Source organism: Streptomyces sp. NPDC054849, assembly GCF_053610945.1.
Genome location: NZ_JBSGZI010000001.1, coordinates 228,368 through 280,649 on the forward strand (window position 1 = coordinate 228,368; position 52,282 = coordinate 280,649).

Here is a 52,282-nt window from a genome sequence, read left to right on the forward strand (position 1 = left end):
GTAGGCGAGTGGGTACTCGGCCTGGCGCAGCCGGTCCCAGCGCTGCCAGAGTGCGATCAGGGCGTCCGCGGCCAGATCGTCGGCGCCATCCGCCCCGCCCGTCAGGAGATGGGCGAACCGGGCGAGTTCGGCGTAGTGGCGTTCGAAGAAGTCGTGGAACTCCGCGGACGCGTCATCGAAAACCATGTCCGTCGGTCGCCCCCTCCGCAAATGTGTGCGTTAACATCCGGGCGGCAGCGTATCAGCGCCCGGTGCGACCCAAGGCGCTCCGATGCGGTACCCCGGATCGCCACCCGGCCACACTGCGGTGTCAGTGCGGTTTCAGTGCGGGGCGAACTGGACGCGGGTCGGTTGTACGACGTTCGGCAGCAGCGCGGTCCCGTCGACCGTCAGCTGCTCTCCATGGATGTCGGTGATCCTCATCGCGCCGCCGCACCCGCTGCCGTCGGCGGAGAGGAAGTAGTTGTACTCGGTACGAGGCAGTCTCCGCCAGCCCTTGGTGGTGCGTACCTCCAACCGCGCGACCGGATTCCGGTGGTCGATCACCTGGATGCCGCACCAGTGGGGACTGGACCCGCTCTTGTACCGGATGGAGAGTGCGCCGGACGTCTGGGGACTCAGCAGGCTCCAGGTGATCGGGATACGGCCGAGCTTGGGATCGGCCAGTTTCGCGAAGGCCTGTTCGCTGAGGTCCAGTTGTCCGGGTGCGCAGGGCAGGGGGCATTCGTTGGTGATCCGGACCGTGATCGAGGCGCCGCTCGCGGCGCGGACGCGCACGTAAGCACCGCACGCCCTGGACGACTCGTAGTCGGTGGTGTTCATCGCCGCGATCATGAGGTCGTCGCTCGGGCCGAACAGGCACGCGCCGTTGCCGTCGCCGGCAGCGTAGGCGGTGGCGACGCCCCTGTAGGTGGTCTCGGGCTGGATGCGTCCTGCCGGCGGTGCCGTGGTGGACGCCGCCTGGGGGGTTGCCTTCGCCGAGGGCTGTGGCGCCGCGGTGGTCGTAGCGACGGCCGCGGTCGGGGTTCCTGCGGCAGGCGGGCTGTCGGTCGGGGGCGCGGGGCTCGTCGGGGCCGAGGGCGTGGCTCCCGCCTGGATGCCGGCGGGGGCGGCCACTTCGGCCCCTGCTTCGGCCCCTGCCCCGTCCTTGGGGCCGGGGAGCAGGGCCGTCACCAGGCAGACGAGGACGCCCGCGGCGGTCAGCGCCACCGTCGTTCCCGTCATCAGCCTGTGTCTACGCCTGCGCTGCCGCGCGGCCTGCCGTGCAGTCTGCATGTCCGTCCGTTCGAAGATTCGAGTCGAGGTGCACTGCCTGGTCGCCGCAGGACGCGAAAAGGTTGCCGTCGGTTTCCACCGGGCGATGACGAGGAAGCCGGAGGGCGGGAATGCCGACCGAGGTGAACGCGGCCCACGCGGCGCGCGGCCGTCGGTTCTGGCGTGGCCCGTGCAGAGGGATCCTTCGTCCGTCGGTTGCTGCCGCCTCCGCACCCCTCCTCGTACGGGCGGCGCCGCCCAGCCGAGGAGGGGCGAGCTCAGGCTCCCGCCTTGCGCTTGTTGTAGACGTCGAAGCCGACGGCCGCCAGCAGTACCAGGCCCTTGATCACCTGCTGGTAGTCGGTACCCACGCCGACCAGCGACATGCCGTTGTTCAGCACGCCCAGCACCAGACCGCCGATGAGCGCACCGAGGACGGTTCCCACACCGCCGCTCGCGGAGGCGCCGCCGATGAAGGCGGCGGCGATCGCCTCCAACTCGAAGTTGATGCCGGCCTGCGGCGTACCGGCGTTGAGCCGCGCGGCGAAGACCAGCCCGGCCAGGGCCGCGAGGACGCCCATGTTCACGAAGGCGAGGAAGACGACCCGCTTGCTCTTCACCCCGGACAGCCGCGCCGCCGCCTCGTTGCCGCCGATGGCGTAGGTGTGCCGGCCGAGGATCGAGTTGCGCATCACGTATCCGAAGCCGACCAGCAGGACGCCGAGGATCAGCAGGACGATCGGCACCCCGTGGTAGCTGGCCAGCAGCAGCGTGAAGGCCACCACGGCCGCGGTGATCGCGCCGAGCTTCACCAGGAACAGCCCGGCCGGGAGCGGTTCCAGCCCATACGCGGCGGCCCGCCGCCGTGCGCGCACCTCCTGCAGGATCGCGACGGCCAGCACCACGAAGCCCAGCAGCAGGGTGAGGTTGTGGTAGTCGGTGTGGGGGCCGACCGCGGGGAGGAAGCCGCTGCTGATGTTCTGGAAGCCCTTGGGGAACGGCGCCACCGACTGGCCCTGCAGGAGGATCTGGGTCCCACCGCGGAACAGCAGCATGCCGGCCAGCGTGACGATGAACGAGGGGATCCCGAGATAGGCGATCCAGAACCCCTGCCAGGCACCGGCGAGAGCCCCGATCAGCAGCGCGGCCACCAGCGCCACGGGCCACGGAACCTTGTGCACGACCATCATCACGGCCGCGGCCGCCCCGACGAAGGCGGCGAGCGACCCGACCGACAGGTCGATGTGTCCGGCGATGATGACGATCATCATGCCGATGGCCAGGATGAGGATGTAACCGTTCTGCTGGATCAGATTGGTGATGTTGAGCGGCTGGAGCAGGATGCCGTCCGTCCAGAACTGGAAAAGCAGCACGATCAGCGCCAGCGCGAGCAGCATCCCGTACTGGCGCAGGTTGCCGCGCAGCGCTCGGGCCAGGACGGCACCGGCCGACGCACGTCGGCCGGTCTGCGGTGTGCGGGGCGTGGTGTCTGGGGTGGTCTTGGTCTGGGCCATGCCTCACACCTGCTTGTCGGGGTATGCCGCGCTCGTGGTCATGAGGCGCATGAGGGATTCCTGGGTGGCTTCCGCGCGGGGCACCTCACCGGTGATCCGGCCTTCGGCCATGGTGTAGATCCGGTCGCACAGGCCCACGAGTTCGGGGAGTTCGGAGGAGATGACGAGGACCGTCTTGCCCTGGGCGGCGAGGTCGGCGATGACGGTGTAGATCTCCGCCTTGGCGCCGACGTCGATGCCCCGGGTGGGTTCGTCGAGGATCAGCACCTCCGGCTCGGCGAAGATCCACTTGCTGAGCACGACCTTCTGCTGATTGCCGCCGCTGAGCTTGCCGGTCTTCGCGAACACCGAGGGGGCCTTGATGTTCAAGGTCCGGCGAAACGATTCGGCGGTCCGGGCCTCCTCGTGCCGGTCGACCCAGCCCCGCCGGGCGACCCTGCCGAGGGCGCTCAGCGAGATGTTCCGGCTGATGTCGTCGTTGAGGTTGAGGCCCAACTGCTTGCGGTCCTCGGTCACGTACGCGATGCCGTGCCCGATCGCCTCCGGCACCGTCCGGGTACGGATCTCCCGGCCGTGCAGCCGCACCTGGCCGCCGGTCCACCGTCCGTACGAGCGGCCGAAGACGCTCATGGCCAGTTCGGTGCGGCCGGCGCCCATGAGGCCGGCGATGCCGACGATCTCGCCTCGGCGGACGTTGAGCGAGACGCCGTCGACCACCTTGCGCCGGTGGTCGATCGGGTGTTGGACGCTCCAGTCCTCGATCTCGAAGGCGACCGCGCCGATCTCCGCCCCTGGTGCCGAACAGGGCCGCCGCTCGGGGTAGCGGCGTTCCAGGTCGCGGCCGACCATGCCCCGGATGATCCGCTCCTCGGAAATGCCCTCGGGACCGATCGCGAGGGTCTCGATGGTCCGCCCGTCGCGCAGGATGGTGACGGCGTCGGCGACCCGGGCGATCTCGTTCAGCTTGTGCGAGATGAGGATGCAGGAAATGCCCCGGGCTTTGAGTTCGAGGATCAGGTCGAGCAGCTTGCGGCTGTCCTCGTCGTTCAGGGCGGCCGTCGGCTCGTCCAGGATGAGCAGCTTGACCTTCTTGGCGAGCGCCTTGGCGATCTCGACCAACTGCTGTTTGCCCACGCCGAGATCGGCGATCCTGGTGTGGGGGCTCTCGTCGAGTCCGACCTGCCGCATCAGCGCGGCGGCGTGGGTCAGCGTCCGGTGCCAGCTGATGACGCCCCGGGTGGCGTGTTCGTTGCCGAGGAAGATGTTCTCGGCGATGGACAGGTAGGGCACCAGCGCGAGTTCCTGGTGGATGATCACGATGCCGCGCTGCTCGCTGGCCCGGATGTCCCGGAACCGGCAGTGATCGCCCTCGAAGTAGATCTCGCCCTGGTAGCCGCCATGGGGGTGGACCCCGCTGAGTACCTTCATCAGGGTGGACTTGCCGGCGCCGTTCTCACCGCAGACGGCGTGCACCTCACCCGCGGCGACGGTCAGGTTGACCTCGGAGAGAGCCTTGACACCGGGAAACGTCTTGCTGATCGACCGCATCTCGAGAACGGGTCGGGCCATGGTGGTGCATCCGTATCGTCGGGGCGGTGCGGTGCCGGGCGGTCTCCCGGGCGCCGCACCGCCGGTTCGGCGTCGCCGGACCCGTCGGTCCGGCCCCGTGGGCTACTTGAGCTGGTCCGCGGTGTACTGGCCGCTGTCCACCAGGACCGTCTGGTAGTTCTCCTTGTCGACGCTGACCGGCTGGAGCAGCTGCGCCGGTACGATCTTGACGCCGTTGTCGTACTGACCGGTGTCGTTGACCTCGGGCTTGCCGCCGGTCAGCAGTGCGTCGCCCATCTGGACTGCGGCCTTGGCCAGTTGGCGGGTGTCCTTGTAGACGGTCTGGGTCTGCTCGCCCGCGATGATCGACTTAACCGAGGCCAGCTCGCCGTCCTGGCCCGTGACGACGGGCAGTGGCCGGCCGGCGCCGTAGCCGACGCCCTTGAGTGAGGAGATGATGCCGATCGAGATGCCGTCGTACGGCGAGAGCACGGCGTCGACGCGGGCGGCGGTGTACGACTTGCTCAGCAGGTTGTCCATCCGGGACTGGGCGAGACCGCCGTCCCAGCGCAGTGTGGCTATCTGGTTGAGGGAGGTCTGGCCGCTCTGCACGACCAGCTTCTTGTCCTCGATGTACGGCTTGAGGACGCTCATCGCGCCGTTGTAGAAGAACGTGGCGTTGTTGTCGTCCGGTGAGCCGGCGAACAGCTCGATGTTGAAGGGGCCCTTGCCGTCCTTGACGCCGAGCTTGTCGACGATGTAACTGCCCTGGAGGACGCCGACCTTGTGGTTGTCGAAGGTCGCGTAGTAGTCGACGTTCCCGGTGCCGCGGATCAGCCGGTCGTAGGAGATGACGGGGATGTGGGCGTCGGCGGCCTTCTGCAGCACGTTGGTGAGTGAGGAACCGTCGATGGCGGCGATCACCAGCAGCTTGGCCCCCTTGGTGATCATGTTCTCCACCTGGGAGACCTGGTTCTCCACGACGTTGTCGCCGTACTGGAGATCGGTCTTGTAACCCTTGGCCTGGAACTCCTTGACCATGTTGTCGCCGTCGTTGATCCAGCGCTCCGACGACTTGGTCGGCATCGAGATGCCGATGAGGCCGCCTTCGGCATCCCCGCCGGCCCCGCCGTCGCCTGCTCCGTTGGCGCTCTGGCCGCAGGCTGCCAGCGACAGCGTCAAGCCCAGGGTGACAAGGCTGGCTGAAAGCTTCCGCACAGTTCCTCCAGTGATGTTCCGCGACCGGCACAGTGCGACCCGGCCGGGAGAACCGGAAGCGGTCGAGCGGGGCCGGCCGGGAGTCGTTTCGTCGTGCTGTGCTGAGTCCGGGTTTGCAGCGGCTCCGGCCTGGCGATACCTGAGTGTTAACGCTCACAAGAGTGTCGTCAAGGGTCTGTTCGGATCACCGCGGCGGGCCGCTCCGGTCACCACTGATTCACAGTCCCAGTGCCAGCCGGTGGTACGCCTGATTCCAGCGGAGGTCGCGCCGGAACTGCCTCGGGGTGGTGGTCTCGTCGATGAGTGCGAGTTCCAGGCGGAGCATTTCCGCCAGGTCGTCGAGGTGGTCGGACGTGAGGGCGGTGCTGAGGACGGTGTGGTGCGGTCCTCCGGCCGTCAGCCAGGATTCGGTGGACGTCCGCAGGTCGGGGTGGGGCCGCCAGACCGCGCGGGCAACGGGCAGGGCGGGCAGCGGGTGAGGGGGTGCCACCACGTCGATGTCGTTGGCGATCAGGCGGAAGCGATCGCCGAGGTCGGCGATCCCGGCCACCACGGCCGGGCCGGGGGCCGCGTCGAACACCAGGCGCACCGGGTCTTCCCGCCCGCCGATGCCCAGGGGATGGATCTCGCAGCTGGGCCTGGCGGCCGCGATGGTGGGGCAGACTTCCAGCATGTGCGCGCCGAGGATGAGCTCGTTGCCGGGTGTCAGGTCGTAGGTGTAGTCCTCCATGAAGGAGGTGCCGCCCGGGAGGCCGGCGGCGGCCACCTTGAGGGCGCGCAGCAGGACGGCGGTCTTCCAGTCGCCCTCTCCTCCGAAGCCGTACCCCCGGGCCATGAGCCGCTGGACCGCGAGGCCGGGCAGCTGCCGCAGTCCGCCCAGGTCCTCGAAGTTGGTGGTGAAGGCTTGGAAGCCGCCCGCTTCGAGGAAGGTGCGCAGGCCGGCCTCGATGCGGGCCGCGTAACGCAGCGAGTCGTGCCGTTCGCCTCCCGGTCGCAGTTCCGGCGCCAGGTGGTACTGGTCCTCGTACTCCTTGACGAGGGAAGCCACCTCGGTCTCGTCCGCGCTGTCGACGACCTCCACCAGGTCGTTGACGCTGTAGGTGTTGACGGAGACGCCGAAGCGCAGCTGGGCCTCGACCTTGTCGCCCTCGGTGACGGCCACGTCGCGCATGTTGTCGCCGAAGCGGGCGACCTTGAGGGTGGCCAGTTCGGCTCGTGCGGCGGCCGCCCGCGCCCAGGTCGCGACGCGTGCGGTCGTCACCGGATCGGTGACGTGGCCCGCCACGGTCTTGCGGGGTACGCCGAGACGGGCCTGGATGTGCCCGAACTCGCGGTCACCGTGAGCGGCTTGGTTGAGGTTCATGAAGTCCATGTCGATGGTGGCCCAGGGCAGGGCCACGTTCGACTGGGTGTGGAGGTGCAGCAACGGTTTGCGCAGCGCGTTCAGTCCGGCGATCCACATCTTGGCCGGCGAGAAGGTGTGCATCCAGGCGATGAGCCCGATGCACCGGTCGTCGGCGTTCGCGTCGAGGCATATCCGGCGGATGGAGTCGGCGTCCGTCAGTACCGGCTTCCACGCCACGCGCGCGGGAATGCCGGAGGCGTCGGCCAGTGCGGCGGCGATCTGCCGCGACTGGTCGGCGACCTGCTTCAGCGTCTCCTCCCCGTACAGGCCCTGGCTGCCGGTGAGGAACCAGATGTCCTGGGCGGGGGATGTTCGGCTGGGCACATGGACTCCTGAAGGTGACGTCCCCCAACGGTGGTGAGGGCGGCTGGCGGGTGGGAGGTGGTGACGAACAGCGGGCGGGGTCAGCCCGCGGTGTGGGTCGTGTCGCGGATGTTCCTCAGGCGGTGCAGCAGGCCACCGGCGGCGAAGTGGTCGTGCAGGAGCCGGTACTCGGCGAAGAGGGCGTCGTAGGCGTCGGCCCGGGAGGCGTCGGGCGTGTACACGGCAGGCAGTCGGCGGCCCATGGCGGCGGTGGCCGTTCGCACGTCGGTGTGCGCGCCGGCGGCCACGGCGGCGTGGATGGCCGACCCGAGGGCGGGGCCTTGGTCGGACGCGGCCAGGGAGACGGGGCGGCGCAGCACGTCGGAGTAGATCTGCATCAGCAGTTCGTTCTTGGCGAGTCCGCCGGCGACGATGAACTCGTGCACCGGTACGCCGCCCGTCTCCAGGGCCTCCACGATGACGCGGGTGCCGAACGCGGTGGCTTCGAGCAGCGCGCGGTAGACGTCCTCGGGGCGGGTCGCGAGGGTGAGACCCACGATGACTCCGGAGAGGTGGTGGTCGACGAGGACCGATCGGTTGCCGTTCAGCCAGTCGAGGGCGACCAGTCCGTGGCCGCCGACCGGCCGGCCGGCGGCCTTCCGGGTCAGCAGGGTGTGCAGATCCTCGCCGCGGTCGGCGGCCTCGGCGAGGTAGTCCGGCGGGAGTCCTTGGTCCAGTACCCAGGCGAAGATGTCGCCGACCGCGCTCTGGCCGGCCTCGTAGCCGTAGGTTCCCTCGACGATCCCGCCGTGGACGACACCGCAGATGCCGGGGACATCGGCGAGGTGGGGAGCGTTCACGACGTGGCAGGTGGAGGTGCCCATGATGGCGAGCAGTTGACCGTCCTCGACGGCCTGGGCCGCCGCCGCGGTGACATGGGCGTCGACGTTGCCCGCGGCCACGGCGATGCCGGGGCGCAGCCCCGTCCAAGCTGCTGCCTCGGAACTGAGCGAGCCCACCCGGGAGCCCAGCGCGGAGAGGGGGAATGCGAGGCGGGTGCGTGCGAAGTCGGCGAACCGGGGGTTCAGCGCGGCCAGGTACTCCTCGCTTGGGTAGGCCCCGTCCTGGTGGATGCCCTTGTATCCGGCGGTGCAGGCGTTGCGGGACTCGGTTCCGGTGAGCTGCCACACGATCCAGTCGGCCGCCTCGATCCACCGCGCGCAGGTTTCGTAGACGAGAGGATCCTCCTCCAGGACCTGCAGGGCCTTCGCGAACTGCCATTCGGCGGAGATCCGGCCGCCGTAGCGGGCCATCCACTTCTCCCCGCGGGCGTGGGCGAGTTCGTTGATGCGGTCGGCATGTGACTGGGCGGCGTGGTGCTTCCACAGCTTGGGCCACGCGTGCGGCCGTCCGGCGAGCTCCGTCTCGGCGAGGGGAGTCCCGTCGGCCAGCGTGGGCAGGACGGTGCACGCGGTGAAGTCGGTGGCGATGCCGATCACCGCGGCAGGGTCGACCCCGGCCGCCGCCACGGCCTCCGGGACGGCGCGACGCAGTACGTCCCGCCAGTCCTGGGGGTGTTGAAGGGCCCAGTCCGGAGGCAGTTGCGCACCGCCGTGCGGCAGCTGCCGGTCGATGACGCCGTGCCGGTAGGCGTGGACCGCCGCGGCCAGCTCCTGACCGTCGCGAACCCGCACCACCACGGCGCGGCCCGACAGCGTGCCGAAGTCGACGCCGACCGTGTACTGCTCCGATTCCTCGGAATACGGGGTGGGCGCGAAGGGAGGGGGTGGCGTCAACAGAGTGCCTTTCGAAGGAGCCGTCGGACGGCAGGCGGCCAGGCCGGCGCAATCGCCGCCTGTGATCCTGGCGGTCGACCGGGGTGTTCCTCAAAGTGTGAGCGCTCACAATATCGATAGGCAAGAGGTCTGGGCGGGTCGTATGTGAGCGTCGTCGGCGCAGCGTCCGCTGGTACGTCGGACGCCCGAGGGGATCTGCCGTCGATGCGGCGCGGGTTGGTGCTTCATCCGGGGGCGGGGCAGTGGTCGATGACGTCGCGAAAGAGGGGCCCACCTCGTTGCCGCACCTGACGCGGTAACGGACAGGTAACGTGCGCAAGGGGGTTGAGAACCCTGCTTGTTAGCGCTCACAATGCGACAGCGCACCGGGGTTCCTCGTGGGTCAAGCCGGGCCCCGGCCGTGCGGCGCTTCTTCCGTACACCCTGAAAGGACACTCGACATGGCTCGAAGAGCAGCCCTCGTCCTTACCGTCGCCCTCCTCGCCTCCTCGGCGTTGACCGCCTGCTCGACCGCGGGTCCCGCCTCCGACTCCTCCTCGGGAGCCAAGAAGGGCGCCGACGGCACGATCACGCTCGGCTTCGCCCAGGTCGGCGCCGAGAGCGGCTGGCGTACCGCCAACACCAAGTCCGTCCAGGAGGCGGCGAAGAAGGCCGGGATCACCCTCAAGTTCTCCGACGCGCAGCAGAAGCAGGAGAACCAGATCAAGGCGATCCGCAACTTCATCCAGCAGAAGGTCGACGTCATCGCCTTCTCGCCGGTCGTGGAGTCCGGGTGGGACACGGTGTTGAAGGAGGCCAAGGACGCAGGCATCCCGGTCATCCTCACCGACCGCGCCGTGGACACCAAGGACACCTCCCTCTACAAGACCTTCCTGGGCTCGGACTTCGTCAGGGAGGGCAAGTCCGCGGGCGAGTGGCTGACCGGCGCATACGCGAACGAGCAGGGCCCGGTCAACATCGTCGAGCTCCAGGGCACCACGGGCTCCGCACCCGCCAACGACCGCAAGTCCGGTTTCGCCGACGTCATCCGCACCGACGGCAAGTTCAAGATCGTCGCCTCGCAGTCGGGCGACTTCACCCGCGCCAAGGGCAAGGAAGTCATGCAGGCGTTCCTGAAGTCCCAGAAGGACATCGACGTCCTCTACGCGCACAACGACGACATGGCCCTCGGCGCCATCCAGGCCATCGAGGAGTCCGGCAAGAAGCCCGGGACGGACATCAAAGTGATCTCGGTGGACGGAATCAAGGACGCCTTCGTCGCGATGACCGAGGGCAAGATCAACGTCGTGGTGGAGTGCAACCCGCTGCTCGGTGACCAGCTGATGGAGCTGACCAGGAAGGTCGCTGCCGGGGAGAGCGTGCCGACCCGTGTCGAGACCCAGGAGGGTGTCTTCCCGCAGGACAAGGCCGCGGCCGCGCTGCCGTCCCGGAACTACTGACGCAGCTCGTTCCGGTGCCGGAGGAGGCGCGGCCTCGGTGCCTCCTTCACCGTCCGGAGCCCGCTCCACCACCCCACCCATGAGAGGAGGGCGGATGGCATCCCCGTCCACCCCGCGGGCCACGGACTCCGGCGGCCCGCGGCCGGTCCTGGAAGCCCAGGACATCCGCAAGCAGTTCCCGGGCGTGCTCGCCCTCGACGGAGTCGCCCTGCGGCTCTTCCCCGGTGAGGTGCACGCCCTGATGGGCGAGAACGGTGCCGGGAAGTCCACCTTGATCAAGGTACTCACCGGCGTCCACCCCGCCGACGGCGGCACCATCCTCGTCGACGGCCGGCCTCACGCGTTCGCAGACCCCCTCCAGGCGCAGCAGGCCGGAATCAGCACCGTCTACCAGGAGGTCAACCTCTGCCCGAACATCTCGGTCGCCGAGAACATCCTCATCGGGCGCGAACCGCGCCGGTTCGGTCTCATCCACTGGTCCGCCATGCGGCGGCGGGCGGCAGAGCTGCTGACGGAACTGGACCTCGACCCGGACGTCACCAGTCTGCTCGGTTCGCACTCCCTGGCGGTGCAGCAGCTGGTCGCCATCGTCCGGGCGGTGGACGTCTCGGCGAAGGTGCTCGTGCTGGACGAACCCACGTCCAGCCTGGATCGCGAGGAGGTCGCCCAGCTCTTCACCCTGGTGCGGCGCCTGCGGGACCGCGGTGTGGCCATCCTGTTCGTCACACACTTCCTCGACCAGGTGTTCGATCTCTGCGACCGCGTGACCATCCTGCGCAACGGCCACCTGGAAGGCGAGTACCCCATCGGCGAACTCACTCCGGTCACGCTGGTCCAGCGCATGATCGGCGGGGAACTGGCCACCCTCGACCAGCTGTCCGACCGTGCCCGCGAGGAAGCGGCCGAACGGGCGACCAGTGAGCCGTTCCTCCAGGCACGACAACTGACCCGCACGGGCTCGATCGAACCGTACGACCTCGCCATCCATGCCGGCGAGGTCATCGGACTGGCCGGCCTCCTGGGCTCGGGCCGCACCGAGGTCGCGCGTCTCCTGTTCGGCGCGGACAGCGCGGACGCCGGAGAAGTGAGCATCGAGGGCAAGAAGGTACTCCTGCGCACCCCCCGCCACGCCATCGCCCGCGGCATCGCGTTCTGCTCCGAGAACCGCAAGTCCGAGGGCCTGGTGGGCGAGCTCACGGTCCGCGAGAACATCATCCTCGCTCTGCAGGCCGCCCGCGGCTGGACCAGGCCGCTGGCCCGTGCGAAACAGGACGAACTGGCACGCCATTGGATCGAAGCCCTGAACATCCGCCCCGCCGACCCCGAAGCGCAGGTACGCCACCTCAGCGGAGGCAACCAGCAGAAGGTCCTCCTCGCGCGTTGGCTGCTGACCGCACCCCGGCTCCTGATCCTCGACGAACCCACCCGGGGCATCGACATCGGGGCCAAGGCGGAGATCCAGAAACTCGTGGCCCGCCTGGCGAGCGAAGGCACCGCCGTGCTGTTCATCTCGGCGGAACTCGAAGAGGTCCTGCGCCTGAGCCACCACATCGCCGTGCTCCGCGATCACCGCATGGTGGCCACCCTCACCAACGACGACAGCGTCACGCCCGCACGCATACTCACGACCATCGCCACCGGAGCGGACTCATGACCCCCCAGCCTGCCAAGTCCAAGGCGGTCGGCGGAATCGGGAGACGACTGGCCGGCCACCGCCTGCTGTGGCCGACACTAATCCTCCTCGCCCTGCTCCTCGGCAACCTCGCGTTCCACCACGACTTCTTCTCCGTGCGCGTACGCGACGGCCACCTCTACGGCAGCCTCATCGACATCCTCCAGTTCGGCGCGCCCCTCACCCTGGTGGCGCTCGGCATGACCCTGGTCATCGCCACCCGTGGCATCGATCTCTCGGTGGGTTCCACCGTCGCCATCGCCGGCGCCGTCGCCTGCGGGCACATCTCCACCGCCCCGCGTCCCGGCAGCGTCGCCACCATGCTCACGGCCGTAGCCCTCGCGCTCGGCGTCGCCCTCGTGCTGGGCCTCGCCAACGGCTTCCTGGTGTCCGGGCTGGGGGTGCAGCCCATCGTGGCCACCTTGATCCTCATGGTCGCGGGCCGCGGCGTCGCCCAGCTGATCACCGACGGCCAGATCATCACGGTGACCAGCGCCCCCTACAAGATGATCGGAGGCGGCTACTGGCTGACCTTCCCGTTCGCCGTCCTCCTGGCAACCGCCCTCGTCGCGCTCACCGCCTTCCTCACCCGTAGCAGCGCCCTCGGCATGCTGATCGAGTCCGTGGGCGGCAACCCCGCCGCCAGCCGCCTGGTCGGCATCCGCGCCGGCGGTCTGCTCGCCCTGGTCTACGTCTTCAGCGCGCTGTGCGCCGCCGTCGCCGGTCTGATGATCAGTTCCAACGTGTCCAGCGCCGACGGCAACAACGCGGGCCTGTGGATCGAACTCGACGCGATTCTCGCCGTCGTCGTCGGCGGCACCGCCCTGACCGGAGGACGCTTCTCCCTCGGCGGCACCGTCCTCGGCGCCCTGATCATCCAGACCCTGTCCACCACCGTCTACACCCTCGGCGTCCCACCCGAGACCACCCTCGTCTTCAAGGCCTTCGTCGTCATCGTCGTCTGCCTCGTGCAGTCCCCGGTCTTCCGGGCCAAGGTCCTGCGCCGCCGCAGGACAACCACTCCCCGATCCCGGACCACGGCGGGCGCCGCCCCGCAGCAGCAGGAGGTACGCGCATGAGTACCGGCATCGCGAGCGCCGCCGCGCAACTCACCCGCCCCTTCGCGACCGTGTCCCCGCGCACCCGCACCCGTATCCCCCTGATCGTCACGGCCGTCCTGCTGGTCGTCATGTTCAGCGTCGGATCGGTGCGCTACGAGGGCTTCCTCTCCGCGCAAGTCGTGCTGAACCTGCTGATCGACAACGGATTCCTTCTGGTCGTCGCGGTAGGGGCGACCTTCGTCATCCTCACCGGCGGCATCGACCTGTCCGTCGGCTCCATGGTGGCCCTGTCGACCATGCTCACGGCCTGGCTGGTCGAGTCGCACGGCTGGCCCCTGGCCACCGTCATTCCCCTGGTCCTGCTGGTCGGCGCCGCGAGCGGGACGCTCATGGGCTGGATCATCCACACCTTCGAGATCCAGCCGTTCATCGTCACGCTGGCCGGCATGTTCCTGGCCCGCGGGCTCTGCTACACGATCAGCACCGAATCCATCACGATCAGCGACCCCGCCACGGCGGCAATCGCGCAGACCCGGCTGTACGGCCCGGGGGGACTGTTCGTCTCGATCCCGGTGGTCATCGCCCTGGCCGTGCTGGTGATCGCCTTCGTCGTGCTGCACCACACGCGCTTCGGCCGCAACGTGTACGCGCTGGGCGGCAGTGAGTCCTCCGCACGCCTGATGGGTCTTCCGGTGGGCTCCACCAAGATCGCCGTATACGCCGTCAGCGGCCTGTGCTCCGCGCTCGGCGGCCTGCTGCTGACCTTCTACATGCTCTCCGGCTACGCCCTCCACGCCATGGGCATGGAACTCGACGCGATCGCCGCCACCGTGATCGGCGGCACGCTGCTGACCGGAGGCTCCGGCTTCGTCCTGGGCACCGCACTCGGCGTGCTCGTCCTGGGCATGATCCAGACGGTCGTCAACTTCCAGGGCACGCTCAGCTCCTGGTGGACCCGGATCGTCATCGGCGCCCTGCTGCTCGTGTTCATCGTGCTGCAACGTCTGATGAGCGGACGCCGCCCCGCCGCCGACTGACTCACGGCTCCGCTGCCCATCAGCCCGTGCCACCGCGTTCACGTGCCGCGATCACATCGTGCTTCCCGGCACGCCCTCCGACGGACCGACTTCCAGGGAGCGCCACCATGGAACACACATACGAATCTGTGGGCGCCGCTGAGCCCGGGCAGAGCGCCGCCTGTCCGCGGACGGGCCGGCCCCTGCGCCTTGCCGACGAGGGAACGGGGGAGAGGTGGCGGTTCGGATTCCGCGGCCGGGCCTGCGCGGAGGTGCACACGCGCGGCGCCCGCCTCCATTCCCTGACCCTGCCGGACCGCTGGGGCCACACCGCCGATGTGGTGCTCGCCGGCCGCGACCCCGCCGCCTTCGAGGGCTCCGCACGCTACTTCGGCGCGACGGTGGGCCGGTACGCCAACCGCATCTCGCGCGGGCGGCTCGTCGTCGACGGCGTCACCCACCGGCTCGCCACCCAGGAGAACGGGCACACGCTGCACGGCGGTCCCGACGGGTTCGACCAGCGCGTGTGGCGGTGTGAACCCTTCCACACCGCGCACCGCACCGGTGTGCGCCTGTTCCTGCACAGCCCGCACGGCGACCAGGGGTTCCCCGGTGCCCTGCACGTCCGCGTCACCTACACCCTGGACCGGGACGACAACCTGACCCTGTCGTACCAGGCGGTCACCGACGCGCCGACGATCGTCAACCTCACCAACCACACCTACTGGAACCTCGAGGGAGAGGGGCGCGGCGACGTCCTGGCCCACCACCTCCAGGTAGAGGCCCCCTCCTACACCCCCGTCGACGCCGCCCTGATCCCCGACGGCCCTCACCGCCCGGTCAGCGGCACGCCGTTCGACCTACGCCGGCCCCGGCGGCTCTCCGACGTCCTGACCCGCCCGGATGCGCAGTTGGGGCTCGCAGGCGGCGGCTTCGACCACAACTGGGTCCTCGACGGCGCCCGGCGAGCCAGTCCTCGGAAGGCCGCTGTGTTGTACGCCCCCGCATCCGGCCGCCGCATGGAGGTGAGTACCACGGAACCGGGCATCCAGGTCTACACCGCCCAAGGCCTGACCGGTGACATCGCGGGCAAGGGAGGCAGGCCGTACCACGCCTACGCGGGGGTCGCGCTGGAAACCCAGCACTTCCCGGACTCCCCGAACCGCCCCGACTACCCGCCGGTCGTCCTGCGTCCGGGTGAGCTGTACCGGTCCACCACGATCCACAGTTTCACCACGGCCACCGCCTGAGACACCCCCCGGGCGGCGGTGGGGGTCATGCGGTGGGGGTCATGCGTCGGGGGTCATCCGCTGGCGGGAGCGCTCCTGCGGGCCGTACTGGCGCGCACGATGAGTTCGGGCGCCACCACCAGGTGCTTCGACTCGTCGGTACGGCCTTCGATGTGGTCCAGGAGCAGCCCGATGCTGTCGCGGCCGATCGAGGCGAAGTCCTGACGGATCGTCGTCAGTGGGGGTGGGAAGAACTCCGCCTCGGGGATGTCGTCGAAGCCGGCGACCGCCACGTCCTCCGGCGTGCGCAGGCCTGCTTCCCGCAGGGCCCGCAGGACACCGAGGGCCATCTGGTCGTTGGCGACGAACACCGCGGTGAGGCCCGCTCCCCGCCCTCGTGACGCCCGGGCCCGACCCGCGAGCTGCTGGCCGGCCTGGTATCCCGACAGTGGACTCCAGTCGCCGCGCAGCAGGGGTGGCACCTCGGCGCCGGCCTCTCGCAGCGCGTCCTCCCACCCTTGCGTGCGGGCCTCGCTCTCGAGCCAGTCGGGAGGGCCTGCGACATGCCACACGGTGGCGTGGCCCGACGCGAGAAGATGTTCCGTGATCATGCGAGCGCCGAGGCTCTGGTCCAGCGACACCCCTGGCAGATCAAGGGTGTGGCCGCCTTCCACGGTGACCACCGGGCACGGTGCTTCCAATGCCGCCAGGGCCCTCACCGCGGCGCGTTGGGGAGTGACGGCCACGATCCCCTCAACGCCCCACCCGGCGAGGTGCTGCATGGCTTCGGCGAGGGCTGTCTGCGTGGCGGTCCGAAGCGTGACGGCGGACGTCAGATAGCCGCGGTCCCGAGCCGCCTCCTGCACTCCCGCGACGGTGCTGGCAGGCCCGTGCAGAGTGGTGTTCACCGCGATGACGCCCAGTGTGTGGGTCCGGCGAGTGGCCAGAGCCCGGGCTGCCGAGTTACGGCGGTACCCCAGCTGCTCGATGACCTGTGTCACCGCGGCCCGGGTCTTGGCGCTGACGTTCGGGTGGTCGCTGAGCACCCGTGAAACGGTCTGATGGGACACGCCGGCGACGCGTGCGACGTCCGTCATCGTGGGCGCTCGCGAGACGTCTGGGAGCTGGGTCAACTCTCTTCCTTTCCTCATCGAGCGGCCTTCCCTCAAGGTACCGAACCAGCCGCGGCCCGCACACATCTCGGACCGACCGGGAGATTGTCGACCAGATATCGATGTTGGCGTTCACATTATGCAACGGTGACCGCATGTTGTGGGCAAGAATCTTCTCGTACCTCTTGAGGTTGCTGGGTGTTAGCGCTCACAATTCCAACGGGGCCGCTGGGGTGGCTCAGCCGCGATGCCCGGTGCGGCCCCCGACCAGTCCAGCCCACTCATGTGCGACCGCGGGGCCTGCCGGACGCCGGTACCGGAGAAGCCGCCGCGCATGTCGAGAGACGGTGAGAGCGTAGTGAGCGAGACCCTCCTCAAGGACCTCCGTCGCGAGGTACTCGCGGCCAACCTGCGTATCCCGGAGGCCGGTCTGGCCACCCTCACCTGGGGAAACGTCAGCGGAGTGGACCGAGACGCCGGCGTCTTCGTCATCAAGCCGTCTGGGGTCTCCTACACCGACCTCACCGAGGAGGACCTGGTGGTGGTGGCACTGGAGGACGGGCGGGTGGTCGACGGACACCTCAGGCCGTCCACCGACACCGAAACCCATCGGTGCCTCTACCGGGCCTTCCCGTCCATCGGCGGCGTCACCCACACGCACTCGGCGCACGCCGTCGCCTTCGCCCAGGCGCGCCGCCCGATCCCCGTGCTCGGCACGACACACGCCGACACCTTCAACGGGTCCGTCCCCGTGACGGAGGACCTCACCGCCGAGCAGTGCGCGCGGGACTACGAGTACAACACCGGACAGGTGATCGTTGCCCGGCTCGACGGCGATCCCCGTCGGGCCGACGAGGTCCCCGGCGCGCTCGTCTCACGACACGGCCCCTTCACCTGGGGTGCCACCGCGAAGGCGGCGCTGGAGAATGCCATCGTCTGCGAGGCCGTGGCGCAGATGGCCCTGCACACGCTGGCGCTGGGGTCGCGCCTCGGGGGTGCCTCCGAACCGCCGAGGCATCTGCTGGAACGGCACTTCACCCGTAAGCACGGACCGGGCGCCTACTACGGCAACGTCCCTCACATCCCGGGTGCCTGAGGCCGTGCACCGCCTTCGTGTCATTTGGTACCAGCACGATCGTGGCGCCCCCGGCGGCGCACAACGACGCCATCCGATGCACGGACACCACCTTCCTTCTGTACGTGGAACGAGGTTGGCCCAGGGGGCGATCTCCCTGCGGCGGCCGAACGTTCAGCGTCAGCGGCCGGGCCTCCAGCTTGCGCACCTGCTCATCCGGGGTGCGCTCGAACTCCTGGTAGCGGCTCTCGCAGCGAGGCGCCGCCGCGCAACCGATCCCGTTCCTGCCGATCGACGGCTGCCCTCCGGGCGATGCCGTGGCGGTGCGAGCGGAACGCAAACGCATGCACATTCAACGCTACCGGGTGGTACGAAGGCGCGCACAAGGTGCGGGAGGCGGCCACCGTACGCGCGGTGCTTGGCCGGGACACATGTTGCGACTGCTCCGCGTGGCGGCCGTACGCCCCACCCGGTAGCGTCGAAATGCGCGTTCCGCCCCAACCGCTGCGGCCCGGCCCGGCAGGGCCGCCGCCGATGTCGGCAGAGGAACGAGATCACATGCCCAAGCACAGCATCCCCGCGGCGACTGCCGGGGCGGCTCTGGTCTGTCTGGCGGCATTCGGCCCCACGCCCGGCAGCGCCGCGTCAGCACCTGCCGAGCCCACCGCGTCAGCACCCGCCGAGCCCACCGGGCAGCCCAGCCCGGCAGGCTCGTCCCGGTTCGTGCCCGGCTCCTGTCCGAGGCCGCCCGAGCCCATCGAAGCGCTGGCCGACGCACGGTGCGGTTTCCTCGAGGTCCCCGAGAACCGATCCCGCCCCGGCGGCCGGACCATCAAGCTGGCCGTGGCCGTCATTCCGGCTGTCACCCCCGCGAAGCCCGCACAGGACCCTGTGGTGTTCATGGCCGGCGGCCCCGGTGCCGACACGTTCGACGACATCCCGTTCCTCGTCGACTCCGGCCTGAACAAGGACCGCGAGCTGATCATCATGGCCCAGCGCGGCAACCTCTACAACCAGCCGAACCTCGCCTGCCCGGAGGTTGACCGGTTCAACGCGCAGGCCGTCGGCCTGGGCTACGACGCACAGGCTGCAGAACAGCTTTTCCTGAAAGCGGTGAAGGACTGCCGTGACCGCCTGACGGCCGACGGCACAGACCTGAGTGCCTACAACACCACTGAGAACGCGGCCGATTTCGCCGACCTGCGCAAGGCGCTGGACATCCCCCAGTGGAACGTCTACGGCTACTCCTACGGGAGCAACCTGGCCCTCACATACCTGCGCCTGCACCCCGAGGGAATCCGCGCGTTCGCGATCGACTCGATCACTCCTCCCCAGGTCGTGACTCTGCCGTGGACATGGGGCAGCACCGCCGAGGGGATCGACAACATCTTCGAGGCGTGCGCGGCGCAGCCCGCCTGCAAGGACCGGTACCCGGACCTCCCCCGTACGCTGACGGAGCAGGTGCGCAAGCTGGAGGCACAGCCGCTGACGCTGAACGTCCCGCCGCCGAACGGAGGAAAGCCGGTCAAGGTCGTCCTCGACGGAGGCGCACTGCTGAACCTGATCGTCGCCTTCAACCCCCGGCCCAAGGACCTCCCGGCGGCGCTCGAGGAACTCGCCAACGGAAACCCGGAGCGCTTCGCGAAGGCCCGCGCGGCCGGCTCGGTGCAGAACGTCGGCGCGTTCGCGCACGGCCTGACGAACTCGGTGGTGTGCAGCGAATGGGCGCCGGGGTACTCGGAAGCCGACGTGCTGAAGGCGGGTCGCAAGACCTACCCCGGGTGGCCGGACACGGTCCTGGCCCAGGTGCCGCAGCTTCCCTTCCAGTACCCGGCATGCGGGATCTGGAACGTTCCGGACCGCGCGTCCGTCCAGCGGGTGGCCACGGTCAGCTCCGTACCGGCGCTCGTCATCTCCGGCATGTTCGATGTGAAGACGGGGGCGAGTTGGGCGAAGGACGTCGCCCGCAACCTGTCCGGCTCGACTGCCGTCCAGGTCCCCGGAATCGGCCACTGGGTGGTCCCGCAGTCGCCTTGCGCGCAAAGCGTGCTGGCCTCGTTCTTCGCTCGCCCGACCGCGCCCGACACCAGTTGCGTGGACGGTCTCGAGCCCGGACCGTTCACGATCATCCCGAAGTAACCGGGAGGGCAGATGACACGTCATCACGCGCCCCGCCGTCGGCGCACCGTGCGACGACGCCTGGCCCCGTCGGCCGGTATGGCGACCGGTCTCCTCGTCACCGGCCTGCTTGCGGCGCCCGCCCAGGCACAGCCCCGCACCGACCCCGGCCCCAGTCCCAGCCCCGGAGGACCGATCGGCACGGCCGCCCGGACGGTGGGCGACGCCCGCTTCGAACCGGGCCCCTGCCCGAAGACGCCTGAACCGATCGAGGCCCTGAAAGGGGCCCGCTGTGGAACGCTCACCGTGCCCGAGAACCGCGCCGAACCCAGCAGTCGAACGATCAGACTCGGTGTGGCGATCGTGCCCGCCGCGACCGACACACCGAAGCCCGACCCCATCGTGTGGCTCGCGGGCGGACCCGGAGACGACGCGGTGGGCGAGGCGAAGATGGCGATCGACGGCGGCCTGAACCGCGACCGTGACGTGATCTTCATGTCCCAGCGCGGTACGTACTCGGCCGAGCCGGAGCTCCTCTGCCCCAACATCGACGAGTTCAACGCACGCGCGGTCGGACTCGTCTACGACGCTGCGTCCACCGAACGCCTGCACGTCGAGGCCACAAAGACCTGCCGCGACAAGCTGGCGGGCCGCGGGATAGACCTCAGTGCTTACAACGACACCGAGAGCGCCGCCGACTACGACGACCTGCGCACCACCCTGGGGATCAAGCAGTGGAACCTGTACGGGATCTCCTATGGCACCCACCTGGCGCTGGTCTCCATGCGCCTGCACCCCGAGGGGCTCCGTTCGGTGGGGATCGACGGCATCCTGCCGCCCTCCACGTCCGGGGAGGCGTCGACCTGGAGCAGCGCCCGGCAGGGCTTCGACGGCCTGTTCAAGGCCTGCGCGGACCAGCCGGCGTGCAACAAGCGCTACCCGAACCTGCCGGCCACCTTCGACAAGCTCGTCCGCGACCTCGAGGCCAAGCCGGTCACCACCACCGTCACGCTCCCCGGCAGCGACAAGCCGGTGAAGGTCGTGCTGGACGGCGGGACCCTGGTGAACTGGTTGGTCTCCGCCACCCACGTGGCAGAGCAGGTGCCCGCAGCCCTCGACGAGCTGGCCAACGGCAAGCCGCAGCGGATCGCCCAGCAGTGGGCGGGCGGCAAGCTCAGCCCCCAGGCCATGGGCAGGGTTTCGCATGGTCTCGTCTACGGCGTCTTCTGCAGCGCGTGGACGCCGTACGAGAGCGAGGATGCGGCGCTCCAGGGCGGACAGGAACAGTTCCCCTCGTTCCCCCGCTCGGTGCAGGCACACGCTCCGCTGCTCGCCTCTCTGCGTCCGGACTGCGACGTCTGGAACATCCCAGCGGCCGCGCCCTCGATCCGGGAGGTCACGCGCGGCGACATCCCCACCCTTGCCCTGTCGGGTGCATTCGACGCCCAGACCGGGGCGGACAACGGCCCGTACGTCGCCCGCACGCTGAGCAAGGCCAAGGTCGTCACGATCCCCTACGAGCCGCACGTGGTGTTCGCCACGTCGAAGTGCGCCCAAGAGATCGCCGTGTCGTTCTTCGAGACCCCGGCCACGCCGAAGACCGAATGCCTCAAGGGCCTGGAGCCGCCTGAGTTCGAGATCGCTCCCTGACCACCCGCTCGTGGTCCGCCTCGCGACCACCGTCCTGTCGCCACGACCGGCGACCAGGACGCTCCCGGCGCCGGGCCGGGCGAGTCCGTACCCCTTCCCACCTCGTCGTCGGAGTCACCATGGCACCCACCTGGGACTCACGTCAGCCACGCTGCTCCGGGCCCTCGATCCTGCCGGTCCTGCTCCCATCGCGGTGCTGATCGTGGTGGCGGTGGCCGTGGGGTCGTGGCTGCAGTTCACCGAGCGGCAGGCGCTCGATACCGTCCACACGGGCGGATCCCAGGCCACCGACCGGGTGGACGTGGAGGCCAACGTCCAACGCGTCGACGCCGCGGCCAGAGAGCCGGCACTGCGGGTGCGCGTCACGGCGCGTGGGACCCTCGGCGAGGAGGAGGGGACCGCCCCGGTGGCCGAACTCAGCCTCCAGACCTCCGCGCAGACCCTCGGCGACCTGGAGTTCAAGGCGCACGAGCGGCTCACGACCAGGGACGTGCAGGTGGCCGTCATGTGGGCGCTGGCGGCGTCCGTGCTCATCGGGGCCTGGTACCTGACGACCCGCGGGGAGGGCCTGGTCTGGGCCGCCCTCGGCTGGATGGCCGCCACCCTGTTCGCGCTCTCGGCCTTCCGCAACAACGCCCCCGGCACACCCCCGATCGGCTGCGTGATGGACTGGTTCGCCTCTCTGTGGGCCGAAACCGTCATCGCGCTCTGCCTGATCGCCGTGGTCGTCACCGGAGTCCGCACCGCCCTCCGACACGACGACACCCACCCCTCCTGAAGGTGGTCGGGAAGGGTGGGTGCGAGACGGCCTAGAAGGGCTCGGCGGCCCGCAGAAGACCGTGCGGAAGGTAGGGGGATTCGACGCGGATGTCCCAGCCGCGGCGGCGGGCGTGGCAGGCCAGGGCGAGGACGTCGAGGTTGCAGGACGCATCCGGATCGTCGGCGCGGTCGGCGACCTGGTAGTGGTCACGGTGGGCTTCGAGCGCGTCGGCCAGGGCGAGGTTGAAGCTCTCCTCGTCGCCCTCCACGAGTTGCGACAACAGCACGGCCGGCGGCATGGCGAAGCCCCAGTCCTTCGCCCGCTCGGCCTGCTGCAGCGCGCGCTGTGCGGCCTGTTCGGGGTCGGTGCCCTTGAGGTAGGCGTGAAGGGCTTCGCGGTACGCGCTGAAGGCGGAGCCGTCCGGGCGGGCGAAGGCAGGGCCGGTGAGAACCAGCGGGACGAGGTCCTCGCGTGCCCCGGTGATCAGGGCGAAGTCGGTGGCCTTCTGCCAGTTGTGGGCGCCGGCTTCCTCCCTCCGCTCGGCCGGGTAGCGCAGCCTGCGGCCGTCGACGGTGACCTCGGCCTCGGTGCCCGGCTCCGCGAGGGCGATGCGGAACAGGGCCGCCCCCAGCTGGGAGGCCAGACGAAGACCGGCGAGCTGGGCCTCCGTGGCCCCGTCCGGGTTGCCCGCGCGCCACTTGAAGAGGCGCTCCTGGTCGCCCATGACGCTGCCGAGCCGCCAGACGGCCAGGGGTTGCCCGTCGACGGGGGTGAACGCCTCCCGGATGTGCTCCTCGTACCTGGCCTCGATCTGCGGGCCCACCGTCCAGTCGAAGGCCGGCCGCTCCACCACCAGCGGGCCCGCGGCGAGCGCGGCCACCGCGTCCGGCCGCCGGGCCCGGCCGAACCCCGCGACCCGCGGGCCCCGGGTTTCGAAGCCGGTGATCAGCGCGTGCGGGAGGTAGTCGGAGCTGACGGCAGGCGCCCATCCAAGGGACCTGTACGCGAGCGCGGCGAGGGCGATGGGGACGAGCGGGAGAAGGGTGCTCGGGGAGGCTGAGGGGCCGTGCAGGGTGGAGTGCCTGGTCAGGAGGTCGGCCAGCGCGGCGTCGAAGGCCTCCCGGTCCTCGGCGGCCAGGGCGCGCAGCGTGCGCAGGGCTACGCTGTGCGGCCGGTCCAGGAGGGGCTCGCCCGTCTCCCCGGCGCGGCCACGGATGCGGTCCAGGGCCGCGTCGACGGCGGCGAGCTTGGCCTGCGCGCTCGGCGGGTACTCCTCGTCGTCGCCGGTGTCGTCCAGGATCACGGCCATCAATCCTGTGGCGAGCTCGCCGACGGGCGTTCCCTGCGCCTGCTCGGCGAACTTCTGCCGGGCGAAGTGGAAGGCCTCGCCGTGCCACGTGGCCTTGTCCCTGAGGACCGACAGGCAGAGCGCGTCGATCCACTCCCCGGGCGTGACACTCTCGTCGGGTGCGTCCTCACCCGGGTCGTAGCTCATGCCGAAGTTCACGTACTCCAGGAAGACCCGGAAGCTGCAGTGCGGGTGGTACGCCGCGTAAGCGACGGCGCCGGCCGCGGCTTCGGAGGCGTCCTTGAGGGCGGCCTTGGCCTCCGGGGTGTCGAGGTCGGGTTTCTCGACGGAGAGGGCGCCCAGGTAGTCGAGGAACTCGTCGGAGATCGACTGCCATTCGTAGGTGGCCATGCGACCGCCCCGCGACATGGACCGCACCTGACCCCCGATCCGGTTCGTGAAGTCCTCGCGCGCTGCCGACACGACGGGCCCGCCCACCTGGTGACGCTCTATCCGCACTACCCTGCTCCTTGATCGAATCTCTGCGGACAGCCTAGGTGCGGGATCTGACAGGCCAGTCGCTGCCGGGCAGGCATCGGCGGCAACGGCACCATCAACGGCCGGTACGAGGCCGGGCGTCTTCGGGCAGACCTACCCGGCGAATGCGTGCGTCATGTGCGGAGCGCCTTTGCTCGATCATGGCCGCTGTGTGGCAGGGATGTTACGCGTCGGCATGCCTCTTGTGCGGGTGCGGGAGGTGGGTCAACCTTTCGTTAGCGACCGTTCGTTCGGGCCGATTCGTTTGTCATGGGCATGGCTACAAGCCGTGCCCTGGCGCGCCCTCACAGCGGTCCGCGTACACCGCAGCACACCGCCTACGAGGAGGACCCCCCACATGTCCGCGAAGCGTCACACCCGCCGGAGAATTGCCGGTATCAGCGCCATGGCCGTCGCGGCCCTCGCGCTCGGCTCGGCCGCCGCGTTACCCGCCGCGGCGGCCACCCCGGCCGCCCCGCAGGGCGTCATCGAGAACGCCGGCGCCGCCGGCACCGTCGCCGGCAGCTACATCGTGACCCTGAACGACTCCGCCGCCCGCTCCACCGCCGACAGCGGCAAGGCAGTCGCCAAGCGGTACGGCGCGCGGATCGACCGGACCTACAGCGCCGCGCTCAACGGCTACTCCGTCGAGGTCTCCGAGGCCCAGGCCAGGAAGCTCGCCGCCGACCCCGCCGTCAAGTCGGTCGTGCAGAACCGCGTCTTCACCGTCGACACGACCCAGCCCAACCCGCCCTCCTGGGGCCTGGACCGGATCGACCAGCAGGCGCTCCCGCTGAACCAGAGCTACACCTACCCGGACAAGGCCGGCGAGGGCGTCACGGCGTACATCATCGACACCGGCGTCCGCAAGACGCACCAGGACTTCGGCGGCCGGGCCTCCGACGGCTTCGACGCCATCGACAACGACAACACGGCCCAGGACGGCCACGGCCACGGCACCCACGTCGCGGGCACCGTCGCGGGCACCGCGTACGGCGTGGCCAAGAAGGCCCGGATCGTCGGCGTCCGCGTGCTCGACAACAACGGCTCCGGCACCACCGCACAGGTCGTCGCCGGCATCGACTGGGTGACCCGCAACGCCGTCAAGCCGGCCGTGGCGAACATGTCGCTGGGCGGCGGCGCGGACTCCGCGCTCGACACCGCCGTACGCAACTCCATAGCCAGCGGCATCACGTACGGCGTCGCCGCGGGCAACGAGTCCACCAACGCGAGCACCAAGTCCCCGGCCCGCGTGACCGAGGCGATCACCGTCGGCGCCACGACCAGCAGCGACGCCAAGGCGAGCTACTCCAACTACGGCACCGTCCTGGACATCTTCGCCCCCGGCTCCAGCATCACCTCCTCCTGGGGCACCGGTGACACCGCCACGAACACCATCTCGGGCACCTCGATGGCGACCCCGCACGTCGTCGGCGCCGCCGCGCTCCACCTCGCGGCCAACCCGGCGGCCACTCCGGCCCAGGTCGCCACGGCCTTGGTCAACGCGGCCACACCGAACGTCGTGACCAGCCCCGGCACCGGATCCCCGAACCGCCTGCTCAACGTCGGGAACTCCACCACCCCGCCGAACCCGGGCACCCGCTTCGAGAACACCGCCGACTACGCGATCAACGACAACGCCACCGTCGAGTCGCCGATCACCGTCAGCGGGATCTCCGGCAACGCCCCGGCCACGCTGAGCGTCCCGGTCGACATCAAGCACACCTACGTCGGTGACCTGAGGGTCGACCTGGTCGCCCCCGACGGCACCGTCTACAACCTGCGCAATCGCAGCGGCGGCAGCGCGGACAACATCATCCAGACCTTCACGGTGAACGCCTCTGCCGAGGTCGCCAACGGTGTCTGGAAGCTCCGGGTCGCGGACCTCGCGAACATCGACACCGGAAAGATCGACTCCTGGGCGCTCCAGTTCTGAGGGGCCGGGACTGAAAGCAGCGGCTGAGCCGCGATGATCAGGCGGGGGCGACCGTTTCGGCGGTCGCCCCCGCTGCGCACTCTGCGCGCATGCGTTCACGCCGGCCGCTCCTCGCCGCCCCTCGCCGCCCCTCGCCACTCCCGGCGTTCCCTGTGGGGGAGTACCCGCCCCGTGAGCGCCCCGCCGAGCCCTCCCTCGGGACGGGCCACTCGCGGCTCCCGCCGTCCCCTATCGGCCGGCATACGGGAGCAGGGCCATCTCGCGGGCGTTCTTGATGGCCAGAGCGAGCTGCCGCTGCTGCTGTGCGGTGACACGCGTGACCCGGCGGCTGCGGATCTTGCCCCGGTCGGAGACGAACTTGCGGAGCAGGTCGGTGTCCTTGTAGTCGATGTACGTGATTCCGGCCGTGTCCAGCGGGTTGGGGCGGGACTTCAGCGGCTTGCCGGGGGAAGGGCGGCGGACCATCGGTGTTCCTCAGGGGTGTGGAGTGTCGGTGTGTGGGTCGGGCGGTCAGGAGACGGAGTCGAGCAACGGAGCGAACGCGGCGGGGAGCTGCTTCCACCCCTCCCGCCCGGCCGTGTACTCGGCGTCGGTCAGCAGGCAGGAATCCAGGAGCCGTTCGATGCCGTCGCGGTCCAGCCCGGGGGAGGTGAAGACCAGGTGCTGGCAGCAGTCGCCGTGCTCGGGATCCCAGGCGAGGGCGGCCGCAGCCTGACGCATGGCCGGGACCAACTCCCAGGCGGCGTCGGGGAGCGAGGCGAGCCAGGGGCCGGCGTTCTCCACGCACAGCGCGCCACCGGCCGCGTCCCAGGCGAGCAGGGTGTCGGGGCGGTCGGCGAGCCAGAACCGGCCACGGCTGCGGGCCGCGGCGCAGGTCAGATCTTCCAGGGCTTCGTACAGCCGCTCGGGATGGAACGGCCGACGGCGCCGCCAGACGAACGTGGCCACTCCGGCCTCGTCGGCCTCCTGGGGGAGGAGCGCACAGGCAGGGTGCTGGGCCGCGGCGGCCGTCTCCACGTCGAAGCCGGCGAAGGCGAGGCGGGTGAGGTCGCTGGAGCCGGTGGGCACCTTGCGGGCCGTCGGGTGCAGCTGGGCGAGCAGGGCGCGGTCCTCGTCGTCGGCCTCTGCGCTGTCGGCGATCGCGAGGACCGGCGCGTATTCGAGCTGGCGGGCCCAGGTGTCCCCGACGGTGCGCCGGTCGGTGGCCGCCGCGGCGAGTCCGGCCTCGGTGAGGTCGTCCCCGTTGCCGAGGCAGGGCAGGACGAGGGCCGGGTCGACGGCGGTGATCACATTGGTGAGTTCCAGTACGTCACCGGCGTGGGCGGCCACGACCTCCGCCATCCCCCTGGGCTCGACCGAGTCCCAGAGTTCCACCACGGCCAGGCGGGTCAGCCCGCTCGCGGCCAGCCGCTCCAGCTCCGGGACGAGGTCCTCGCGCAGTGCGCAGCAGGCGCAGTCGTTGACCAGGGGAGATTCGCCGGCGGACACCACACCCCCTGAATCGCGCAGGGTGCGCAGGACATTGCCGTCGGCAGCCGAGGACAGATCGTGGTGCAGGGCGACACTCCCCGGCACGGCGCGCAGCAGGTGCTCGACGGTCTCCTTGCGCGCGTCGGCGTGCATACCGCCGACGATGACGACGGGGAGGGTCACTTACCGCCTCCGTAGCGGCGCTCGAAGCGTTCGACGCGGCCGGCGGTGTCGAGGACGCGCGCGGTGCCGGTGTAGAAGGGGTGGCTCTGCGAGGAGATCTCGACATCGATGACCGGATACATGTGGCCGTCCTCCCACTCGACCGTCTTCTCGCTGGTGGCGGTCGAGCGGGTGAGGAAGGCGAAGTCGGCGGCCTTGTCGCGGAAGACGACGGGGCCGTAAGCGGGGTGGATTCCAGGCTTCATGGGTGGCTCTCTCTGGGGGAGGGGAGGTCAGCGCTCTTCGCGGAAGTCGACGTGCCGACGGGCGACCGGGTCGTACTTGCGCAGCACCATGCGGTCGGGGTCGTTACGCCGGTTCTTGCGGGTGACGTAGGTGTAGCCGGTGCCGGCGGTGGAGCGGAGCTTGATGATCGGGCGTACTTCGTTGCGTGCCATGGCCACAGTATATGGCAATGGGAATCGTTTTCAATAGTGGCAGGTGGGAGTGGCCCGGGTAGGTGCTCAGGGCGTCCGCGGCAGCGGCGGTGTTGCCCGCCGCAAGGCCGCCCACCTGCACGGCGTCGGCTTCATGGGCCGGCTCGGCGAGAACGTCACCATCGATGGCAGCGAGGTCCGCACCGATCCGGCATGGGCGCCGGGCTTCCCGGTGTGGTGCTGTGCACCTCCGGCCATTGACGCGCGCGGCGGCGAATCACACGCGCGAGTGAGGCGGCACCACGCGCTGATCGGAGCGCGAAGGCTTGGGCGCCATGGGTCGACGGCGAGTGGCGCACCGGGGTGGACGGCCGATCGGCGTAGCGCGGAGTTGCGCTGCACACAAAGATCCTACGTATGTCCATATGCTTTGCCTGAGTTTCCACCTGAGCCCTTTCCCTTCCGGTCGTCGTGCGTATGGGTCGACATACCAGGAACGCGATATGAGGCTTTCTACTCCCGAGTCCTGGAGAAGCGTATGCGCGTTGCCGTCACCGGTGGCGGTGGATTTCTTGGGTCACATCTCTGCGAAGCCCTTCTGAGGCGCGGGGACTCCGTGGTCTGCCTGGACAACTTCTCGACAGGCGAGCCCAGGAATATCGCCCACCTACTCTCGAACCCGGCGTTCGAATTCATCCATGCCGATGTCAGCGGCACGACGGAGGTCGCCGGCCCCGTCGACGCCGTCGCCCATCTGGCGAGCCCCGCGTCGCCGCCTGACTATCTGCGGCAGCCGCTGGAGACGCTTGCCGTCGGCAGCAGGGGGACGGAGAACGCCCTCCGTCTCGCACTGCGCCATGGTGCCCGGTTCATCCTCGCGTCGACGAGCGAGGTCTATGGCGACCCTCTGGTCCACCCGCAGGACGAGGACTACTGGGGCAACGTCAATTCTGTCGGACCCCGCAGTGTGTACGACGAGGCGAAACGATTCGCTGAGGCGATCTCAGTCGCATATCGCCGTACCCACGGTCTGAATGTCGGTATCGCGCGGATCTTCAACACGTACGGTCCGCGCATGCGCCCGCACGACGGAAGGGTGGTTTCGAGCTTCATCACCCAGGCGCTCACCGGCGAACCCCTGACCATTTACGGAGACGGAAAGCAGACCCGCAGTTTCTGCTACGTCGACGATCTGGTCCGCGGTCTCGTGGCTCTGCTCGACTCCTCCGAGGCCGGACCCTTCAACCTGGGGAACCCGGTGGAGCGGACGGTCACGGAGCTCGCTGAGATGGTGCTGGAGCTCACGGGCTCCCTGTCGGAGATCCAGTACCACCCCCTCCCGGTCGACGACCCGGTCCGCAGGCGCCCGGTCATCTCCCGTGCCCGGGATGCGCTCGGCTGGTGGCCCGAGGTGGACATCGAGGAGGGCCTGCGCAGAACGAGTGACTGGTTCGTCTCCCGCCCGGCCGACCTCTCGGCCGGAGCCGCCGCGATCCGCGGCGGCCAGGAGGACGGAATGCCGCTCCCGAGGAGGTACGCCGGCGCTGTGTCCGACAGGCCGGCATCCGTTCCCGCGCCGGCCTGATCGCGGCCGGATTCTTCCCTCCGGCGGGGAGTGGCGTCACCGCACACCTCTCCCCGCCGGCCCTCACCTTCAAGGCGGCCGTGAGGCTCTCGCGCCGCCACACCAAGATCATCTCGGAGTGCGCTCACATGACCCCGACCGAGCCAGGGCTCGTACGCGAGGCTACCGCGACCGACGGGCGCATCCCCAGCCCGTCCGTAGAGCAGGCCACACTCAAGGACCAGATCCGCGAGCTCTCACGGGGCCGTGTCGCCGAGATTCCTCCCGACGGGCCCGTGTTCGCCCACCCGCGCCGCGCTCTGGAGACCTGCGCGACGAGCTTCGTCCGCCAGTTCGGCACAGCCGACAGGCTGAAGGTGGCGGTGCTCACGCTGGGGTGGGTCGCCGGCCTCGTCTGGTTCTGGGTCTGGTGGCTGCGCCCCGAGCACCGGATCGGCTGGGTGGGCCTGGCGGTCAACAGCGCACTGCTGCTCTACCTCGCGCTGCTGCCCCTGCACTTCCTGGTCGCGGTCCTCCGCCTGCGCCGGTTCGACTCGAGCATCGAAGTCCCGCTGGTACGAACCGCCTTCGTCGTCACCCGGGCTCCGTCGGAGCACTGGGACATCGCCCGCGCCACCCTGGAGGCGATGCTCCGCCAGGACTACCCCCACCCCTACGACGTATGGCTGTGCGACGAGGACCCTTCCGGCGACATCCTGAACTGGTGCGAGGCGAACGGAGTCCGGGTCTCCTGCCGCCGGGACCGCCCGGACTACCACCGGCTCACATGGCCGCGTCGCACGCGCTGCAAAGAGGGCAACCTCGCCTACTTCTACGACCACTGGGGCTATCGGGACTACGACGTCGTTGCGCAGCTGGACTGCGATCACGTACCGAGCCGTACCTACCTGACCGAGATGGTGCGGCCGTTCTCCGATCCCGCGATCGGCTACGTTGCAGCTCCGAGCGTGTGCGACGCCAATGCCGACGTCTCCTGGTCCGCCCGGGGCCGACTGCATCGTGAGGCCGTCTTCCACGGGGCGGTCCAGCTGGGCCACTCGGCCGGCCTCGCGCCTTTGTGCATCGGCTCCCACTACGCGGTGCGTACGGAGGCGGTGCGGGACATCGGCGGCATCGGGCCCGAACTCGCAGAGGACTTTTCGACCACATTCCTGATGAACTCTGCGGGCTGGCAGGGGTCGTTCGCCATCGATGCCCATGCGAGCGGTGACGGCCCCGTCACCTTCGCGGCCATGGCCACCCAGGAGTTCCAGTGGTCCCGCAGTCTCGCGGTCATGCTCTTCGGGATGCTGCCGCGCCACCTGGGTCGCATGCGCGGCTGGCTGCGCCTGCGCTTCGCCTTCGCCCTGTCGTACTACCCGTTGCTCGCCGCGACCACGACCATGGGGCTGGCTCTGCCTCCGGTCGCGGCCGTCACCGGTCTGCCCTGGATCAACGTGAACTACGCGTCGTTCCTCGGCCACTTCTGGGCGATGTCCGTGTGGCTGATGCTCCTGACCATGCTCGTGCGCAGACGCGGCCTGCTCCGCCCCGCGAAAGCACCGGTCCTGAGCTGGGAGAGCTGGCTCTTCGGGCTCGCCCGCTGGCCCTTCGTCGCCTGGGGGGTGGGCGCCGCCCTGGTGCAGAAGCTGCGTCCCCGTCCCGTCGTCTTCAAGGTGACCCCCAAATCGACGGACGGGCTAGAGCCCCTGCCGCTGCGGCTCGTGGCGCCCTACCTGATCATCACCACCACCCTGTCCTGCGCGGCCGTTACCGGCGAGCTCACCGGCCCCGCCGCCGGATATGTCTTCCTGTGCATCCTCGGTTCGCTCTCCTACGCCGTGGTCACCCTCACCATCGCCGGGCTGCACGTCGCTGAGATGGCCCGGGCCGCGGGAGTGCCCAAGTACAAGGCGGTGGTGACGGCCCGGCTGCCCCTGCTCGCCGGAACCCTCACGCTGCTGCCGCTCGCCCTGGCCATCGGCCTGTTCCCCGTGTACGCGGCAGGCATCTTCGGCTGGTGACACCGGCGCACCGGCTTCTCACCCCACAGACGATCACGTTGGAAAGGATCCCACCCCCATGCCCACGACGGTCCTGGTCACCGGCGGTGCCGGCTTCATCGGCAGCCATACCTGTGCCGAACTGCTCGAAAACGGCTACGAGGTGGTCGTCGTCGACGACCACTCAAACAGCTCACCGGAGGCCCTGGAGCGCGTCGCGAAGATCGCGGGACGCCCGGTCGCCGCCGTCTACCGAGCCGACATGCGGGACCGGCGTGCGCTGGATGCCGTATTCGACTCGCACCCGATCGACGCAGTGATCCACTTCGCCGCGAAGAAGGCGGTGGGCGAGTCCGTGGAGATCCCGATCGCCTACTACGACATCAACGTCGGCGGCACGACCGCCCTGCTGTCGGCCATGCACGCACACGGAGTGCACCGGCTGGTGTTCTCCTCGTCGTGCTCGATCTACGGGGACGCCACCAAGGTGCCTCTGACAGAAGGGGATCCGGCGGCCCCGACCAACCCGTACGCCTCGACGAAGTGGCTCTGCGAGCAAGTACTGGCCGACACCTGCCGCCGCCTGCCCGAGCTCAGCGTGCTGGCCCTGCGGTACTTCAACCCGGTCGGCGCGCACCCGTCCGGACTGTTGGGCGAAGATCCCCGGGGTGTGCCCAACAACATCATGCCGTACCTGGCGCAGGTCGCCGTCGGCCGTCGCGAGCGGCTCAGCGTCTTCGGTGATGACTACCCCACCCACGACGGGACCGGCATCCGCGACTACATCCACGTCATGGACGTGGCGGAGGGCCATCGACGCGCCCTGGAGCACCTCGGGGACGAGAACGGCATGCGTGTCTTCAACCTCGGCACCGGGGTGGGGTCCTCCGTCCTCGAGCTCGTCGCCGCCTTCGAGCGGGCGTCCGGCAGGCCGATTCCCTACGAGGTGACCGGGCGCCGTCCGGGAGACGTGACCGAACTCGTCGCCGATCCCGCTGCGGTGACCGAGGCCTGGAACTGGACCGCGACCCGTGACCTCGCCGCGATGTGCCGCGACGCCTGGCACTTCCAGGAACTCAACCCGTCGGGCTACACGGGCTGACGCGTCCGACTCCACCTTCGGTTCCCTGCGCCGGCCCCTTCACACCAGCTTGTCAGACAGGAGATTCGCATGCGCTTGACCGTCATCGGTACGGGATACCTCGGAGCCGTGCACGCCGCGTGCATGGCGGACATCGGACACGACGTCCTCGGCGTCGACGTCGATGCCGAAAAGATCAGGGCCCTCACCGAGGGCAGACCACCCTTCTTCGAGCCAGGCCTCGACGACGTACTGACCCGCGCCATCGGTTCCGGGCGCCTGCGCTTCACCACCTCCCTCAGCGAGGCGGCCGCCTTCGGCGAGGTGCACTTCGTCTGCGTGGGCACACCTCAGCAGGCCGGCTCGAATGCAGCCGACCTGCGATACGTCGACGCCGTCATCGACGGGCTGGCTCCCCACCTGATGCAACCCTGCCTGATCGTGGGCAAGTCCACCGTCCCGGTGGGCACCACCCCCCGCATCGCGTCCCGGCTGAGAGGCCTTGTCCCGGCCGGGGTCGACGTGGAGGTCGCCTGGAACCCGGAGTTCCTGCGAGAGGGGTTCGCGGTCGAGGACACGCTGCGGCCGGACCGGCTCGTGGTGGGCGTCACCTCACCGCGCGCGGACCGGACCCTGCGCGAGGTGTACGCCCCCATGCTCGACGCCGACATCCCGTACATCAGCACCGACCCCGCCACCGCCGAGCTGGTCAAGGTCGCGGCGAACTCCTTCCTCGCGACCAAGATCTCGTTCATCAACGCGATGGCGGAGGTCTGCGACGCGGCCGGCGCCGATGTGAGCACCCTCGCGGATGCGCTCGGACACGACACCCGCATCGGGCGTCGGTTCCTCAACGCGGGCCTCGGCTTCGGCGGCGGCTGTCTGCCCAAGGACATCCGGGCATTCACCGCGCGGGCCCGGGAACTCGGTGTCGAGGAGGCGGTGAGCTTTCTGGGCCAGGTCGACGACATCAACCTGCGCCAGCGGCGCCGGACCGTCACCATCGCACGTGACCTGGTCGGCAGTGCGTTCTCCGGCCACCGGATCACCGTCCTGGGCGCCACCTTCAAGCCGAACAGCGACGATGTCCGCGATTCGCCGGCCCTGGCCGTGGCGGCGGCTATCCACCGCGAGGGTGGAGAGGTACGGGTCCATGACCCCGAGGGGACCTACAACGCCTGCGTCGCTCACCCCGAACTGCATTACGAGACGGACGTCCTGACCGCGTGCCGGGGAGCGGATGTCGTGCTGCACCTGACCGAGTGGAGCCAGTACCGGGAGGTCGACCCGGTGAAGCTGGCACGCGTGGTGTGCGCACCGCGGCTGGTCGACGCCCGCAACAACCTCGATGCGGGTCTGTGGCGCTCCGCCGGATGGACCGTCCGGGCACTCGGCAGGCCGGCCCCCGCCACGGTGCCCGCACCCCTGCGTGGCGGTGGCCTCGCTCAGTCCTCGGCACGCGGCTGTGCGGCTCCCGCGGAGGGCGCTGTGCTCAGCCGTGCCCCGAAGTAGTCGACCGGGCCGGGGTCGACGCCTACCGACCGCAGTGTGACGGCACCTTCCAGCTCGTCGGCGCATTGCGAGACGAGAGGGGTGGCCCCGGCCAGATCGGTGACCGGGGCCACCGCGCCCAGGAGACACGGGTCCGCGCTGCTGCCCGTCGGGACGGCGCCCAACCGTTCCTGTCCGGCCCGCGTCCGCCAGGCATCCAAGTCGTCGTACTGCGCCTTGCCCCACTGCAGCTTCCAGTCGCCCGTGCTGAAGTAGTCGTTGCCCTGCAGGCGTACGAAGGCTTGTGTGTAGTTCGTGTCCGACGCTACGACGGGAGCACCGTTGGTGACGAAGATGTTGTTGCGGACACCGACTCCGCGCATGCCGTTTCGGAGGCGCAAGGCCGGGGGACGGTCGCTGCCGCTCGACCGCAGGATCACGGTGTTGTGGTAGATGTCCAGATTCCGCATGAGGTTGCCGAAGGCCACGATGCCGCCGTACCAGGACAGCTTTCTGGCGTCGTCCCAGCTGTAGTTGAACCGCACGACGTTGTCCTTGTGGGCGTTGGTCGACTCCCCCGAGTACACGAGGAAGCCCGCGCCGTCGTTGCCGTAGGACAGGTTGTACTGGAGTACCGACGACGACACGTTGTTGTCCAGGCCGAAACCACCGCCGTCGACGCGAGAGCCCGTGCGATTGCGGTACGCCTTGTTGTTCTGGATGACGACGCGGGTCGAGTCGTAGGTCCAGATTCCCTCGGGTCCCTCCTGGGCGCGGGCCGAGGACTTCGCCCCGTTGTCGTACGAGACCGACTGCTGAACGGTCGCGCCCCGGAGGCTGCCGAGAACGATGCCGCTGCCGGTGTTGCGGTCGTCCGCGGCCGGGTCGCCGGGATTGCTGTACGCCTTGACTCGCGTGACCAGGAGCTTTTCGTGTGCGTAGCCCGGTTGCCGGGCCGCGAAAGGAGGCCCGTAGGTGACCAGTCCGGCGTCCTGATTGTGGTGTACCGCTGCGTCGTCGACCTGGATGTCGCGGAAGCCGGAGGACTTCGGACCTGTTCCGAGGCGAATCCCGTGCTGGAACCGGGACACGTCGACCCGGGAGATCCGCACGTGGTCCAGGGGCTTCCTGTCCAGTCGGTCGTTGAAGAAGCTGATGCCGTCCGCACTGCGCTGAGCCTTGGCATCACCGACGAGGTTCAGATTCCGGATCTCCACGCCGGCGGTGTTGTACACGGCGATTCCCGCTGTGCCCCGCGTCGCGATGGTGGCCCGTCCGCTGCCGTATGAATCGATCACCACCGGCTTGAGTGCGCTGCCCGCATCGCCCGGGCCGATGGTGAGCCCGCCGGTGAAGCGCTCTCCGCCTTTGAGCCGGAGACGGTCTCCCGGCCGGAACGGCACTTGATCGGCCCGGCCGAGGGTGCGCCAGGCGGTCGCCTCGGACAGGCCGTCTCGGTCGTCGTCGCCGTCCGGGCTCACGTAGAAGGTGAGGGCCTCCTTGAGGGGAGGCCGCGGAGGCGTGTAGGGCTTGAGCGCGTCGCATCCGGTAAGGAGGGCGATCGTGCCCACGGTCACCCCTGCGACGAATTTCGCCCCACCGCGGCGACCCCACCCGGTGGTCCGACGGTCGCGCATCATCCCGGTGTCCCCATTCCGTTCGGCTCCGCACCTCGGGTAACAAGGTGCCAGAAGCCAAAGGCATGTTAGGTCCGTGACATGGCGGTAAATACCCAACTTTCAACTGATGCCTGAATGCGCATGACTATCCGATCTTGTGCGTGGCCTTCAGGTCGTGCTGCGGTAGCACGTCCTGCACTCGTACGGGCACTTCGATCGGCGGGACTGCCGGACTGCGGGCCGGACGGCCGGACCGCCCACCCGTGGGGCGAGGCGGCGTGGAGCACGAACGCGTCAGTCAAAGCGTGAGGCGAGGAGGGTGGCCAGCTGGTCCAGCGTCGATACCGCGTCGGCCGGCCGGCGTCCCTCCGTATACAGGCCGACGACGACGAACGGTGGGCGCTTCACGGCGACCACGCCCGTGTCGGCGTGCCTGCCGTGGAGGAGCCAGTGGTTCGCCTCCGCCGCCGTATAGGTGCGGCCCCCCACGGTGATGCCGGTCGCGATGGCGTCCGTCGGCGCCTCGAACAGCTGTACCAGCCGTCGGCCTTCCTGCACCGTGGTCAAGAATGCGCCGGTCGAGCAGCGCGCGGAACCGTCCATCCTGAGGACCTCCGCTTGCGCGACACCGCCGGAGGCGGCGGCGAGTGCCCGCCGCAGCTCTGCTGCAGCCCTGTCCATTCCGGCACCTCCTTCCCTGTCAGGCTCCTCGGGTGGATTCGAACCCACGTCCCGGATGCCACGTCCCGGATGCCACGTCCCGGATTCCGCCGCCTCATCAGGAGGGGCGGGGAAGGGAAGGAGCATCGCCGGAGCTGGGCCGGCGTCTCCCGGCGATGCCACGGGTCTCCCTTCGCCCCTGCCTGCGCCGGCCGGATCACCCGGGTCCGAGCCGGGGGCGGCGCCCACGGCTCGGACCCGAGGCAAGGCCGCCCGTGCCGGCCGAGTAAACGGGACGAGGTGTGCGTGTCCTCCTCCACCCGGTCGTCCCGGCGGTCCTGTTCCGTTCTGCCTTCGCGTCAGGAGGACAGCGCTTCGAGGAGGTCGCCGACCTGCGGGTCGGGGAGGGAGCGCGCCACGTCCGCCTGGGAGACGATTCCGACGAGGGTGTGGCCGTCGATGACCGGCAGGCGGCGCACCTGGTGCTCGGCCATGGTCCGCAGGATCTCCTCCGCCTCGTCGTCGGCTCCGATCGTGACCGCCTCCCCTTGCGCCAGGTCGCCGGCCTTCGTCTCAGCGGGGTCCTTCCCCGAACCGAGGACCTTCACGACGATGTCCCGGTCGGTGAGCATGCCCTTGAGCTTGTTGTCCTCGCCGCAGATCGGCAGGGCACCCACCCCCTGCGCGGCCATCTTCTTCGCTGCTTCCAGAACCGTCTCCTGAGCGCCGACGCAGGTGGCGTCCGGAGTCATGATCTCGCGTGCGGTCGTCATGAGTCCCATCCCTCTCGTCATGTCTTCGCAGTTGACTTGTCTGACGGCGCGCCTGCCCCGCCAGGCGGTGTGTACGCACGGACGCTGCGCGGCGGGGACGGTTCAGGGCAGGCCGGTCGGGTTGCCGAAGTGCTCGGCGGGGGAAGGCCTGGCCGGCGCGGACCCTGGGGCTGGATCACGGGGATGCGGAGTCCGAGCAGGGCGGGTGCCGTGGACGGTCCGGCGTTGGAGGGGGGCGGAGACCGCCCCGCCGTGAGGGGACTCCAGCCGGTTCAGGCACAGTGGCTGAGCACCGCCTCGACCACCTGCTCGACGGTGATGCGCAGGAGTCGGGCGTCGGGCAGCGAAGCGTGTGCGTCGCCGGGCCGCAGGGGGTCCTCACCCGGGCGCGGACACCACAGCACCCGGTGCTTCGCATGAGGGGGCGGGCCCCACAGACGGGGGGCCACCGGGCCGAAGAGGACGACGGACGGCGTACCCAGAGCCGTGGCGAGGTGCGCCAGACCCGTGTCGCCGACCAGGACACAGCGCGCACCGGCCACCAGGGCGCAGAGCTGGTGGAAGGGCACGTCACCCGAGCCGCCGACCACCGCCTCCTGCGGCAGTCCGGCGTCGCTCGCCACCCGCCGCGCCAGCGCTTCCTCGCCCGCGCCCGCGGTGACGACCACGTCCTGGCCGGCCCGGCGCAGGGCCCGTACGACCGCTGCGAACCGTTCCGGGGGCCACCGGCGGGAACCGGCATCGGCGCCGGGGTGGACGACGACGGCGCCCGGGGCGGGCGAGGCACACGGAGGGGCGGCGATCGCGAGGTCGGTGGGGTCGGCCTCGATGCCGTACCAGCGCAGCAGGCGGCACCAGCGCTCCCGCTCGTGCTCGTCGTCGCGCCACTCGGGTCCGAGCACCTCCGGGGTCTGCGCGTGCCGGTAGGCGAGAAGCCGGCGCGGCCGCAGCCCCTGGAGGAGCAGATGGCTGGGCGGCCCGTTCCCGTGCAGGTCCACGGCCAGCTCGGGAGGCGGTCCCTGCCAGCTCAGTTCGGCGGGCACGCTGCGTCCCCGAGCGGTCGTGGGCAGTACACGGTCCACGAGGCCGGTGGCGGCGGCGACGGCGGCCAGCCGGCCGGGTGCCGCCAGGACGATGTCGCAGTCCGGCATGCTCCTGCGCAGCGCCCGCAGGCAGGGCACCACCGTCAGCAGGTCGCCGAGGCCCAAGGCCCGCAGGACCAGTACCTGCGGCCGGCTGTCCGCGAGCACGTGCTCCGTCCGAGCGGGGCATGCTCGCTCGTCCACACTCATGAGGTCCTTCCGCAGGTCGCACAGGTATCGGGGTCGGGGTCGGGGTCAGGGGTGTGGGGGCCCGGGGGCCGCTCGCCCGACTGCTGTCCGCCGGATACCGGAACCGCACGCGGCGGTGCTCCCTCCCGCGCCGGGCTGCCGGGCGTCGCGACCGCGGGAAACCGCATCGCGCGGGTGCCGCACTCCACTGTCCCGAGGGCGGTCCTCCGGGGCACGCCGGGTTAGGCCGCAAGGCTTTCGGCCGGCTCCGGGCGGCCGCTGTGAGCAAACACACCGCGCCTCCCGTCGGCCTTGGCAGCCCAGGGCTCGGGGCTTCGCGGGCAGGCCGCCGGACGCCTCAGGCCACCAGGACGGGCAGGAAATTCTGCCACCATGGTCCGCGGGACCGTTCCACCCCCCTTCCGCTGCCGGGCGTCGCCGTGCGCGCCGGCGGTACGGAGCGCTCGTTCCCCGCCCCGCCTGCCGCCTCTTGCGCTTCGCGCTCCGTTCTGGGTCCTTCCTGTGTCTGCATCTGTCTCCGCGTCCTCTTCCGCCACCGCCGCCGACCGCACCGCTGACCGCACCACCGCCGACCGCTCCCCGTGGCGGTCCCTCCGCTACCGCAGCATGCGCTGGTGGGCCGTCGCGAACTTCGTGTCCAACGCGGGCACGTGGATGCAGCTGACGGTGCAGAACCTCCTCGTCCTCCAGATCACGGGATCGGCGGCCGCCACCGGCCTCTCCGTCTCCATCCAGATGGCGCCCGGCCTGCTCCTCGGGGTGGCAGGCGGCGCGGCCGTCGATCGCTGGCCCCGCAAGCTGACCGCTGCCGTCGCGCAGGCCCTGCTGGGTGGGGTGGCGCTGGTGACGGCCGTGCTCGTCGCTGTGGACCGCCTCGACCTCCCGGTGCTGCTGGCGCTGGCTGCGGTGACCGGACTGATCGCCACCGTCGACGGTCCCGCCTGCGCGCTGCTCGGCAACGATCTCGTCCGCGCCCCGGACGTGCCCTCCGCCATTGGTGTGGGCTCGCTCGTCCACAGTGCGGGGCGGCTCGCGGGCGCCGCACTCGCGGGCGTGGCCGTCGGCTTCATGGGCACCGCAGCGGCCTACGCGGCCAACGGCTTGTCGTTCCTGTTCGTGGCCTGCGTGATCCCGTTCCTGAAGGCAGCACGCCCCTCCGAGGCAGCCCACCGGGTGGAATCCGCTGCCGCCGTGCACCCGGCGCCCGCACCGGTCGCGGCGAAGAGCATGAGCGCCCGGGAGGGGCTCGCCTTCTTCATGCGGCGCCCGCGGCTGGTCGCACTCGCCGCCCTGAACGGGGTCAGTGCGCTGTTCGGCCGCAACTACTCCCTCACCCTGGTGGTCCTGGTCACCGGACCTCTGGCCGGTGACGCGGCTTCCTTCAGCAAGGTTTCCACGGTGCTGGCCGTCGGCGGGATCGTCGGCGCGGTCCTGGGCGCCCGGCTGCGAAGGCCGAGCGTGCGCCTGGTGGCCGTCCTGACCCTGGCCGGAGCCCTCCTGCAGGTTCTCGCCGGCTTGGCCCCCTCCCTCGTGGTGCTCCTCGTCCTCGTGCTGCCCATGGCGTTGGCGGAATCCGTCGGGGACACCGCACAGTCCACGGTGCTCCAGACCGACCCGCCCGCAAGCATGAGGGGCCGTGTGCTCGGGGCCTGGTCCAGCATCCGCACCGTGTGGGGTCTGGCGGCGCCGCCGATGCTGGGACTGTTCATGGAGCTGGCCGGTGTCCGGGTCACGTTGATCGTGGGCGGGCTGGCCATCGCGACGTTCGTGACCACGGGTTACCTGATGAGGGCCCGCAAGCCCCGCAGCGGGGTGCTCATGCCGGTGCCCGATGCGGCCGTGCCCGCCCGTACCCGGCTGAGCACGGCGGCCTGATCACGGGGAAGGGCACAACGCGCCCGAGGTCCCGGCCGCGGCCGGGACACGGCGGGGCCGGCCGCTCAGGGGGCAGGCCGGGCACCCGAGGCGGCCCGGGCCGCGCGATCGGCGAGGCCGGTCGTGGAACGGCCGTCCAGATAGGGCAGGACGACGGCCTGGCCGCCCCAGGCACTCAGCGCCCGCGCCTCCGGAAGGTCGTCGGCCGAGTAGTCGCCGCCCTTGACCCACACGTCCGGCCGGAGCAGGCCCAGCAGCGTCTCGGGCGTGTCCTCCTCGAAGGCCACGACGGCGTCGACGCTGCCGAGCGCCGCCAGCACCCGTACGCGGTCCTCCAACGGGTTCAGGGGGCGCCCCGGCCCCTTGAGCCGCCGCAGCGAGGCGTCCGAGTTCACGCAGACGATCAGGCAGTCACCGATCCGCCGTGCGCTGTCCAGCAGGCCGACGTGCCCCGCGTGGAGCAGGTCGAAGCAGCCGCCCGTGGCGACCACCGTTCCGCCGCGAGCCCGTACGCTCGCGGCCGTCGCGAAGGCGTCGTCGCCCGCCGGCCGGGCGATGCCTGTTGCGCAGGAGGCCCGCCACAGGGCGGGGTCGCCGGCGCCACCCGCCGCGACGAAGGCGGCGGCCGCGGCCACCGCCATCTGCACCGCCTCCTCCGGCAGCCCTCCGTCCGCGAATGAGCCGGCCGCCACGGCGGCGAAGCAGTCGCCCGCTCCGCACGGATCGCCCACGGCCCGGTACGGGGACGGAACGAGCATCGGCGCCGATGACAGGGGCCGGGTCAGCAAGACCCCGCGCTCGCCGAGGGTGACGGCCACCGCAGCGGCGCCCCAGCGCTCCGCCAGCTCTGCGCCGCGCCGGGCGTGCGCTGCCAGGGAGTCCCCCTCATCCGGGCACAGCACGGTCGCCTCCGCCGCGTTCGGTGTCACCAGCCGTGCTCCGGGCACCGGTGGTCCGCCGCGCGGGTGCGGGTCCCACACCAGAGGTACGCGGCGCGCGGTGTCGGTCAGCAGGGGCCGCAGCGCCTCCGCCGTGCCCCTGCCGTAGTCCGCGACCAGGACGGCGTGGGCCTCGGCCAGGGCCCGGCCCACGGCGGCGTTCACGGGGCCGACCTCGCCTCCGCCCCGGTCGATCCGGACCAGGGGGCGGCCGTCGGCCAGTACCCGTGTCTTGACCGGCAGGGTGCCGTCCAGCGGTAGCTCCACCAGCCGGACCCGGCCGTCCAGCGCCTCCCGCACGCGGTTGCTGGCATCGTCGTCGCCCAGGGCGGTGATCAGGACGACCTCACGGCCCGAGCGGGCGGCCAGTACAGCGGCCAAACCGGCGCCCCCGGGCCGCGAGAGGTCGTCGGTGACGTCGACCACGGGCGCCGGGGCGTCCGGAGCGAGACGAGCGGCGACCCCTCGGATGTCGCGGTCCAGCAGGACGTCACCGATCACGACCAGCGGTTCGCGGGCGTTCACCGGGTCCTCCCGACGGGGGCGACGGCGCGAGGGGGCGCCGTCCTGGCTGCGGCAGAGCCGGAGGCGGCCAGGGCGGCGTCGAAGGACTCGCACAACAGGTGTACGGCCACCAGGTGTGCCTCCTGCACGGTCGCCGTGGAGGCCGCGTCGATGCACAAGGCCTCATCGGCGACTTGGGCCAGCGGGTTGGGGGAGGCACCGGTCAGGGCCCAGACCTCCACGCCCGCCGCGCGGGCCGTCATCGCGGCCGACAGCAGATTGCCGCTGCGCCCCGACGTCGACAGCAGGATCAGGACGTCTCCGTCCCGGCCGTGCGCCGCCACCTGCCGGGCGAAGACCTGCTCGAAGCCGTAGTCGTTGCCGATCGCCGTGAGACTGGAGGTCTCGGCGTGCAGGGCGAGGGCCGAGTAGGCCGGCCGCTCCTCGTGGTAGCGGCCGACCAGTTCGGCGGTCAGGTGCTGCGCCTGGGCCGCACTGCCGCCGTTCCCGGCGGCGAGGAGCCGGCCGCCCGCGGGGAGCACGGCGGCGAGCCGGTGGCCCCAGTGGGCGAGCTGGTCCAGACCCTGGACGCGCAGACGTCGCAGCGCGTCCTCGAGCGCCTGGCAGTGCTGTTGGGCTCCTGTGGTTGCGCGAGATCGGCTCATGGCGTCGGGGCGGCCGCTGGGGGAGCGGTCCGTACCCCACCTCCTTCAGGCATCGGTACTGCGCGGCGATCGTTTCGGTCGGCGCCGCCCGGCAGCGCGCGTCGGACAGGGGCCGTACGGACGTGCAGCCGGCGGCCTCACGTCGATCCTGCGGAGATGAGCCGCCCGGCGAGCGCCGAGCGGTAGGCCCGTTCCGTCGCGGCGGCGACCTGGGCCCAGCCGTATCGGCGCAGAACGCGCCGCCGCCCGGCAGCCCCGTACGCCCGGCGTACGGCGTCGTCGGCCAGCAGCTCCGCCGTGGCCGCCGCGAGCGCGAGCGCGTCCCCGGGCGGCACGAGCCGCCCGGTCTCCCGGTCGGCGACGGTGTCCTGCTGCCCTCCGACGGCGCTGGCCACCACCGGCCGGCCGCAGGCCATGGCCTCCAGCGGAACGATGCCGAACGGCTCGTAGTCGGCGGGGCACAGCACGACGTCGGCGCTGCGCAACAGGGCAGGGACGCGGTCGTAGGGCACCGCGCCGACGAAGCGCACGCGGTCGAGGACGCCCGCCCGTCCCGCGACGGCGCGCAACCTCTGCACCTCGGGGTCGGCGTCGAGGAATTCGGGCGGGGGGCCGCCCGCGATCACGAGCTCCGCGTCCGGCAGGTGGGCGAGAGCGGCGACGGCGACGGCCGCCCCCTTGCGCGGGACCAGCCGGCCCAACTGGAGCAGCCGGTAGGGGTGGGTGGTTCCGCGTTCGGCGACCGGCCCGTCCGGCCGGAACCGCTCGGCGTCCACGCCGCACGGCACGACATCCGCCTTGGCCCCGGGGACGCCCATCCTGGCGAGTTCGGCGACCTCGTCGCGACAGGTCGCCACGACCCGGTCGCAGCCCAAGCCGACCTCCCGCTCGCAGTCGATGCGGGACGGCGGACTGGTGTCGGCCGCGCCCTGGTGCCGCCGTTTGACGGTTCCCAGCGCGTGATAGGTGTGCAGCATCGGCAGACCGAGCTCCCGGGCTGCCGTCAGCGAGGCGAGCCCGGACATCCAGAAGTGCGAGTGGACCAGATCGGGCGGGCGGGTCTCCTGCCAGTGCCGCATCAGGTGGAACGCGAACTCCCGCATGTGCGGCAGCAAGTGGTCCTTCGGCAGGTGTTCGGCCGGTCCGGCGGGGACGTGGTGGACCGTCACGCCCGGGCGCAGCCGGCTGCTTTCCGGCAGGTCCGGTGAATCCCGCCGGGTGTACACCGAGACGCGGTGTCCGCGGTCGGCCAGTGCCCCGGCCAGGCAGGCGACGTGTACGTTCTGGCCGCCCGCGTCGACACCGCCGAGTGTCGCGAGGGGACTGGCGTGCTCGGAGACCAGGGCCAGCGACAGGGGACGGGATTGCCGGTGGCGTGAGCGCATCGGACCGGCGGTGGGGGACGTCATGACCGGACCTCCGTCATCAGGCGCTCCCAGTCGTCCAGGAAGCGTTTGAGGCCGTAGCGTTCGAGCGCGGCCTGCCGGGCCCGCGCACCGTCCTCGGCAGCCGCCTGGGGTTCGTTGAGGTAGTGCACGACCGCTCGGGCCAGCACCTCCGGCCGGGTGGACAGGACACCCGTACCCGGTACGACGGCCTCCACGGCCTCCGTGGAGGCCAGCGCCACGACGGGCATGCCCAGGTGCATGGCTTCCAGCAGCGACAGCCCAAGGGAGGTCCAGCGCACGGGGTGCAGGTACAGGCGGCGCTCCGCCATCGCCGTGTGCAGGTCGCGCTGGGGGAGCTCGTACGCGCGGCACCGTTGCGCGGACAGCCCCAGATGCTCGGCGATGCCCTGGGTGCGCATGCCGAAGACGTCCAGCGGCGCCGCCCGGGCCAGGTCGGCGAGGAGATCCGTTCCGGTGTGACGGCCGCGCCTGATCGGTTCGTTCGTCACCACGGCCGCCCGGGGGAGCACACCCGTGTAGAGATGACCGGGGTCGACGATGCCGTGTTCGACGACCTCGGTGCGGGTGGCACCGTTGTCCCAGAACAGCCGGTTGAAATGGGTGACGTGGACGAGCGTGAGATCGTCGCGGTCGGCGAAGGGGTGACGGGTACGCGGCACGTCGCCGTCCGGTGCATTGTGCTCCAGGTACACGGCGGGCACGTCGCGCCCGGGCCGGCGGCCCGTCCAGCGCTTGGCCAGCTCTGGTTCATGGGGCCGCTGGAGCACGACGAGGTCCACGGGAGCATCGGCCAGTTCGCCCGGGGTGATCTCCCGCACGGAATCCGGCCAGTTGAAGGTGCGGGCGCGGCCCAGCCCGTCGGGCCCCCGGTCCGGGGTGACCGGTACGAGGTAGGTGTGCGGTCCCTGGACGAACGCGGTGGTCCAGGAACCGTGCACGTGCCACAGCAGGATGTTCATACGGTCGCTCCTCGGTCGGTCGCGCTCGGATCGGGCGGGCGCGGGCCGCGCTCGCCCGACGGGCTGTCCGTGAGCAGCCCGGCAACGGCCGCCAGCACCTCGTCGTCGCCCACCGAGTCCAGACAGGGATGGCCCGCGACCGGGCACATCCGCGCCCTGCTGCCCGCGCACACGGCCCGCTGATCGCCGAGGAGTACGTGCGGCACCCGGTACGGCCGCCAGCGGCCGGCCGGCACCACCGGCGCGAACAGGCACACCACGGGCGTGCCCACGGCGGCGGCCAGGTGCGTGGGCCCCGTGTTGCCCGCCACCACGACCTGCGCGGCGGCCAGGACACCGGCCAGCTCGTGCAGATCGCCCGTGACGCCGCCCAGATCGAGTCCGTGACGGCCGGCCACCTCGGCGGTGAGCGCCTTCTCCGCGGGGCTGCCGGTGACCACCACGCGGTGCCCCGCCTCGTGCAGCGCGGCCGCGGCACGCGTCGCCCTGGCCGGGCTCCAGGCGCGGGCGGCCACCGCGGCCCCCGGATGCAGCACCACGTACGGTTCGGGTCCCGTCAACCGCGTCGTGTCGGGCGGGGCGCACACCCGCAGTGCGCCGTCGTCGCCGTCGGGCAGCGCGAAGCCGAAGTCGCGCACCAGGTCGAGGGCCGCATCCGCCTCGTGCCGTTCGGGCAGCCGGTGGTGGCGCAGCGCGAGCAGGGATCCCGGGTACTCCTCGCAATCGGCCGCGACCTGATCCACTCCCGCGAGCGCGAGCAGCAGGGCCGCCGGCAGCGGACTCTGGTGGTGGGACACCAGGATGACGCCGCGGTCGAAGCGGCCGGCTGCCAGAGCGTCGACCAGCAGGCCGCACTCCTCGCGTGAGGTGCGGCCGGGCTCCAGTCCCACCCAGGGGGCCTCGTACACCAGCACCTGGTCGACGCCGGGCAACAGCCGCGCCGCCGCAACCCCCTGCGGCCCGCAGAGCAGCGTGGTGTGGGAGGAGCAGGCGGCCACCGCGCGCACGGCAGGCCCGGCCAGCAGCACGTCCCCTGCGCTGTCGAGGCGTACGACGAGACTGCGCGGGGCGTTCATCCGCCACCGCCGCGCAGCGGCTCCCGCGACGGTCGGTGCGTCGGCACGACGTCCGTACCACGGCCGGCTCCGGAACCGGCCGGGCGCGAGACGAGCCGGACGGCGCCGAGCAGGTCGCGCGCCGTCTCGTCGGCGGCCGCGATCTCTTCGGGGCGGGTCAGGGGCGTCGGCACCAGCACGCCGCGCGCGCCCGCCGCGGAGGCGGCCCGCACGTCGGAGCCGATGTCCCCGACGACCACCGTGCGTTCGGGTGCCGCGCCCAGCCGCTCACACGCGGCGAGGATCAGGCCCGGTGCGGGCTTGCGGCAGTCACAGCCGTCCGCAGGGCCGTGGGGGCACACGGCCCACACGTCGAACGGACCGAACAGTTCGTCCACGCGTCGTCGTACCGCCACCACGTGCTCCTGCGTCAGGAGCCCGCGTGCGACGCCCGACTGATTGCTCACGACACCCACCGGAACCCCGAGCCTGCGCAGCACGGTCACCGCGGCCCGTGCTGTGGGCATGGGGGAGACCCGGGCGGGGTCGCCGTTGTACGGGACGTCGACGACGAGCGTGCCGTCACGGTCGAAGAGGACCGCTTCGGGAAACCGGCCGGCCTTCCCGGACCGACGCCGGGTCGGGGCCGCACCGGGGGAGTCCCACAGCCAGGGGACGGCACCGGCCGAGGCCCTGCGGCCGAACGTACGGCCGGCGGGCCGGTGCCTCATGACCGCACCTGCTCGCGGGGAACCTCCTGCGGGGCCGCCGATCGGGTCCCGGGCGGCGCCGCCGGATCCGCCCGGCGGATCCGGCGGTGTACGGCCCTCCCGCGCAGCCAGTGCCAGACGGCCACAGCGGGGATGACGGCGCTTGTGACCGTCATGGTGACGACCTCCGACCGAGTGCGCGGACCGGGTGTGATCCGGGCCGCGGCGAACTCGGCGGTGCCCGCCACCCAGCCGGCCGCGCACCACGCGGCGGCGCGCCTCCTGCCGGCCAGCGCACAGCCCACGGCCGCGGCGGCGGCCGAGGTCACGGCGACATGGCGCGGCAGCCGCCCACGAGGGGCGGCGGCCCGGCCCCACCAGTCGTGCCCGTGCAGCCGGCCCATCAGTACGTCGTCGGCGTTGCCGGCCTGGAGCCGCACCGAGATCCAGCGATCGGCGGGGCGGACCGGATGAGTGGTTCGGCGGGTCCCGGGCGTCAGGACCCAGCCGCCTTCGAGCAGGCGCAGGGCCAGCTCGGCGTCCTCGCGGAAGGCGCGTCTGAACCGCTCGTCGAAGCCGCCGGCCGCGTGCAGCGCCTCTCGGCGGAAGGCCATGTCCGCGGTGATCCAGCGGGCTGTGGCCAAGCCCGCGGTGTTGCGCTCCCAGTCCGTGGGACGGCGGCCGGGCGGAAGGGGGACGTCGATGCGGGCGGTGACGGCCGCGGTGTCCCCGGAAGCCGACGCCAGATCCCGCGCCAGGTCCTCGCCCCAGCCCGGTCCCGGCACCACGTCGTCGTCGAGGAACACGATCCAGGGCACCGGACCCGCCGCCTGTATCCCCGTGTTGCGGGCGGCCGCGGGGCCCCGGGCCCGGCCGGCCACGACGGTGGTGACCGGACGGAGCGCCGGGGGAACGTCCAGGGCGGGGGGAGTCCCGTCGGGGCCGGGACGGTCGTGTACGAGAACGACCCGCACGGGCCCGTGCCCGGTGGCACTGGCGGCCGCCAGGGAGTCCAGGCAGGCTCTGAGGCTGGGCCGGCCGAGCGTGGGTACGACGACTGCGTACGGAGGCGCGGGCGCTGACGCCTGGAGCATCACGGTCAACCTTCCTCTCCGGCACGGAAGATGGCGTCCCGACGGACGGCGTACGGCCCGATGGCCAGCAGGTCCACCGGCGATGAGCCGAAGCACTCCAGAGCGTCCCGGGGGTCGTCGACCATCGGCCGGCCGGCCGTGTTCAGACTGGTGTTGACGACGACCGGCAGTCCGGTGCGCCGTTCGAACTCGGTGAGCATCCGTGCCACCAGCGGCTCACGCTCCGGATCCACGGTCTGGATGCGGGCCGTACCGTCGACGTGGACCACGGCCGGGATGCGCTCGCGCCAGTCGGGAGCCACGTCGTGCACGAACAGCATGTACGGGCTGGGCAGCGGTCCGTCGAAGATCTCGGCCGCCCGCTCGGCGATGACCATCGGGGCGACCGGGCGGAACTGTTCACGGCCCTTGACGTCGTTGAGACGCTCCAGGTTCCCGGCGTGCCCGGGATGTGCCAGCAGCGAACGGTGACCCAGGGCCCGCGGTCCGAACTCCGAACGGCCCTGGAACCAGGCCACGATGGCGTTGTCGGCGAGCGCCTCGGCGACGGTGGCCGCGATGTCCGGGGGCCGCTCGAAGGGGACGCCCGCCGTCTTGAGCCAGGCGCCGAGTTCCGCGTCCGACCAGTCGCGGCCCAGGTCCGCGCCGGCGATGGGCTCGGGGGTGTCCCCGGCGCCGGCGGCGAGGAGCAGCGCGGACCCCAGCGCCGTTCCCGCGTCTCCGGCGGCCGGCTGGACCCACACGCGGGAGAACGGACCCTCCCGCGCGATGCGGGAGTTGGCCACGCAGTTCAGGGCGACGCCCCCGGCGAGGGTGAGCACGTCGTCACGGGTGCGGCCGTGGAGCCAGCGGACCAGGTCCAGCAGCGTCTCCTCCAGTACGGCCTGGGCACTCGCGGCGAGATCGGCGTGGGCCCCGGTCCACGGCTCGTCCGGGCCGCGGGGTGAACAGAACTCGCTCCACGGGACGCCGGTGGCGTGGAAGCCGCCGTCGGCCGTCGGGTACACGTAGCGGCGCAGCTCCGCCAGCATCCGCGGGGTTCCGTGCGAGGCGAGTGCCATCACCTTGAACTCGTCGGAGGACCTCAAGAAGCCCAGGTGCCCGGTGAGTTCCTCGTAGACGAGTCCGAGCGAGTGCGGCAGGTCCTGCGCGTACAGCGGCTCCAGCCTGTCGCCCATCCGGCGCGCCGCCAGGTGCGAAGCGCGTTCACCGCGTCCGTCGAGGACCAGGACGGAGCTCCGGTCCGCGCCGTCGGCTGCGAACGCGCCGGACGCGGCATGGGCCATGTGGTGCGGAACGAAGCGCACGAGGCCGGGGTCGAGCCCGGGCAGTGCGGTCGCCAGGAACCCCGGGGCCTCGCGCGCGTACGTCTGGCGGAGGTGGTCCCACGGGTCGTACAGACCCATGGCGTCGGCCGGCCGCGCCAGAGCCGGGTCGTAGGAGTACGCCACCGCGTCGAGGTCCTGCGGACGCAGACCGGCACGCTTCAGGCACCAGGCGGCGGCCTGTTCCGGCAGTTCCCAGGCGGAGAAGGGCACCGGCCGCTTGCCGTGCTTTCTACGGGAGAACCGTTCCTCCTCGGCGGCGGCGACCGTACGGCCGTCGACGACCAGGGCGGCGGAAGGGTCGTGGAAGAGCGCGTTGATTCCGAGAATGCGCATCGCGAAAGACACCTTTCGGCGGAGAGGGAGCCGGGCGGCGCCGCGCAGGGGGGCCGGCCGCAGGTGAACGTGCAGCGGAGCCGCGAAGGGTCAGTCGTCGAGTTCCGCGCGGAACCAGGCGATGGTGCGGCGCAGCCCGTCCTCAGCCGCCACGCGCGGCTCCCACTGCAGCTTGTCCCGCGCCAGCGTGATGTCCGGGCAGCGCACCGTCGGGTCGTCGGTCGGCCGCTCGACGAAGGTGATCTCCGACGAGGAACCGGTCAGTTCGACGATCCACCGGGCCAGCTCCAGCATGGTGAGCTCGGCGGGGTTGCCGAGGTTCACAGGCCCCCGCATCCCGTGGTCGGCCGCCACGAGGATCCCCGCGACGGTGTCCTCGACGTAGCACAGGGAGCGGGTCTGCAGGCCGTCGCCGGTGACGGTCAGCGGGACGCCCGCGAGCGCCTGGCGGATGAACGTGGGAACGGCGCGACCGTCATAGCCCCTCATGCGTGGACCGTAGGTGTTGAACAGCCGCACGATGCACGCGTCCGTGCCCAGGGCCGACGCGTGAGCGGTGCTCAGTGCCTCGCCGAAGCGTTTGGCCTCGTCGTAGACGCTGCGGGGGCCTACGGGGTTGACGTGGCCCCAGTACCGCTCGTTCTGGGGGTGCTCCTCTGGATCGCCGTAGACCTCGGACGTGGAGGCGAGGACGAAGCGGGCCCCGCTGCGGTGCGCCAGTTCCAAGGCGTTGCGCGTGCCGAGGCTTCCGGCCTCCAGGGTGTGGAGCGGCAGCCGGAGGTAGTCGGCGGGGGAAGCGGGGGAGGCCAGGTGCAGAACGAGGTCCGGGTCTCTTCGTACGGTGAAGGGCCGGGACACGTTGGTCTCCTGTAGGGCGAAGCCCGGATCGTCGACCAGGTCCGAGATGTTCTCGTGCCGCCCCGTGCTGAAGTCGTCGACACAGGTGACGGCCGTCCCCCCGGCCAGCAGGGCGGAGCACAGGTGCGAGCCGACGAAGCCCGCACCGCCGGTGACGACGGCGTGCTCCCAGCGAGGCGCATGCGATGAACCCATGTGATCTCCTCGTGCGACAGGGAGAGCGCGGGCGCAGGACCCGAGACGGGCCGACAGCTGCGCCCGCTCATGCCTGGAAGAACCCCGCAGGGACCACCCCAGCCTGCCGGTGCCGGGGTGGAGCGGCACGTGGGAACAGGCAATCGGGTGATGCCAGGCCGTGCTCAGGCCAGGACGACGCAGGCGGCGGCCGGGACGTCCAGCCTGCCGGCCAGGTGCAAACGCCCGCTCTCGGAATCGGTGTCGAACCAGGTGACGTCACCGGACCACTCGTTGGACACGTACAGATGACGACCCGACGGGCCGGCCGCCAGATGCCGCGGCCATTGACCGCCGCAGCTCGCGACCTCCGTGAGCCGGGGCTTCTCGGGGCCGTCGGACAGCGACAGGGTGACGATGAGGTTGCTGCCCCGGATCGCCGTCCAGAGGAAGCCGCCGTCCCCCGAGACCAGCGCGACCGACGGGTACTCCCGGGCATCCGCCACGGCGTCGGCCGAGCCCAGCGAGACCTCACCGGTCTGGTGCAGGCGCCCGGAGCCGGCGTCCCACCGGCAGACGGTCAGCTGCGGTTCCAGCTCGTGCACCACGTACGCCACGTCCCCGCGGGGGTGGAAGGCCACCTCGCGGGGACCGCTCCCGGCACGCAGCGGCGTCTCGGAATGTACGCGCAGGGGCCCGCCGGCCGCAGGGGACGCGCACACGCGTACCGAATCGGTGCCGAGGTCCACGCTGAGCACCCAGCGGCCGCTCGGATCGGGCGCCACATGGTGGGCGTGCGGGCCGGCCTGCCGTTCGGGGTCGGGCCCGCGGCCGCGGTGGCCGAGGACGACGGCGGGACCCTCCAGCCGGCCGTCGCCCACGAGCCGCAGACTGCTCACGCTGCCGGACGTGTAATTGGCGATCAGCAGCCGGTCCCCGGCGACGCTCAGGTGCGCGGGACCGAGGCCGTCGACAGGGACCGGCCGTCCGAGCGGAGCGAGACCGTCGGCAGTGGTCCGGTATGCGGCAGCCAGGCCGTGATCGGTCCCTCCTGCGGCGTAGAGCACCCGCCGGTCGGCGGACAGGGCCAGGCACGAGGCGTCCCCGAAGCCGTCGACGACGTTCAGTACGGTGAGCGCCCCGGTGGCCGGGTCAACGGCCGCCGTGGTGATCCCCCGGCCTCCGCCGGAGGTGAACGAACCGATGTGGGCGCGCCGTCCGACGCCCTGATACGAGCTTTCCGCGCCGCCCACCGGGTGATCCTTCCGCCGTTCCGGTCCGCTGCTACCGGGCGAAGCTAACAGCCGGCTGCCACCGACTCGCGTCGGCGGGGCCGTTGCGGGCAGCAGGCTCAGCCGCCGGGCCGTGTCGTCAGTCCTTTCCGGCAGGCGGAGTCAGCCCGGCCTTCGGGCGGCCGATGTTGCTCCGACGACACTCCCTAGGAGTGCAGCTACGGACCGGTATGGCGTGTCCGGCAGCCGGCGGGCGTCGTCGGCGGGAGGATGGCCCGCGACGATCCCCCCTGCAGCCAGGAGTCTCCGTGCTCGAACGCAAGCCGCTCAAGGACCGCACCCAGGTCACGTTCGTCCTGCCCGCCGATACGCCTCCCGGCCCGGTCAGCGTGGTGGGTGACTTCAACGACTGGCAGCCCGGCACCCACGCCCTGGTGCCGCGGGAGGACGGGACGCGCGCGGTCACCGTCGTCCTGCCCGGCAGGAGCGTGCACTCCTTCCGGTACCTGGCCGCCGGCGACTACTGGTTCGACGAGGACCACGCCGACGACCACGACGGCGTGAACAGCCGCCTGCACACCTGAGCCGGTCGCAGAGGGGGGGGGGGCCCCCCCCCGCCCCCCCCCCCCCCCCACCCCGCGCAGAAAAAAAACAAAAAAACCCAA

At 70.9% G+C, this 52,282-nt stretch carries 43 protein-coding genes (1 of these 43 only partly in view); 16 read left to right on the forward strand and 27 right to left on the reverse strand.

Features of this window, described 5'->3' with window-relative positions:
* The 7 genes from ACWGIF_RS01030 to araB form a co-directional block, all read right to left on the reverse strand.
* Nucleotides 1-186, reverse strand: partial view of a SigE family RNA polymerase sigma factor gene (locus tag ACWGIF_RS01030; RefSeq protein WP_453489017.1) — the 5' end (the start) only. It extends 348 nt beyond the left edge of the window; the window shows 186 of its 534 coding nt (coding positions 1-186); the start codon lies at nucleotides 184-186; its stop codon lies beyond the left edge, outside the window.
* A 135-nt stretch (nucleotides 187-321) separates the two neighbouring features.
* Nucleotides 322-1,224: an expansin EXLX1 family cellulose-binding protein gene (locus ACWGIF_RS01035; protein ID WP_453489020.1), complete on the reverse strand. Its 903-nt coding sequence runs from the start codon at nucleotides 1,222-1,224 to the stop codon at nucleotides 322-324.
* 308 nt (nucleotides 1,225-1,532) lie between these two features.
* The gene (mmsB, locus tag ACWGIF_RS01040) at nucleotides 1,533-2,768 is read right to left on the reverse strand and encodes a multiple monosaccharide ABC transporter permease (protein WP_453489023.1); all 1,236 of its coding nucleotides are present in this window, start codon (nucleotides 2,766-2,768) and stop codon (nucleotides 1,533-1,535) included.
* Nucleotides 2,769-2,771: 3 nt separating this feature from the next.
* On the reverse strand, nucleotides 2,772-4,337 hold the full coding sequence (mmsA, locus tag ACWGIF_RS01045) for a multiple monosaccharide ABC transporter ATP-binding protein (RefSeq protein WP_453489026.1): 1,566 nt from the start codon (nucleotides 4,335-4,337) through the stop codon (nucleotides 2,772-2,774).
* A 102-nt stretch (nucleotides 4,338-4,439) separates the two neighbouring features.
* Nucleotides 4,440-5,534, reverse strand: coding sequence for a multiple monosaccharide ABC transporter substrate-binding protein (chvE, locus tag ACWGIF_RS01050; RefSeq protein ID WP_453489029.1), 1,095 nt, complete (start codon nucleotides 5,532-5,534; stop codon nucleotides 4,440-4,442).
* A gap of 217 nt (nucleotides 5,535-5,751) precedes the next feature.
* The gene (araA, locus tag ACWGIF_RS01055) at nucleotides 5,752-7,263 is read right to left on the reverse strand and encodes an L-arabinose isomerase (RefSeq protein WP_453489032.1); all 1,512 of its coding nucleotides are present in this window, start codon (nucleotides 7,261-7,263) and stop codon (nucleotides 5,752-5,754) included.
* Nucleotides 7,264-7,343: 80 nt separating this feature from the next.
* On the reverse strand, nucleotides 7,344-9,041 hold the full coding sequence (gene araB / locus ACWGIF_RS01060) for a ribulokinase (RefSeq protein WP_453489155.1): 1,698 nt from the start codon (nucleotides 9,039-9,041) through the stop codon (nucleotides 7,344-7,346).
* Nucleotides 9,042-9,478: 437 nt separating this feature from the next.
* Here araB and ACWGIF_RS01065 point away from each other — a divergent pair, with 437 nt between their 5' ends.
* The 5 genes from ACWGIF_RS01065 (at nucleotide 9,479) to ACWGIF_RS01085 (ending at nucleotide 15,476) form a co-directional block, all read left to right on the forward strand.
* Complete coding sequence (locus tag ACWGIF_RS01065) at nucleotides 9,479-10,477, forward strand: ABC transporter substrate-binding protein (protein WP_453489035.1); 999 nt, start codon at nucleotides 9,479-9,481, stop codon at nucleotides 10,475-10,477.
* 94 nt (nucleotides 10,478-10,571) lie between these two features.
* Nucleotides 10,572-12,131: a sugar ABC transporter ATP-binding protein gene (locus ACWGIF_RS01070; RefSeq protein WP_453489037.1), complete on the forward strand. Its 1,560-nt coding sequence runs from the start codon at nucleotides 10,572-10,574 to the stop codon at nucleotides 12,129-12,131.
* The gene (locus tag ACWGIF_RS01075; protein ID WP_453489040.1) at nucleotides 12,128-13,228 is read left to right on the forward strand and encodes an ABC transporter permease; all 1,101 of its coding nucleotides are present in this window, start codon (nucleotides 12,128-12,130) and stop codon (nucleotides 13,226-13,228) included. Before ACWGIF_RS01070 ends, ACWGIF_RS01075 begins: the two co-directional genes overlap by 4 nt.
* A complete protein-coding gene (gene yjfF, locus ACWGIF_RS01080) occupies nucleotides 13,225-14,247 on the forward strand; it encodes a galactofuranose ABC transporter, permease protein YjfF (RefSeq protein WP_453489043.1) in 1,023 nt (340 codons plus the stop codon). Before ACWGIF_RS01075 ends, yjfF begins: the two co-directional genes overlap by 4 nt.
* Nucleotides 14,248-14,354: 107 nt before the next feature.
* Complete coding sequence (locus tag ACWGIF_RS01085; RefSeq protein WP_453489046.1) at nucleotides 14,355-15,476, forward strand: aldose epimerase family protein; 1,122 nt, start codon at nucleotides 14,355-14,357, stop codon at nucleotides 15,474-15,476.
* Nucleotides 15,477-15,529: 53 nt separating this feature from the next.
* Here ACWGIF_RS01085 and ACWGIF_RS01090 read toward each other — a convergent pair whose 3' ends face one another.
* Entirely contained in the window at nucleotides 15,530-16,606 is a 1,077-nt protein-coding gene (locus ACWGIF_RS01090; RefSeq protein ID WP_453489049.1) for a LacI family DNA-binding transcriptional regulator, read from the reverse strand.
* A 319-nt stretch (nucleotides 16,607-16,925) separates the two neighbouring features.
* Here ACWGIF_RS01090 and araD point away from each other — a divergent pair, with 319 nt between their 5' ends.
* From araD to ACWGIF_RS01110, 4 genes are all read left to right on the forward strand, one after another.
* Complete coding sequence (araD, locus tag ACWGIF_RS01095) at nucleotides 16,926-17,663, forward strand: L-ribulose-5-phosphate 4-epimerase AraD (protein WP_453489052.1); 738 nt, start codon at nucleotides 16,926-16,928, stop codon at nucleotides 17,661-17,663.
* Between the two features lie 366 nt (nucleotides 17,664-18,029).
* Nucleotides 18,030-19,781 (forward strand): alpha/beta fold hydrolase, encoded by a 1,752-nt coding sequence (locus ACWGIF_RS01100; RefSeq protein WP_453489054.1) that lies wholly within the window; start codon nucleotides 18,030-18,032, stop codon nucleotides 19,779-19,781.
* Nucleotides 19,782-19,793: 12 nt separating this feature from the next.
* A complete protein-coding gene (locus ACWGIF_RS01105; protein ID WP_453489057.1) occupies nucleotides 19,794-21,410 on the forward strand; it encodes an alpha/beta fold hydrolase in 1,617 nt (538 codons plus the stop codon).
* A gap of 193 nt (nucleotides 21,411-21,603) precedes the next feature.
* Nucleotides 21,604-22,188, forward strand: coding sequence for a DUF4436 family protein (locus ACWGIF_RS01110; RefSeq protein WP_453489060.1), 585 nt, complete (start codon nucleotides 21,604-21,606; stop codon nucleotides 22,186-22,188).
* 31 nt (nucleotides 22,189-22,219) lie between these two features.
* Here the strand turns inward: ACWGIF_RS01110 and ACWGIF_RS01115 are convergent, their stop codons facing one another.
* Complete coding sequence (locus ACWGIF_RS01115; RefSeq protein ID WP_453489158.1) at nucleotides 22,220-23,956, reverse strand: immunity 49 family protein; 1,737 nt, start codon at nucleotides 23,954-23,956, stop codon at nucleotides 22,220-22,222.
* A gap of 397 nt (nucleotides 23,957-24,353) precedes the next feature.
* On the opposite strand from ACWGIF_RS01115, the gene ACWGIF_RS01120 reads away from it, so the two are divergent.
* Nucleotides 24,354-25,931, forward strand: coding sequence for a S8 family peptidase (locus tag ACWGIF_RS01120; RefSeq protein WP_453489063.1), 1,578 nt, complete (start codon nucleotides 24,354-24,356; stop codon nucleotides 25,929-25,931).
* 228 nt (nucleotides 25,932-26,159) lie between these two features.
* Here ACWGIF_RS01120 and rpsR read toward each other — a convergent pair whose 3' ends face one another.
* From rpsR to rpmG, 4 genes are read right to left on the reverse strand one after another with little or no spacing between them, the layout of a single operon-like run.
* Nucleotides 26,160-26,396, reverse strand: coding sequence for a 30S ribosomal protein S18 (gene rpsR / locus ACWGIF_RS01125; protein ID WP_453489066.1), 237 nt, complete (start codon nucleotides 26,394-26,396; stop codon nucleotides 26,160-26,162).
* A gap of 45 nt (nucleotides 26,397-26,441) precedes the next feature.
* A complete protein-coding gene (locus ACWGIF_RS01130) occupies nucleotides 26,442-27,554 on the reverse strand; it encodes a CobW family GTP-binding protein (RefSeq protein ID WP_453489161.1) in 1,113 nt (370 codons plus the stop codon).
* Between the two features lie 26 nt (nucleotides 27,555-27,580).
* A complete protein-coding gene (locus ACWGIF_RS01135; protein WP_453489069.1) occupies nucleotides 27,581-27,829 on the reverse strand; it encodes a type B 50S ribosomal protein L31 in 249 nt (82 codons plus the stop codon).
* Nucleotides 27,830-27,856: 27 nt separating this feature from the next.
* Nucleotides 27,857-28,021: a 50S ribosomal protein L33 gene (gene rpmG, locus ACWGIF_RS01140; protein WP_269726976.1), complete on the reverse strand. Its 165-nt coding sequence runs from the start codon at nucleotides 28,019-28,021 to the stop codon at nucleotides 27,857-27,859.
* Nucleotides 28,022-28,538: 517 nt separating this feature from the next.
* On the opposite strand from rpmG, the gene ACWGIF_RS01145 reads away from it, so the two are divergent.
* The 4 genes from ACWGIF_RS01145 (at nucleotide 28,539) to ACWGIF_RS01160 (ending at nucleotide 34,160) form a co-directional block, all read left to right on the forward strand.
* The gene (locus ACWGIF_RS01145; protein WP_453489073.1) at nucleotides 28,539-29,585 is read left to right on the forward strand and encodes a UDP-glucuronic acid decarboxylase family protein; all 1,047 of its coding nucleotides are present in this window, start codon (nucleotides 28,539-28,541) and stop codon (nucleotides 29,583-29,585) included.
* Between the two features lie 128 nt (nucleotides 29,586-29,713).
* Entirely contained in the window at nucleotides 29,714-31,588 is a 1,875-nt protein-coding gene (locus ACWGIF_RS01150) for a glycosyltransferase family 2 protein (RefSeq protein WP_453489076.1), read from the forward strand.
* A 58-nt stretch (nucleotides 31,589-31,646) separates the two neighbouring features.
* Entirely contained in the window at nucleotides 31,647-32,669 is a 1,023-nt protein-coding gene (galE, locus tag ACWGIF_RS01155) for a UDP-glucose 4-epimerase GalE (RefSeq protein ID WP_453489079.1), read from the forward strand.
* 69 nt (nucleotides 32,670-32,738) lie between these two features.
* Entirely contained in the window at nucleotides 32,739-34,160 is a 1,422-nt protein-coding gene (locus tag ACWGIF_RS01160) for a UDP-glucose dehydrogenase family protein (RefSeq protein ID WP_453489082.1), read from the forward strand.
* On the opposite strand, the gene ACWGIF_RS01165 is transcribed toward ACWGIF_RS01160, so the two are convergent.
* From ACWGIF_RS01165 to ACWGIF_RS01180, 4 genes are all read right to left on the reverse strand, one after another.
* Nucleotides 34,094-35,710, reverse strand: a complete 1,617-nt coding sequence (locus tag ACWGIF_RS01165) for a right-handed parallel beta-helix repeat-containing protein (protein WP_453489085.1) — start codon at nucleotides 35,708-35,710, stop codon at nucleotides 34,094-34,096. The genes ACWGIF_RS01160 and ACWGIF_RS01165 overlap by 67 nt on opposite strands.
* 342 nt (nucleotides 35,711-36,052) lie before the next feature.
* A complete protein-coding gene (locus ACWGIF_RS01170; RefSeq protein ID WP_453489088.1) occupies nucleotides 36,053-36,439 on the reverse strand; it encodes a profilin in 387 nt (128 codons plus the stop codon).
* A gap of 338 nt (nucleotides 36,440-36,777) precedes the next feature.
* Entirely contained in the window at nucleotides 36,778-37,191 is a 414-nt protein-coding gene (locus ACWGIF_RS01175; protein WP_453489091.1) for a CBS domain-containing protein, read from the reverse strand.
* 272 nt (nucleotides 37,192-37,463) lie between these two features.
* Complete coding sequence (locus ACWGIF_RS01180; protein WP_453489094.1) at nucleotides 37,464-38,483, reverse strand: glycosyltransferase family 9 protein; 1,020 nt, start codon at nucleotides 38,481-38,483, stop codon at nucleotides 37,464-37,466.
* Nucleotides 38,484-39,089: 606 nt separating this feature from the next.
* Between ACWGIF_RS01180 and ACWGIF_RS01185 the strand changes: the two genes are divergently transcribed.
* Nucleotides 39,090-40,358, forward strand: a complete 1,269-nt coding sequence (locus tag ACWGIF_RS01185) for an MFS transporter (protein ID WP_453489164.1) — start codon at nucleotides 39,090-39,092, stop codon at nucleotides 40,356-40,358.
* A gap of 65 nt (nucleotides 40,359-40,423) precedes the next feature.
* Here ACWGIF_RS01185 and rfaE2 read toward each other — a convergent pair whose 3' ends face one another.
* From rfaE2 to ACWGIF_RS01235, 10 genes are all read right to left on the reverse strand, one after another.
* Nucleotides 40,424-41,821, reverse strand: a complete 1,398-nt coding sequence (gene rfaE2 / locus ACWGIF_RS01190; protein ID WP_453489097.1) for a D-glycero-beta-D-manno-heptose 1-phosphate adenylyltransferase — start codon at nucleotides 41,819-41,821, stop codon at nucleotides 40,424-40,426.
* Complete coding sequence (locus ACWGIF_RS01195) at nucleotides 41,818-42,465, reverse strand: D-sedoheptulose-7-phosphate isomerase (protein ID WP_453489100.1); 648 nt, start codon at nucleotides 42,463-42,465, stop codon at nucleotides 41,818-41,820. The genes rfaE2 and ACWGIF_RS01195 overlap by 4 nt, the downstream gene beginning before the upstream one ends.
* Nucleotides 42,466-42,602: 137 nt before the next feature.
* Nucleotides 42,603-43,874 (reverse strand): glycosyltransferase, encoded by a 1,272-nt coding sequence (locus ACWGIF_RS01200; RefSeq protein ID WP_453489103.1) that lies wholly within the window; start codon nucleotides 43,872-43,874, stop codon nucleotides 42,603-42,605.
* Nucleotides 43,871-44,833, reverse strand: a complete 963-nt coding sequence (locus tag ACWGIF_RS01205) for a glycosyltransferase (protein WP_453489106.1) — start codon at nucleotides 44,831-44,833, stop codon at nucleotides 43,871-43,873. Before ACWGIF_RS01205 ends, ACWGIF_RS01200 begins: the two co-directional genes overlap by 4 nt.
* The gene (locus ACWGIF_RS01210; RefSeq protein WP_453489109.1) at nucleotides 44,830-45,909 is read right to left on the reverse strand and encodes a glycosyltransferase family 9 protein; all 1,080 of its coding nucleotides are present in this window, start codon (nucleotides 45,907-45,909) and stop codon (nucleotides 44,830-44,832) included. Before ACWGIF_RS01210 ends, ACWGIF_RS01205 begins: the two co-directional genes overlap by 4 nt.
* The gene (locus ACWGIF_RS01215; protein ID WP_453489112.1) at nucleotides 45,906-46,619 is read right to left on the reverse strand and encodes a D-glycero-alpha-D-manno-heptose-1,7-bisphosphate 7-phosphatase; all 714 of its coding nucleotides are present in this window, start codon (nucleotides 46,617-46,619) and stop codon (nucleotides 45,906-45,908) included. Before ACWGIF_RS01215 ends, ACWGIF_RS01210 begins: the two co-directional genes overlap by 4 nt.
* Complete coding sequence (locus tag ACWGIF_RS01220; protein ID WP_453489115.1) at nucleotides 46,616-47,692, reverse strand: glycosyltransferase family 2 protein; 1,077 nt, start codon at nucleotides 47,690-47,692, stop codon at nucleotides 46,616-46,618. Before ACWGIF_RS01220 ends, ACWGIF_RS01215 begins: the two co-directional genes overlap by 4 nt.
* A gap of 5 nt (nucleotides 47,693-47,697) precedes the next feature.
* Complete coding sequence (locus tag ACWGIF_RS01225; RefSeq protein ID WP_453489118.1) at nucleotides 47,698-49,353, reverse strand: carbamoyltransferase family protein; 1,656 nt, start codon at nucleotides 49,351-49,353, stop codon at nucleotides 47,698-47,700.
* A gap of 90 nt (nucleotides 49,354-49,443) precedes the next feature.
* Nucleotides 49,444-50,406 (reverse strand): NAD-dependent epimerase/dehydratase family protein, encoded by a 963-nt coding sequence (locus ACWGIF_RS01230; protein WP_453489121.1) that lies wholly within the window; start codon nucleotides 50,404-50,406, stop codon nucleotides 49,444-49,446.
* Nucleotides 50,407-50,570: 164 nt separating this feature from the next.
* Nucleotides 50,571-51,638 (reverse strand): lactonase family protein, encoded by a 1,068-nt coding sequence (locus ACWGIF_RS01235; protein ID WP_453489124.1) that lies wholly within the window; start codon nucleotides 51,636-51,638, stop codon nucleotides 50,571-50,573.
* Nucleotides 51,639-51,925: 287 nt separating this feature from the next.
* On the opposite strand from ACWGIF_RS01235, the gene ACWGIF_RS01240 reads away from it, so the two are divergent.
* Nucleotides 51,926-52,201 (forward strand): isoamylase early set domain-containing protein, encoded by a 276-nt coding sequence (locus ACWGIF_RS01240; protein ID WP_453489126.1) that lies wholly within the window; start codon nucleotides 51,926-51,928, stop codon nucleotides 52,199-52,201.
* The last annotated feature ends 81 nt before the right edge of the window (nucleotides 52,202-52,282 follow it).

What these genes read in the sequence shown, in the direction of transcription:
- ACWGIF_RS01230 (WP_453489121.1), bottom strand. Translation starts at nt 50,406, where the DNA reads ATGGGTTCATCGCATGCGCCTCGCTGGGAGCACGCCGTCGTCACCGGC.
- ACWGIF_RS01120 (WP_453489063.1), top strand. Translation starts at nt 24,354, where the DNA reads ATGTCCGCGAAGCGTCACACCCGCCGGAGAATTGCCGGTATCAGCGCC.
- yjfF (WP_453489043.1), top strand. Translation starts at nt 13,225, where the DNA reads ATGAGTACCGGCATCGCGAGCGCCGCCGCGCAACTCACCCGCCCCTTC.
- ACWGIF_RS01205 (WP_453489106.1), bottom strand. Translation starts at nt 44,833, where the DNA reads ATGAACATCCTGCTGTGGCACGTGCACGGTTCCTGGACCACCGCGTTC.
- ACWGIF_RS01200 (WP_453489103.1), bottom strand. Translation starts at nt 43,874, where the DNA reads ATGACGTCCCCCACCGCCGGTCCGATGCGCTCACGCCACCGGCAATCC.
- ACWGIF_RS01085 (WP_453489046.1), top strand. Translation starts at nt 14,355, where the DNA reads ATGGAACACACATACGAATCTGTGGGCGCCGCTGAGCCCGGGCAGAGC.
- ACWGIF_RS01090 (WP_453489049.1), bottom strand. Translation starts at nt 16,606, where the DNA reads ATGAGGAAAGGAAGAGAGTTGACCCAGCTCCCAGACGTCTCGCGAGCG.
- ACWGIF_RS01135 (WP_453489069.1), bottom strand. Translation starts at nt 27,829, where the DNA reads ATGAAGCCTGGAATCCACCCCGCTTACGGCCCCGTCGTCTTCCGCGAC.
- ACWGIF_RS01065 (WP_453489035.1), top strand. Translation starts at nt 9,479, where the DNA reads ATGGCTCGAAGAGCAGCCCTCGTCCTTACCGTCGCCCTCCTCGCCTCC.
- ACWGIF_RS01180 (WP_453489094.1), bottom strand. Translation starts at nt 38,483, where the DNA reads ATGAGTGTGGACGAGCGAGCATGCCCCGCTCGGACGGAGCACGTGCTC.
- ACWGIF_RS01035 (WP_453489020.1), bottom strand. Translation starts at nt 1,224, where the DNA reads ATGACGGGAACGACGGTGGCGCTGACCGCCGCGGGCGTCCTCGTCTGC.
- ACWGIF_RS01145 (WP_453489073.1), top strand. Translation starts at nt 28,539, where the DNA reads ATGCGCGTTGCCGTCACCGGTGGCGGTGGATTTCTTGGGTCACATCTC.
- rpsR (WP_453489066.1), bottom strand. Translation starts at nt 26,396, where the DNA reads ATGGTCCGCCGCCCTTCCCCCGGCAAGCCGCTGAAGTCCCGCCCCAAC.
- ACWGIF_RS01195 (WP_453489100.1), bottom strand. Translation starts at nt 42,465, where the DNA reads ATGAGCCGATCTCGCGCAACCACAGGAGCCCAACAGCACTGCCAGGCG.
- ACWGIF_RS01075 (WP_453489040.1), top strand. Translation starts at nt 12,128, where the DNA reads ATGACCCCCCAGCCTGCCAAGTCCAAGGCGGTCGGCGGAATCGGGAGA.
- galE (WP_453489079.1), top strand. Translation starts at nt 31,647, where the DNA reads ATGCCCACGACGGTCCTGGTCACCGGCGGTGCCGGCTTCATCGGCAGC.
- ACWGIF_RS01105 (WP_453489057.1), top strand. Translation starts at nt 19,794, where the DNA reads ATGACACGTCATCACGCGCCCCGCCGTCGGCGCACCGTGCGACGACGC.
- ACWGIF_RS01215 (WP_453489112.1), bottom strand. Translation starts at nt 46,619, where the DNA reads ATGAGGCACCGGCCCGCCGGCCGTACGTTCGGCCGCAGGGCCTCGGCC.
- mmsA (WP_453489026.1), bottom strand. Translation starts at nt 4,337, where the DNA reads ATGGCCCGACCCGTTCTCGAGATGCGGTCGATCAGCAAGACGTTTCCC.
- ACWGIF_RS01070 (WP_453489037.1), top strand. Translation starts at nt 10,572, where the DNA reads ATGGCATCCCCGTCCACCCCGCGGGCCACGGACTCCGGCGGCCCGCGG.
- ACWGIF_RS01150 (WP_453489076.1), top strand. Translation starts at nt 29,714, where the DNA reads ATGACCCCGACCGAGCCAGGGCTCGTACGCGAGGCTACCGCGACCGAC.
- ACWGIF_RS01130 (WP_453489161.1), bottom strand. Translation starts at nt 27,554, where the DNA reads ATGCACGCCGACGCGCGCAAGGAGACCGTCGAGCACCTGCTGCGCGCC.
- ACWGIF_RS01160 (WP_453489082.1), top strand. Translation starts at nt 32,739, where the DNA reads ATGCGCTTGACCGTCATCGGTACGGGATACCTCGGAGCCGTGCACGCC.
- ACWGIF_RS01170 (WP_453489088.1), bottom strand. Translation starts at nt 36,439, where the DNA reads ATGGACAGGGCTGCAGCAGAGCTGCGGCGGGCACTCGCCGCCGCCTCC.
- ACWGIF_RS01175 (WP_453489091.1), bottom strand. Translation starts at nt 37,191, where the DNA reads ATGACGACCGCACGCGAGATCATGACTCCGGACGCCACCTGCGTCGGC.
- mmsB (WP_453489023.1), bottom strand. Translation starts at nt 2,768, where the DNA reads ATGGCCCAGACCAAGACCACCCCAGACACCACGCCCCGCACACCGCAG.
- rpmG (WP_269726976.1), bottom strand. Translation starts at nt 28,021, where the DNA reads ATGGCACGCAACGAAGTACGCCCGATCATCAAGCTCCGCTCCACCGCC.
- ACWGIF_RS01220 (WP_453489115.1), bottom strand. Translation starts at nt 47,692, where the DNA reads ATGCTCCAGGCGTCAGCGCCCGCGCCTCCGTACGCAGTCGTCGTACCC.
- ACWGIF_RS01185 (WP_453489164.1), top strand. Translation starts at nt 39,090, where the DNA reads ATGCGCTGGTGGGCCGTCGCGAACTTCGTGTCCAACGCGGGCACGTGG.
- ACWGIF_RS01210 (WP_453489109.1), bottom strand. Translation starts at nt 45,909, where the DNA reads ATGAACGCCCCGCGCAGTCTCGTCGTACGCCTCGACAGCGCAGGGGAC.
- ACWGIF_RS01225 (WP_453489118.1), bottom strand. Translation starts at nt 49,353, where the DNA reads ATGCGCATTCTCGGAATCAACGCGCTCTTCCACGACCCTTCCGCCGCC.